Origin of the sequence: Photorhabdus antumapuensis, from assembly GCF_020387775.1 — a bacterium.
Taxonomy (GTDB): Bacteria; Pseudomonadota; Gammaproteobacteria; order Enterobacterales; family Enterobacteriaceae; genus Photorhabdus; species Photorhabdus antumapuensis.
Genome location: NZ_JAHZMK010000051.1, coordinates 1 through 41,823, shown reverse-complemented (window position 1 = coordinate 41,823; position 41,823 = coordinate 1). Strand labels below are relative to the sequence as shown.

Here is a 41,823-nt window from a genome sequence, read left to right as displayed (position 1 = left end):
ATGTGAAGTACCAAGAGAAGCAGGAACATGAGGACAATCAATTATCGCTGAAAGGGATGTGAAGTGAAGGCTCTGAGAGTCTGAACTAATAGCGCCCCTCTGGGGCGAAATCAATGCCCCCTTCTATGAAGGGGGATTTTTATTTTTAAGGTAAAGAGATGGCAAAAAATACTGACTGGGAGGGAATAGAGCGTGATTACCGTTTTGGCCTTCTCTCAATCAGGGAGATTGCCAAACAACACGGTATTAGTGATGCAGCGATTCGAAAGAGAGCGAAAACTGAGGAATGGGTTCGCACTATTGTTGAAAGTACGCAGTGCGAACCTGATGCGAACCAGGCGCAAAGTCAGGTAGCAAGTAGTACCAGTAATATCTTGGAGTCTGAAAAGTTCGCAGAAAGTTCGCAGGGAACCGCAGGGATTTTAAAGCCGCAATACGAACAGTTTGCTCAGAACATAGCTGCGGGTATGCCGATGAAAGAGGCGGCAATATGCGCTGGTTACTCTCCGGCTCGCGCTGATTCTCAATCATCCATATTGATACGCAGACCGGAGATAAAAGCTCGCATACGAGAATTAAGAAACGAAGCGGCGCTCCTTGTTTCATTCAATGCTGGACATCTTGCCGAGTTGTCGTTTCGTGCCGGGAAGGAAGCGTTAGCAGATAAGAAGTTTGGGCAGGTTGCACCCAATATTAAAAATGCCGCGCAGCTTACCGGTATCGACATGAACAGCAATAAGACTGAGGTCAATGTCGATCTCTCTGGATTGAGTTACGGAAAGGTCTGCATTGTCACGCCAGCTAATTGTCCGGCTGATGTCTGGTCAACTCACATGGAGAAACTGCGCGAGGGAAAATCAATAGCCCAGTCATCATAGATGGTGTTCTGTACGCCTTTAGTAGTGACTGGGCGACAGAGGTTTTATATGACAGTGCATTGGGTTCTGTCCGCTGGCGTTGGACGTATGGCGGGCGGGGTGGCGGTAAATCGGTAGAGATTGCCCGTGCGCTGGTATTGTTGGGCGTAATAGAACCAATGACGATTCTCTGCGCGCGCGAATTCCAAAACTCTATTAACGATTCCGTCCTTGCCCTGCTTGAGGCTCAAATCATTGATCTTGGGCTGTCCCACTTCTACAAAGTCAAGAACAACGAGATAGAAGGTCGGAATGGCACTCGTTTCACGTTTAAAGGTCTTCGAAACAACATTCAAAGCATCAAGTCGATGCATGGCATTAAGATCTGTTGGGTTGAAGAGGCCCAGACTGTTTCACAAGATAGTTGGGATATTCTTGGTCCGACAGTTCGTGCTAATAAATCCGAAGTCTGGGTGTCTTTCAACCCCAGAGAAGAGGAAGACCCGACATACAAACTGATGACTCGGCATCAGGAAGATCCGCCCGATGGTGGCGTGATTATCCGCAAAGTTAACTATTGCGATAACGCCTTTTTCCCTGACGTACTCCGGCAGGAAATGGAATACTGCAAACGCATCGACTATGAAGCGTATGAGCATATCTGGCTTGGATTACCAAAAGCACTCAGTGAAGCGGTTATTTTCTCTGGCAAGTACCGGGTTGAAGCATTTTCTGATGAGCTATGGCTAGAAGCTGACCGGCTTTTCTATGGGGCTGACTTCGGTTTCGCTAATGACCCGTCAACATTAATTCGCTGCTTCATTATCGGTACCAAACTATATATTGAATATGAAGCCTATGGGATAGGCGTTGAACTGGATGAAATGGCCCAGTTCTATGACTCAATTCCAGAGTCTAGAAAGTGGCCTATTCATGGTGATTGCAGCCGACCTGAAACAATCAGTTATTTGTCGCGGCAAGGGTTCGTTATCGATGGTGCGACAAAATGGCCCGGAAGTGTCGAAGACGGGATCACTTACCTTAAAGGCTTTGAAGAAATCATTATTCATGAACGCTGTAAGCACATGATTGATGAGGCAAGACTCTATTCATACAAGACCGACCGTCTGACCGGTGAAGTCCTGCCGGTGGTGCTCGACAAACATAACCATTGTTGGGATGCGGTACGTTATTCGCTGGATGGTTATATCACAGGTAAAAACAACCCACTTCGTATATCTAAAAATCTGTTGGGGCGAATTTAATGTTTTTCAGATTCAGACATAAAAAGAAAGCGGAGGCTTCGCCAGTTGAACAGGCTATTGATCAATCAGCACCTCAGCCGATGAATATACATCCGGATACTGTAGGATCGATAACAGAACGAAAAATAGCTCGGCCTATTGAACCGTACAGCCCCCCTCCTGGTGTTGTTCCCACTGAACAGTTGTCCGCATTAATGGCAATGGATTCTACGCCTTATGAATATGTGACGGGGACAGGTGGTATATCGGGAGATGTGGGTTTTCCCGGTTATCCTTATCTGGCCCAACTGTCACAATTACCCGAATATCGGAAAATGGTAGGCACCATTGCAGGGGAAATGACTCGCAAGTGGATAAAGCTAACATCAGTGGGGGATGATGACAAATCCGATAAAATCAAAGTGCTTAATGAGGCTATTGAAAAATTCCACGTTCGTGAACGGTTAAAAAAGGCCATTGAGCATGATGGCTTTTTTGGGCGCGGTCAGATTTATATTGACGTGCGAACATCAAAAGGTGTGCTTGCTGCAACCGATCCGGTTGAACTTGAGTCTAGATTATTTCTGTCACCTAAAAAAATCACAAAAGGAAGTCTTATTGGTTTTAACGTTATTGAACCAATATGGACATATCCGGGGATTTATAACGCTAACAACCCGTTGAGCAATGACTTCTATAAGCCGTCAAGTTGGTATGTGATGGCAAAGACTGTACATGACAGTCGTTTGATTACATTTATCACCCGGCCATTAACCGATATGTTTAAACCTGCGTATAATTTCGGCGGCTTATCACTGACTCAGATTGCAGAATCTTATGTACAAAACTGGTATAGAACACGTGATAGCGTATCTGATTTGATCCATTCATTCTCTGTATCTGGATTTAAAACCAATCTTCAATCGACGTTACAGGGACAGACGAATAATCCCGATCAGTTAATTTATCGTGCGGAATTGTTTAATAGAATGCGTGATAACCGGGGGGTAATGATGCTGGATAATGAAGAGGAGTTTTTCCAGTTCAATACACCGCTGAGCGGCCTTGATTCACTGCAAGCCCAGTCTCAGGAACATATGAGTTCAGTCAGTAGCATACCGTTAGTTATTTTTACAGGTATCACACCGAGTGGGCTAAATGCGTCATCTGATGGGGAAATCCGTGTTTTCTATGACTTTATTGCTACCTTGCAGATGTTGGTGAAAGATGGGCTGGCACGAATGATTGATATTATTCAATTATCCGAATTTGGCGAAATTGATCCTGATATTAGCTTTACATTCGAACCGCTGTATCAGATGACTGATGAACAAAAAGCCAGCATACGTAAGACCGATGCAGATACTGATTCAGTACTAATTGCTGCAAATGTGATTAGTACAGATGAAGCCCGCGAACGTCTAGCCAACGATGAAAACAGCCCGTATCACTCTCTGGAAATCAATGATGAAATCGACAAAGAAGATGATATCGAAGAAGAGGACAACACGGAAAACATCATCTGATCCCCTTCAAACACTCCGGCAAATTAAACCTAATGCCGGTGTTCGGGTGTGGTACATCAGGCAGCTATATAAGCTGGTGGATGAGATGAATAACTCAGTGATTTACTGGGTATCCGCCAACTATAAGAACAGCGGTGCAGCAATGGCAATGGATGCTAGCCCGGCGATGTTGATGCGTTCAGCAATGCGAAAATTAACCCGGCGTTGGTTAAAGCGGTTTAATGATTTAGCTGACAAACTGGCGAAAAAATTCGCGGCTTTATCAATGGATAACATGGATGCCTCGTTAACCCATGCATTAGATGCGGTACATATTTCGACACCGTTCACGATGACGACAGAAATGAATAACGCGCTACAGGCGGTTATTGGTGAGAATGTTGGGTTGATTAAAAGTATTCCACGGCAATATTTATCCCAAGTTGAAACGTTAGTAATGCAATCCGTAGCAAGAGGGCGTGATCTTGGAACGCTGACAAAAGCCTTGCAAGAGCGTTACGGCATGACTAAGCGCCGCGCAGCACTGATTGCTCGTGACCAGAACAACAAAGCAACTTCTGTTATGCAATCTGCCCGGCAGCGTTCAATCGGTTTTAAAACGGGTATCTGGCGGCACAGTCGTGCAGCAAAAAAATTTCGTCAATCACACTTGAAAGCGGATGGTAAAGAGTTCGATTTATCAAAAGGGCTTTATATTGACGGCAAATGGATCATGCCTGGTGAAGAAATCAATTGCGGGTGTGGTTGGCAGGTCGTCATTCCTAAACTAAACAACTAATTAATCCGAGAAATATTATGAATCACGGTCTGGCGTTAGATCGGGCTTCTGTACGCTCATACGACAGAGACGGGCGTTTGCATGTTGCTGAAAGTCCTATCTCTAAGGCGACGGTATCATCGTATTACGGAAGAGAAATCCCGAACTGGCAAGGATTAAGGCTTGATCCTAATCGTATGTACAAACTGTTGCGTGCCCCTGATGAATTAGAGAAAGGGGCTGCAACTTTCAATAACCTGCCGTTATTGAAAAAACACATTCCCGTCACGGCGGCCAAACCTTCAACAGAATTGATTGTCGGTACAACGGGATCAAATTCTATGTTCGATGGTACATACCTGAAAAACAGCTTGGCAATTTGGGATGCTGAATCTATAGCGGCTATTGAATCGGATGAACAAAAAGAATTGTCAGCGGCGTATCACTACGTAGCTGATATGACCCCCGGCACGTATGACGGCATTCATCATGATGGTGTTATGCGTGATATCGTCGGGAACCATGTCGCTCTTGTTGAAGAAGGGCGAGCCGGTGCAGATGTTGTTGTCTGCGATTCCCTCCCTCTGGAGTTAAAACACATGAAGTTAAATAAGAAAATGGTGTCTGTCGCTGTACGTGCGGCGCTGGGGGCATACTTGCAGCCGAAATTAGCACAAGATGCCGCACCGAAAGAAATTGCCTCATTACTGAAAGCGGGTGATAGCGCGAAAAGTATAGCGGAAGCGGCGAAAAATAAATTCGGTACCCTTCTGGCTCAGGATATGGAAATCGACTCAGCGGAGCTTGCCTCAATCATTGAAGCTGTTGCTGATGATGCGGAGACACAGGAGCCAGCGGAGCCACCCGCGCAGGATGATGATATCTGTGCGCAAGTGCTTGAACTGCTTGCGGGTAAATTGCCAGAGGAAGACTTGGAAAAAATCCGGGCGTTAATTTCAGGCACGCCTGCGCAGGACGATGATCCCGATAATAAACCAGAGCCGGAAGAGGATAGCGTTAGTAAGCCCGCAATGGATGCGGCTATTCGTGCAGCTACTCGGAAGATAGAGAAAGATACAGTGAATCGCATTAATGCTATTCGCATTGCTGAGGCTGAGGTTAAACCCCTCATCGGTGATGTAGTAGCAATGGATTCTGCTGACGAAATTTATAGAGTTGCGCTTGATGAGGTGGGTGTTGATACAACCGGCGTTCATCCGTCCGCTTATCGTTCTTTAGTGAAAATGCAGATCAGTATAGCCGAGTCAGCAAAACCTAAAGCCCGCCTGGCAATGGATTCTGCGGCTATAGATTCTTTTGAAAAACGTTTTCCCACCGCATCTAAATTAGTGAGGGTTTAACTATGGGTTTTCCGAACAAAATTAATCACTATCCAGCCCCCGGCATTGAGGGAGCATTTGCCAGTACTAACCCTAGCGCCACTTTGTTAGCAGGGGACGGCACGCTGATTGCGGGTGACGATGGGGTAACTGTTGGGCGTTTTGCCTGGGTGATTGATGGTGTCGTCTCGAACAAGGGGGCGGGTGCTCCGTCTGGTTTTGTGGGGCGTGACGGACAAGCATCTATCACTCTTTGGCTGGGGGAAGCATCTATGCTGATCCAACCCGGACGTGAAGTCACTTTATTTACTGCGGGTGATTTTACGGTACGAACAAGTACGCCCGCAAAAGTTGGGGATAAGATTTACGCATCCTTAAAAACGGGTGAGGTACAGACCGCCGCAGCGGGAAAAACTATCACTGATTTTATCGAAACCAAATTCGTTGCTGGTACCGCTGCTGGTGCGGGTGAATTAGTCAAAATGGGGAGCTGGAGCTAATGAAACGACACGTAGATTTTCAATATATTGAAGGGGAATACGGCATTGTAGTACCGCAGGCCGTCGATTACTTAAATCCCCAATATGCTAATAACTATACATTAGCTATGGATGCACAGCCTGCTATGGTGACCGTGAGTAACGCCGGTGTTCCTGCGTATTTGACTAACTATCTCGATCCTGAGTTGGTTCGTGTGTTGGTCACGCCGATGAGAGCGGCTGAAATTATCGGTGAAGATAAAAAAGGTGACTGGACAACGCTGACAACCCAATTTCCGGTTGAAGAATCAACAGGTGAAGTGAGCTCATACGGTGATCACAGCAATAATGGCATGTCAGATGCTAACGTGAACTGGGTGGAACGCCAGAGCTATCATTTCCAAACATTTACTGTCTGGGGGGAGCGTGAGCTGGATATGTACGGTACGGCCCGTATCAATCGAGCGGCGCAACTTAATACCGCAAGCGCATTAACCCTAAACAAGTTTATGAATAAGTCTTATTTCTATGGTATTGCGGGACTTAAAAACTATGGACTGTTGAATGATCCGGGGTTAAGTGCGCCGGTAATACCGGCGGCAAACGGAAAATCCAATGGTACAACGTGGGAAACCAAAGACGGGCAGGCAATTTATGACGATATTTCTCAACGCTTATTTAAACAGCTGACAAAACAGACAGAAGGGCTGGTGGAGCGAACAGATCCGTTGAAGCTGTGTATGTCGCCAACAGCGGAAGTCAATCTGACAAAAACCAACCAATACAACGTTAATGTTACCGATCAGTTGAAAAAGAATTTTCCGAATCTGACGATTGAAACGGCGGTTGAATACAGTACAGAAGCGGGGGAGCTGGTTCAATTGATTGCCGATACGCTTGATGGTGAAAAAACGGCTTATGCCTCATTTACTGAAAAAATGCGGGCACACGCGGTTGTTGTGAGTTCATCTAGTTTTAAACAAAAGAAATCAGCCGGTACGTGGGGGGCGATTATTCGTTATCCACACGCTATTGCACAAATGTTGGGGGTTTAAATGGCGACAGTCATTGTGGGGTGTAAATTGCCCCACGGGTTAATGATTGAAATTGATGAGAATCGCGTGACGCTAAACGGGATAAATTCATCAACAATTATTGGTGGTTATGGACTGACATATGATGTTGATAAAGCATTTTTTGACAAATATCTGGAACTCCATGCCGATACGAAATTAGTCAAAAATGGGCTTATTTTTGCTCAGGAAAAGCTCAAAGAGGCCCGGACGGAAGCTGAGGAAAAAGCCGAGTTAAAGAACGGGTTGGAGCCTATCGACCCCAAAAAACCGGGTAAGAATATCGAGCAGCGAAAAGAAGAGGATTAAGCTAATGGGCTTTGTTGTTGTTTTTGATGTCGTGAAGTTTCGCATTCGTTACCCAGAGTTTTCTTCTGTCAGTGATGTTCTGCTGGATGCCTATTTTATTGAAGCAACACTCTATCTTAACAATACGGCCCAAAGCCCAGTTAGTGAGCTTGAGCTACGCGCAATGTTACTGAATATGCTTGTTGCTCATATTGCTGAACTTAATCGTTTATCTGCTAGCGGAACAGCGGCCAATCCGCTCGTGGGGCGGGTTAGCAGCGCAAGCGAGGGGTCTGTTTCCGTTTCGGCTGATATGGGCGCTGTGAGTGAACGTGCTGCTTGGTTCTTGCAGACGAAATACGGGGCTATGTACTGGCAGGCAACAGCACAATACAGAACTATGCGTTACATCCCCGGCAGCTCTCCCTCTCACTATCCGTCATATTACTACCCACGGACTCAAGGGAGGCGCTAATGTCGAGCAGTATCAAGGGGAGTGATGCCGCAAAACGCTATTTAAAGCAATTAGCTAAAAGAGTGGGTGAAGGCAAAAAATTGCGGGCTGGTTTTCTCAAAGATGCGACTTATCCCGATGGCACTTCGGTTGCAATGGTGGCAATCAGTAACGAGATCGGTGATCCGGGGCGAAACAGGCGGCCCCGTCCGTTTTTTCGTAACACTATCAACGAACATGCTAATGAATGGGGTGATACTGTCGCACAGTGTCTGAGGGATAATGATATGAACGGAGATGTGGCATTACGAATGACCGGGGAAGTTATTAAGGGGCAAATTCAGCAATCCATTCGTTCTTTCACTTCACCGGCTAATGAAAAATCCACTATAGCTAAAAAGGGATTTGATGCGCCGTTACGTCACACCAAACATATGCTGAACAGTGTTGATTATGTGGTTGATGAGGGGAATGAATGAACTTGCATGGCATTGCATCTGGTGCTGTCGGGGTTGTTAATCCGCACTCACCTGGGGAGATACGGGTAAGTGCGGGATATGATATAGCACCCAGTGGCAAGCAAATCCCGAAATACATCACAACACCCGTTACCGCACAAATCCAGCCACTGACTTTTACTGATCTGCAACATACAAACGGTTTGAATATTCAGGGCATACTCAAAGCGGCTTATGTGAATGGCAATTTTAATACCGTCAACCGTCCCAGGCAGCAAGGGGGTGATCTGCTGATTATTAATGGTGAAGCGTGGTTGATAGTGCAGATTTTGGAAGCGTGGCCGGATTGGTGCAAATTCGCTGTTACATTGCAGCGTGGGGAACAATAGTGGTAACGATAAATATAACGCAAGACGATATAATAACCGCATTACGCGGTTTTTTAATGGCCTTAATACCTGAGCGTAGCGTTATTTTATCTCAGGTAAATCGTTCACCGATGCCGGATAGTGATTTTATTGTTATGACACCATTGAACAGCACTGGTTTATCAACAAGTGTAGTGGTCTATAACGCACCAGCAGCGGCAGGTATGGGGGAGAATCTAATCACTCGGACGACACGCTGGACATGTCAAATTGACTGTTACGGTCAGTTCGCTCATGAGGATGCTTACATTATTGCAACGACAGTGCGTACTGAACATGCAAGTGAGCTATTCAAGAGATCAGGTATCGATATGGCACCGCTTTATGCCAGCGATCCGATTCAGACGACGATGATTAATGGTGAACAGCAATATGAGTCGCGTTGGACATTTGAATTTACCGCTCAAATCAACTCCGTTGTGACAACAGAACAACTATTTTTCGACAGTATTACGCTGAACACTAAAACAGTGGAGTCTATTCATGGCAATTCCAATCAGTAAAGACGTGAGAATTAATCCGGGGGTGCTGTCGGCAGCGGGTAATGCTGTTGATCTCAATGGATTATTACTGACAGATAATATATATGCGCCTGTAGGTACGGTGCTGTCGTTCTCAACTAAAGAAGATGTGGCGGCATATTTCGGTGGTGCATCCGAAGAATATAGCATGGCGGCTATTTATTTTTCAGGGTACAACAACTGTACAAAGACACCCGGCCAATTACTGTTTTCGCGATTTAATCGAGCGGCAGTATCGGCCTGGTTACGTTCAGGTTCTTTTAATGGGGTAGCTATTACCGATCTGCAAAAAATGTCCGGTACGTTGAAATTCAATATCAATGGCACAGCAATAAATGCCACAATCAATCTTGATGGGGTTAAATCCTTTGCGGATGCAGCAAAGAGCATTGAAACAGCAATTGGTAAGGCAGTAACGGTTGTGTTCGATACCACCCGTAAAGCTTTCATCATCAATGTTGCTTCTGGCAGCATTAAACCGGAAGATACAAGTATCACCTATGGTACTGGTGATGGGGCCGAGGCTCTTAAGTTCACTGGCGCACTAGGGGCAACGGTTTCTCAGGGGGCTACGGTGTCGGCGGTTCCTGATCTATTTGCCGTGATTAAAACGCAGTCTCAGCAATGGGCCGGTTTTACGACGGTATTTGAATGCACAGATGAACAGCATCTTGCATTATCCGCGTGGGCTAGTAGTCAGGCATATCGCTATTTCTATGTTGCCTGGACAACAAGCGGCACGGCAAAAGTGAAAGGCAGCCAGGAAACTCTCGCCCATAAAATTATTGGTATTAATCGCTACGGGAGTGTCGTTCCTGTTTTCTGCTCTGATAATATGAAACCGGCAGCGGTATTGGGGTATGCGGCAGTGCTGGATTTTGAGCGAACGGAGGGGCGTGTTCCATTCAAATTCAGAGAATTGAACGGCCTCAGTCCTGATGTGATCGATTCTGATGTTTATGATGCATTGATTGCTAATGGATATAACTTCTATGGCAATTATGCCGCCAATAACATCACCGAAAATTATTGGGCTGATGGCACAATAACCGGTGATTTTAAGTGGTTAGATTCCTTCTGTGGCCAAATCTGGCTGAATGCGAATTTGCAGGGTGCGGTTATTGCCTTGTTCAAATCCAATAAGACTATCCCTTATAACACGGCTGGCCGTGCGCTGGTGGAAGCCTCAATGAGTGATGTTATCCAGCGGTTTAAGTTGTGGGGCGGTATCCGATCAGGTGTAACATTATCGGCTGCCCAAAAGCTGGAAATTATTAACGCCGTGGGAACTGATGTTTCAACGTCAATAATCGCGAAGGGTTATTACTTGTATATCGGGGAAATGTCTGCCTCTATGCGTGCAAATCGCACCAGCCCAAGCTGTACACTGTGGTATTGCGACGGTGGCAGTATTCAGAAATTCGAAATGGCATCTACGGAGGTTCAATAATGTTAGACACAATCACTTCTGCTGATGCGGTCATTACCCTGACAGTCACTAATTTATATCCGTCTGGTGTGCAATTACAGGGATTTGCGGCAGATAACATTTTCGAAACTGAGGCGTTAGATTTGGCTGAAACTGTGCGTGGGGCGGACGGTAAACTGTCAGCGGGTTTTATCTACGGCAATATCAATCAGACGATCCATATTATGCCTGATTCGGAAAGTCGCACCATTTTTGATACCTGGGCGACGACATCACGTACTAGCGTTGCTGTGTTCAGATGTAATGCGACGGTTATTCTTCCGGCTATCGGGCGTAAATACACATTGGTGAACGGCGTTCTGAAGCAATGGAAAACCATGCCGGACGCAGGAAAAGTTTTACAAGCGGCACAGGCCGTCATTGAGTGGGAATCAATAACAGGTGAGGCATATAGCTAATGGCACGTAAAGAAACCTTCATCACTATGAATGATGATAATCGCGACAAAGGAAAGCTTTTTTACATTCAGGAAATGCCCGCTTCACAGGCTGAATGGTGGGCTATTCGTGCATTGATGGCAATGGGGAGAGAAGGGTTGGATATCCCCGATAATTTTCGGGATTTAGGCATGGCTGCATTAGCGGTGGTTGGATTGAAAGCAATTTCTCGCATTGCTCCTGATGAAGCCAGGCCATTACTTGATGAATTGATGGGTTGTGTACAGATGGTCCCGAATCCGGCAGATAAAAAAATCAAACGTGAACTGATCGACAGTGACATTGAAGAAATTGTTACCCGGCTGAAATTGCGCGCAGAGGTGCTTAAGTTACACGTGGATTTTTTCAAAACCGCCGACCAATCGTAATCCCGCCGCGCTATTCCAGCATTTCAAAGCCATTCGGTATCATCAGTTATACAAATGTCCCAGGCACAATAGCGACCGTTATCTCATCAGGAAGAGCGACACTCCACGAGCTGGATACAGTTTATGGAGTGGAGGATCTTTGGCAGTTAATCGAGATTATTCAGGTCGATAATCACAATGCTTACGTTTTACAGCAGGGTAAAAACTGATGGCAAACATTATAGATGAACTTGTTATAACGCTGGGACTGGACGCGACTGAATTTAGTGCAGGTGAAACCGCGGTAATTGCCGGGATCGGTGGCCTGGCTCAGGTGATGCAAAAACTGGTTGACTCGTTTAATGATGGCGAAAAGAAAACCAGTAAATCATTAGACAAAACCGGCAAGAAAACTGAAAAAGTGGCAAAAGAAATGGAGACGGCAGGAAAGAAAGCCGCCTCTTTCTTTTCCAGCATAAAGGGTCAGATCCTGGCTTTGGCGGGTGTTACGGTCTCACTCGGTGGACTGAAAAGTTTTGTGGCCAGCTTTACCGGCAATCTCAATCAGTTAAGTACTGTTGCTGATGCATTCGGCATGTCGGCTAAGGCGCTTGATGGCTGGACAAAAGCGGGTCAAGCATTCGGGGTGAGCGCAAATGAGATTGTCGGGGCATTTTCACGCATTAATGATGCCAAAGCCCGGTTAAAATCAGGTGTTGCGCTTGATCCGGCGCTTGAGACGCTGTTAAAAACGGCGTCACAAGCGAGTGTGGATATTGATATTACCTCAGAAAGTACCGAATCCATCATGCGCAAGCTGACCGGTGTTTTTCCCAGGCTCAATAAAGATCAACAACAAGCTTATGGCGGTGAACTGGGATTCGGTTACGCCGCGCAGCAGTGGTTCTCGTCCGGTCACGCACTCAAAGATGTGGATAAATTTACAGCTAATTCAGGTGTGGATGATAAATCTGTTGTCGCTGCGCGTCGTTTCCGTGAACAGTGGACAGAGATAAGCCAGAGTTTTGAGAAAACAGGCTACATTCTGTTTAATGCCCTTTTGCCATACATCAATCAATTCAATATCTGGCTAAAGGATTTAGCTGATTGGATGAATAAGCATCCGGAAGAGATTAAAAAAGTGGTCAGCGGTTTTCTCGATAAAATGAGTTTTATTATCTCAGTTGCTAATCAGGCTGCGGATGCCGTGGGCGGTTGGGGTAACGTCATCATTGGTCTGATCGGGTTGAAGTTTGCGGGATGGCTATGGGGAATTTATCGCGCGGCTTCATCCATGCTGAAAATGGGGCAAGGTGGCGGCGGATTGCTAGGCAAAGGGGCTATAGGGAAAGCTGGGATATATGGCGCTATCGGGTATGCGTTATATGATCCTGTAGAGTCAGTCGCGACTTCGATTGTCGGAGAGGAGGCCAAAAATACACTGGATTCGTATGGGGTTTATCTGGCAAGCGACTGGACGCCTTTTTTTAGTAAAAAAGAATATGAAGCTTATCAGGCAAAACTGGAGGGCAAAGCCTCTAAGCCAGATAAGACCGTAGTTAAAGAAGTCAAAGAGGAAGAAAAACGCAGCGAAAACGACCGGATTATTCGGGCAGAAGATGAAAGACAGCAGCGGCTGGAATACAGCAATAATTGGTTAAAAACCGCGTTAGATAAGCTGACCGATTCAATTAATAAGTTAATTGATTTGTTGATCCCTCAAGCTGTGACAGATGAAATGTCATCCTTTGATAATACATCAAATACTACCGGCATGAAATTACTGGGTTGGCTATCACCGAAATTAGCGCAGCTTGAGCAGCAGTTCGGGTTACCGGAGGGTTTGTTACGTAGTGTTGCCATGACGGAATCGGGAGGTAATCAGTATGCTGTATCCAAAGCAGGTGCCAGGGGCTTATTTCAATTTATGCCAGGTACAGCTAGAAATTTTGGGTTAAAGGATGATGACGTCTTTGATCCGGTAAAATCTTCGGAAGCCGCGGCAAAATATTTATTTCAGCTAATGAGAATGTTTGATGGCGATTTGAGTAAAGCGCTGGCGGCTTATAACTGGGGACAAGGAAATGTTCTTCGTAAAGGACTGGGTGCCGCACCAAAAGAAACCCGCGATTATATCCCAAAAGTCTTGGCGAATATGCCGCAACCTGGCGCTCATGTGGCGGCACAACGTCATTCGAATACGGTAAATAACAACCGAACCTCCTCTGTTTCTGAGAGTTACCACATCGGAACTATTCAAGTCAGCTCTAGCGCTAACAACGTAAAAGGCGTGGTTGACGATGCCCGACAGAAAATAGGTGGATCAACGCTGGCAACAAGCTATTCAACGGGGGTAACCGGATAATGGCATTTTCTCTCAATCAAACAACGGTACTTAGCGCGTTCCGTAGCGGCAACCTGCTGTCTGCTGTTAACAGTATGATATCCCCAGGGTATGGTATTTATTATGCATCCGGACAGAACGTTGGTGATAAGCCGTTTACGCCCACCTCATTCATTGCAGTAGAAGTCACACGAGAGGCATCTATCACCACTGCACCGATAGAGAAAGGTGGCTACACATCGTACAACAAAGTGCAGCGGCCCGGTGAAGTTCATGTGACATTTTCATTTGAAGGATGGACCGGCTTTTCTGGTTCTATGCCTAATCTGACAAATCTCACGTTAACGTCCCGTTCTGATGTCCTGGAGACACTGAATAAGATGGTATCCAGTGCCGAAATTTACGATATTGAAACCCCTGATACCACTTACACAAGTTACGATTTGATTAAGTACGATTATCGGATAAAGCAGGATAACGGCGTCACATTGCTGATTGTGACCGCAGTTTTCCAAGCTGTGCAAGACATTGCAGAAGTAACGATGAGCAGCAATGTTACTAATAAGTCAAATACAACAAAGAATGAGACGGCTAAAGGTCCAAGCAAAAACACTGAACAAAAAACGGGTGCAACAAAACACGCCACATTATCTGATGTCAAAAAAGCCCTGACTGGATTAAAAAAATCGGTTTCCAGTGCTGCAACACAAGTTGCCGATAAAGTTTCATCCGGTTTCCAGCGTGCGACAGAAACGATTACCGGTCCGTTAAATGATTCTGTATTGAGTGCCACTAACCATCTCAATGATGCAGTAGAAGAATTATCGAGGAAATTGACGTGATTGAAATAGCGCTCAGGGCGGCCAAGGCTCAGGAGTTCACGGTGGCATTGAATGAGCAGTCATGCATGATACGTCTCAATCAACGTAGCACCGGTTTATATATGGACTTAACCGTAAATGATAAACCTGTATTGCAGGGAGTTGTGTGTCTCAACTGCAATAAAATGGCTCGTTACAGTTATTTACGATTCCAGGGTGAGTTGTTTTTTGCTGATCTGGATGGTTCATCTGATCCCCTTTGGGAAGGGTTAGGGCAGCGCTACAAATTATATTACCTTTTCCCAAGAGAGGTGACTCCATGACGTACAAGCAACGCAATATCAAAGTTGAATTTCAGCTAGTTGACGGCAAGACATTTGATGATAGCGGTAACAATATACTGACTATCGAAAATGCACGCGCTTATGTCAACATAGCGGCGTGGGGCGGCATATCAGGGACACAAATAACATTACAAATCTGGGGGTTAACAACCAGTCAAATGGCAACGTTGAGCTATCGCGGGATCTGGATTGGTAGTGCAAAATTCAACTTAATGCGTGTATGGGCGGATGGTAATGCCATATTCGAGGGTTTTATCAGTGATGCTTATGCAGATTTTAATCAGTTACCTGATGCCCCCCTGACGATAACAGCCAGTGTGATGTTTGGCCTAAGAGCAAAGGAAGTTGAACCGTTCACGGCATCGGGAGATGTGGATATTGTCGATATTATTACTGCAATGGCTAAAAAAGCCGATCTAACGGTTGAAAATTATGGCGCCAAAGGTGTTATCTCAAATCCTAATTTTACTGGAAATGTTGTTAATCAAATCCAGCAAGCCGCAAATGCGTTAGATATAGATACTGACTTCGGGATTGATAAAGTGACTATTTGGCCGCATGGTCAACCGAAAGTTGAAAAATTGTTATTTACGTCTTCCAAATATGGGTTGATTGGCTATCCCATATTTACTGGCGTAGGAATAACAGCAACTATTCTTTTCAGTAATGAAATTATTTTAGGTCGTAAGATACAAATAGAAACCTCTTTACCGAATGCTAGCGGCACTTATCTGATAACAGGGGCGGAGCACTATCTTACATCCTGGCTTGATGGTGGTCAGTGGCACACATCATTTAACGGTACTCCCGTAAAAGAGGAGGGTGACAACAATGCCAAAATTAACAACAAAGCCAGCTGATTTTTATAGTGAGGCGAATACCCTTGATTTTGTTATGAGGCAATTTCTCAGTCAGCATGTTTTTATCACTCTGGGTCTTATCATTAAATCGAATAGGAAAACCGTAGATGTCAAGCCGATGGTGCATAATATGACGGGAACCGGGAGAAAAATCGAGAATGGAATAATCTATAATGTTCCAGTATTTCGCCTCCAGCGTGGTAACAGTGCTGTCATTATGAACCCGGTTGTGGGAGATATTGGACTAATCGCTATTTGTGATCGCGACATTAGCAGCGTCATAGCAACAAAAGCACCGGCATTGCCGGGTTCAAAAAGAACACACAATTATTCAGACGCAATTTACCTGGGTGGAGTTTTAAACGCAGAACCACAACAATATGTTGAATTCGTAGATAATCAGATAAATATTGTCTCACCGAATAAAATTAATGTAGTCGCACCGACAACGGAAATTACTTCATCAAATTCAATCACAATAAACTCACCATCTATTATATTAAATGGTGCGGTTATTCAAGGTGGTGGCGGTAACGGTGGAAATGCAACATTCGGTGGAACCGTAACAGCGAGGGGTGAAATTACAGGAGATGGGATTAAACTTTCATCGCACGTTCATGGCGGTGTAAAATCTGGAGGTTCAAAAACCAACAAACCGGAATAAAAATATGTGTAGAAATCTAACATCAAATATTATTGTCACGGGGCTTTTTTTTGTCAGCGTATTTAGCGCCGGGGCAGAAAACAGTGACATTTCTCGGCAGGAAAAGATTTCCGCTATGTGTGTGTCCCAGTCTATATTCCAGCAGTATGCCGCGAGTGCAGGACTGAACTATATAGATCCTTCTACTCCCGCAGAAGAGGTCCTGTTACGCACAGGAAGTTACTCGACTGAAAGCCCGGTATATAAAGCTCAAAAGGAAAATGCTGTAAATCAAGGAATAAAATTGATGCTAAACGAGAAACAAGTAATGAATGTTATCCGGTATTACTATGAGAACCGTGATGAAGCAATGTTGTCTCAGGGAGAAGAGGCTTCATCCGCTTTTCAGCAGCTATGTGTCGTTAATCCAAAGCGTTATCTTCCTAGCTACAACACGTTAAAAGCAGCGGGAAAAATATAGAATTTATTGATTTTTAAACCCCCAAGCCAAGGATGGCTCAAATCTGAGCCATCATGCTAAGCGTGTTTAGCGGGTTTGATTAAGCTTTCCGCTGGTATTCCGAACATTTTATGTAAATTCCATACCATCGGTAGCGTAAGGCTACGTTTGCGATTAAGTATTTCGTATACACGATTGACTTTACCGATGGCGGGTACCAGGTCTTTTGCTGTTAACCCAGATTGTTCCATTCTGAATTTGATAGCTTCAATCGGATCTGGCGGGTCAATCGGGAAATGCTCGGTCTCATATGCTTCAATCAGCAAAACCATTACTTCCATGTAATCAAATTCAGGTGTTCCGATTTCTGATTGGTTATCAAAAAGTGGCGAAACAGCCTTCAATGCTGCTTGATAGTCTTGTTCGGTGCGGATGGGTTTAATATGCATGATTTACTCCGGTTCTACGGTATTGGCATCTATAGCATCGTATTGCTTATGTGTGCCAATGAATTTTACGTACACCCAGCCAGCGGGGTAAAAGATGGAAACTATCAGGCGGTAGCTATTCCCTTTAATGTTAAATACCACGCGATTGTTTTTTAGAATACTCGCATTGCGGTACTGGGCTTTAATTTCAGCAGGGGTTTTCCAGGTTGCTTTCTTGGCCTCGTCAAACCATGCTTTTAACTGTTGTTCAGCATCGGGATACGTTTCCCAGAACTGTTTTAATGTACTGACTGAGATGATTTTCATAAAGTCATGTTAGTCCCAATTTGGGACAAAAGCAACTGTTTATGCCGCTAATTGCGGTTTTTTTATTTCTATAAGGATCGAAAATGCAAACTCGCTCATTTCTTCTTGATATCAAATCATGGGATTTAACGTTAGATGATTCTGGAAATATCTCTATTACTGATAACCCTTATGCTGTGGCTCAGGATGTCGCTTGTGCCTGTAGTACATATCTGGGAGAGTGTTGGTACGACACAACATTAGGTCTTCCTTATTATCAGCACATTCTTGGTCATTGGCCCGGAATTCAATTAATTAACAGCAAAATGCAACAAGAAGCAATGAAGTTACCTTATGTTCAGTCTGCCATTTGTAAAGCTATAAGCGGGGACGAAAGAACTATTGTGGGCACGATGACAATAACGGACACGAATAATCAATCAGCGGTGGTAAATTTCTGATGGCTAACTCTGTAGTACTGACAACAAGTGTTCCTAGCGTAACATTTACAAAGACAGGTTTAACTGTACCCGACGAAGTTGATATTTTAAATGGGCGGCTAAATGATTTGGCTACAGCAATGGGCGGTGCAATGAGTACCAGTTTAACAACACCGCAGGGTCAAATGGCAATGAGTGATGCGGCTATCATTGCTGACAAGAACGATCAGTTACTTGCTATCGTCAATCAAATTAACCCGGATTATGCAACTGGACGTTTCCAAGATGCCATTGGGCGGATTTATTTTTTAGACCGAATTCCAGCATCGGGAACAACGGTAACAGCAACATGTACCGGGTTAGTTAATGCAGTTATTCCAATTGGTAGTATTGCTCAAGATAAAAAAGGGTATCTTTATCATTCAATAACAGAGGCTAAGATCCCTGACAGCGGCTCTGTTGATGTTGTTTTCCAAAACTCAACAACAGGGCCGTTAGCATGTCAAATTGATGATTTGAACACGATTTATAGCTCGGTACCAGGCTGGTCTGGTATCAGTAATGCGAGTGCTGGCGTACCTGGCACAGATGAGGAAACTCGTGCTAATTTTGAGTATCGTCGTAAACAATCTGTTGCTAAAAATGCGACAAACTCATTACATGCCATTTATGCGGCAATATTAGAAGTAAATGGGGTAGCAGACTCATACGTTATTTCAAATGATACTTCGGTAGTAAAAACAGTCGGGGTATCAAAATACAAAATAGCGCCGAACTCTCTTTATATTGCTGTGTATGGGGGAAAGACTGAGGATGTCGCTAGAGCAATATGGAAGAAAAAGCCTCCAGGTATTCCTACGAACGGGAATACAACTCACACAATTGTGGATGATGAAAACTATGTTCAGCCTTACCCTGAATATGAAATTAAATATGTGATACCGACGCCCATTCGTGTTTATGTTGACGTCTCACTTGCTGATAGCGATTACCTTCCTGCTGATATTGAAACGCAAGTTAAATCAGCTATAGCGCAAGCATTTAACGGTGAAGATGGTGGAATGCGAGCAAGAATAGCATCTACATTATTTGCTGGTAGATATTATTCAGGCGTTTATAACATAGATACATCAAGTGTTGATATTTACAGCATTACACTTAGCCGTGACGGTACTACTTATTCAACATCAATTAGTTTTGGTATTGATGAAATCCCAACGCTTGACACAGATAATATATTCGTGAAATTAGTAGGTTCATAAATGGAAAATGTGGAAGCAACTATTCTTGCTCAGTATGCCGCTAGCCCAAAACTCAACTCACTTATTCGAAGTTTCAATGCTGCTGTTTCCTCTAATGAATTTATTAATACATTTTACGACCTGATTTGGAATATTGACACGGCAAACACGTATGGGCTGGATGTGTGGGGAAAAATAGTGAATGTTAGCAGGCAGCTGACTGTTAATGAAAATGCAAAATATTTGGGCTTTGGTGAAGCTTTGCTGGGCGTCCCGACAACAACAGATCCAAATCCATTTGACCAGGCGCCATTTTACGCCGGGGAATCAAAAACAAAAACTATTGAACTATCAGATCAGATGTATCGAAAGCTGATTATGATGAAAGCCATGTCAAATATATCTGATTGCACTATACCAAACATCAACAGAATGCTTGTTTATATGTTTAGCGATAGCGGACGCGCATATATCACTGATGATGGAAATATGAAGATGAGTTATGTATTTGAATTTCAGCTATCAACAGCAGAATTAGCAATTGTTCAAACATCAGGAGCGCTGCCATATCCGGCAGGTGTTAGTGTCTCAATCGTTCAAAGGATACCAACAAGTGAAATCAACTGAAAAGCCTATTCTTATTACTGTTCCGTTCGCAAAAGATGGGAATTATAACGAAATTGCAACAAAGTCTACTGAAAATAGTTTGGCGAAAGGCATAGCTACATATCAGAGCGGTTTTCCCCCGTTAACGATGACAGCAATATCTGCTGGTGGAATTCCCCCATCTGGCAAGGATATGAACGGGATATTGAATGATATTACTGCCGCAATACGTTATTCAATGTCTGGTGGCCTGTATTCGTATGATGCTGATTTTAGCGCTGCCACTGATGGTTATCCTAAAGGGGCTATTGTTGCCAGTTATGATGGAAGTAAAATTTGGTGGAATGGGGTAGAAGATAACAATACAGATCCGGATAGTACATTAGCTTCCGGTTGGAAAAATCTGTTAGCAGATCCTAACAGGTTATTTCTACAGAAAGCCAATAACTTATCTGATATTAATAACAAAGCGACAGCGCGTAATAATTTAGGACTGGGAGAGCTTGCAACTCAAGATTTTATTCCCGATGCTACATTAGCCCAAAAAGGAATTATTCAGCTTACTGACAAGACAGGCAACAGTAATATACTTGCAGCAACTCAGAAACTTGCTTCCGATGTAAATGATAATGCAAATAGTAAACTCGCTAAAAATCAAAATGGCGCTGACATCTTCAATAAAACTGAATTTGTAAAAAATATCGGTTTATCGGAAACGGTAGAATTGGCGAAAAGTGCCGTGCCGAGTAGTCGGAAAATTAACGGGAAGCCGTTGGCTGGGGATATTAGTTTGAATGCTGACGATGTGGGAAGTTATGCTAAATCTGAGAGCGATAATACTTTCTTGCGTATTTCTAGCAATAAAACCGCAACTGTTGGCAGTTTACTGATTGACAGTAAAACTCCTTTTCCTAAATTGCGTTTCAAATCGAAAGATGGGTATGTATTGGGAATTAACGGTTCTGAAGGGAAATTGTTGCATATCTATTCTGACGATCCCAAAAATCAGCGGCGTTACAATATATTAACGCCTGAGAGAAGTGGTACTCTTGCATTACAAAATACAGCTATAAAATCCGAAAATGGCTGGTGGCAATGTGGAGATACGGGGATAATTATTCAATGGGTTAAAGTCCCATCAGCTCAACAATCATGGATAAAGGTAAATTATCCAATTTCTTTTAAAAATAAGCTTTTTGGCTATATTGCAAGCATGTCGAGTATCAATACATCAACTGGTCACACATTAGTACGTAATGCAACACTATCGACATTTGAATATCAAGCAGGCACTCCCAACAATGATGAGAATCCAGGCAAAGTTGTACATATATTATTTTGGGGGGTATAAATGGTCTATTTTTCCAGAAAAGAATGTGTTTTTTATAATGAAGCTCATGAAGAGTGTGTTGAAATAACAGCAGAAAAACACAATGAATTACTTGACGGTCAATCACGCGGTTTTGCTATCGTCAGTGATAAAGACGGTTATCCAATTCTTACAAAACAAGCGCCATCTGTTTACCACAAATGGGATAGTGAAAAGTGGATAATATCAGAAAGTGATAAAATAAAGCTCAGACGGGAACAGCAGCAACAATCAGAACATAAGAAACAGCAACTTATGCTCACTGTAAGTAAACAGATCGCTCCGTTACAAGATGCTGTAGATTTGGGGATGTCGAGTGATGAGGAAAAATCGCTGTTAGCAGAGTTAAAAAAATATAGAGTATTATTGAACCGCGTTGATGTTAATTCAGCGTCAGATATTAACTGGCCCGAAAAACCCTTAGAATAATGGAATCAGGGCCAATTGAACCGACCCCCAATAGCTAGATAAGTCTAATCAAATGTGGTTTTTCTGCACTACTCTGATTGAATCGTCCTCAAAATGTTGGATAACCATCCAACATTTAAAGGTGTAGTCCATTTATGCTTTAGTCTATTAGATAATCATCAACCCACCAGGATAATACTTAATCCAGTCAATAGCAGCATTGGGGTTAAATGGCTCAATACTCAGTCCTTCCAGGCATTGCCAGAGTTCCTGGGTGTTCTGGGCGGTAATAACAATACAGTCCGGCATCACCCGGATCTTTAGTGGCATTCCGAAGGTAAATCCGGCCTCCTGTAACCATTTTCCTTTTAAAGAAATGCCGTTTTTAGCTACCTTGCCAAAACGTTCGGCTTGGGAAATTCGGCGAATTGTTTTATTATCGCATTTAGCCATAATTAACTACCTCATATAGTTAGTTGTGGTAAGCAGGGTTATCGGGTGCCCGCCCGGTAGCTCTGCGTTAGTGAAAATAGTCTCTCAATGTTGAATTATGAACTATAGGTCACCTTTCTGCAATAAAAATGTGACCTATAGTTTACCTAGACTTTTCTTTTTCAGGTAGTCCATTGAGGGCATCATTCCAGTGTTGATCCCGTTCTATATTATTCACTATTTTGCTGATCCATGTTTCTGATTTGCCCCACCGTATAGCCAGTTCGCGGCGCGTCCAGCCTTTTCGTTTCATCTCAGACTTAAACAATTCTGGCGGTATACGTTTCAAAATTACTCCACAAATATAAACTGTTTATCGACACATCATAGTATAGACATTTCGCCGATAGGGTGACATTGGTAAATAAAATGACCGCTTAAGTGGCACAAACCGAACTCCATGAACATAGGATATGCCACACCAGAAATACCGATCACTAAGGCGATTGTTATATGAAGTTGAGTTACATGTGTGCATCAAAAGCTGGTGGTATCAGGTGCTGGATTTATAAATAATGTCCTATGAGGCAGAGATCCGATGGAGCATTTTGCATTATAATAGAGGTGTTGGCCCTTTTAATGAGTATAGTATTAACACCTGACTGTGAGGAGTTGGTTGCTGTGCTACGGGCATAAAAAAACCAACCTAATTATGGTTGGTTTTTCCAAAAGCTCCGCGGCTCCTTTGCGTATTCTTTTGTGTCCCTTCATCGTCCGGTCAGTGTCCAATCAACTTTGCTAACTCGCTGTTTTTAAAGCTGTTGTCCTATCACTGTCCCTACTAATTTGGTGGAGCTGGCGGGAGTTGAACCCGCGTTAATTGTTTTGCATCTTATTGTTATACATAACATTTTTATGAAATATCTTCGCCGCGTATCCTTTGTGGCTCCTTTCATGTCCTACTACTGGCCTGTTTAGGTTTGTATGTGCTGTTATCATATTCCTTCAGATATGAGCCATAATGTCTGAAAAGCATCTCTGGACCTTTATGCCCCATTTGAGCGGCAAGCCAGAAAAGATTAACCCCTTGGCTGATGTGCTTTGTTGCAAATGTGTGCCTTGTTTGATAAGGGTTGCGATACCGAATTCCCGCCTTTTTTAGTGTGGGTACCCAGGCTTTTTTACGAATGGCATCTGCACCTGCCCAAGCCTCACCTTTTTTGGGGTCCTCAAAGACCACTTCGCCTTTCATAAAAGTGAATGCCTTCTGATTTAATAGGGCTGACATAGCGTTAGTATCCAGTTCAACTTTTCTGGTACCGGCTTTTGTCTTTGTTCCTTTTATTATTCCTACTACTCGTGCCGATTGGACATGTGCGGTTTTGCCAATGAAGTCGATATCTTGCCATCGAAGCGCGCATAACTCGGAGCTTCTAAGCCCTGTATGTATCGCAAAAAGGAATAAATTTTCCCATTGTTTTTGTTTATTGCCTGCTGCTGACAGTAATGCAGTAACCTCGTTAGGAGATAGAGGGTCAACAATATATTCGTTATCGTTTTCTATTCGTTCAGTTTGATACCGTGATGCTGTGACTAAATTCACAGGATTCATACTAATCAGGCAATCAGTAACTGCTTCATCTATGGCGCTTCGTAAAAATGACAGATTGTTCCTGATTGTTTTCAGAGCAGTTGATCGTTTTTGAATCCAAGTTTTTAATATTGCTGGTGTTAGCTCTACAACGGGAATTTTATGTAATTCAGATAGAGCAGTTTTACATTTTTTATATCCATTAATTGTGGATGGTGATAAATTTCGGGTTTCACAGATTTTTAAATACTCATCTAAATAATCTTTTATTGTTTTGCCTTTATTGACATTTCCGAATATTTTTAAACGTGATGAATTAGGGAAATATTCAGCATAAATAAAAGTATCTCGTTCAATTTTATTATATATTTCGCCGAGTTTGCGCTCGGCATATTTAATGTTTTTGGGTGTCACTTCTAGATTTGAGAGGGGTTCTCGGCATTTAACCCCCTTGTATGTAAAAGAGATATTTATAGTTTCACCAGAACGATGTTTCCTTACTGTAATTCCTCTGGGCAATTTACTATACTGTTTTTCCTGGCCCACTTAGCTACCTCATTTAAATCAATCCAGCGTTCCTTAACACCTTCAACTTTCAATACATGTACGCCATCACGCCAAACGCCGCGCTGAATGCGCTTATTAATTGCATCAACTGTTTCCCCTGTTGTATAGCAATAAGCGGATATGGGAACACATTCAATATTCACCATTTATTTACCTCACATGGTTTTGCCTCATCATTGATATAATAATCAGATCAACGACAGCACAAACACGGGTAATATCACCCTGATTGCAAGATGTATTTTTGACACTGGCTGCTAATCTTCCCAATTTAATATCGAAGTTGGTTAATAACTGTTGTCCTGGTTGCCAGGGTTGCATGATGGTTCTCCGGTCAGTGGATTTACCATCATGCTATTCATTATGTTACTTGATTTCTGATTAAGCTTAATCAGTTTTGAGTGTGAATTATGGCTCCAATGGGTAACACTCAAAAATTCCAGGACTTTGCATCTCCATATCTGCTATGCAGTTTTTTTCATCCGGGTAAGTATGGCTGTAAGGAATGTACTGGCAGTTTGTCGAAGAACATACAAGTAGAAACAGACCGTATATCATTTTCGGTCCCTCATTTTCTCGATAGCCTGAGAATTGGATACTGGAATTATTTTGACGTCAAACGGAAAATCATAGAGTACATTGCAACTCCTATCGATAATGATGATCCCATTACGACCATCAGGTAGCGTTAATTTAACAATTTCATTTTTGCTGTGAGAATGTCTTAACATGGGTCTGTCTCTTTTAATTTACCTTCAATCTCGCATTCTGCTGCTGTTTTCCATCTAATAGATACATGCCGAGAAATACAAACGTAAATTCTACATGCTTGTGGAATTTATTTTCTGACATTATTACCTTGTGTTAATTTAAGGTAATGTTAAATATCTAATGGAGGTAATGTTGGTTATTCCCAGTTAATTCATTTTCCATTGAGGCCAGTAATTTATTTTTTAACTGAGCAATGATTTTCTTTTCTTCATCTGTAATATCTTGACTTTCTCCTGTTATCCATTCTACTTGGTATTTATTTAGGTTTTCATCAAACGAGATAATGATTTCTAATCGTGCAGCCATAAATCACTCCATATTATTTATTGCCCCAGTATTTGTGGGACGTAATGAATATTAACGTACTTGCAGGTTTCTCTCACCGATTTCAATATGAGCTCCTGGTACATTGATACCGTTTTCAATAGCTTCTTTGATGGCTTTTTTGTCCGGGGCGGTAATTGTCTGCACATCAACTAACTCATCAGGTAATTTTGACTCATCATCAATGATGACATTCATAAGACCTTTTCTGGCTGTGAACGTGTTTTTGGTAGTTCGTAGTGAATCCATGCCCGCTTTCAGTAAACAATCCAGGGCATACTTTTTTAGGTTTTTTACTTGCCTTTCGAATGATTTTTTACGGTCAGTAAGTCGCTTAGACTCATCAGCAAGAGTCTTGGCTTGGCCTTCGATATTGCGAACATGGATCATGATAGCATCAAGTTTATCACCGATAGTACATTCGATACTTTCAAGTGTATCGGCGATATCTTCTGGCGAGAATTCGCCAGTTTCTACCAACTGTTGTAATTTTTCATAATCTGCTGCTAATGCAATTGCGGTTGTAGTCATTAGTTTGCTTTCTCTAATTGAGTTAAACATTCTTTCTCTATTTCATTCAAGCGACGCAGACGACCGGATAAGTACTTTTCGTAATCCTTGTCTCCTTTGGCCTTGGCGTTGCCTAAATGAATGCCTAATTCACGGATAAGGGTAGATGCTATGCCGCGAATTTCATTTTTGCTGACAGCGGTACGCATAGTTTCTGTATTACGGGTGAACTTATCGTCTAGTTCCTTGCGTAATCTGACTAGATCCTCGGCCTTATCACTGGCGGCCTTGATTTCAAATTCAATGTTGTTGTCGGCCAGATATTCAGGGTTATCATGCATACCCATAAATACATCAGCAGAAAATCCAAGCATCGATAACGCTTTCTTTATGGCATCGGTGAGTGATTTCTTGATGGCTTCTCCATCTGTTTTAATTCCATATTTGGTTCTGTACATGTATGGTGTTGCACCATAACTTTCAATTTCAGCGCAAATGTCACATTCGACCAGATACCAAAAGAGAATTTTGATAGAGTGATTTTGTTCACATATTAATGTGCCGTCAGAATCACGTAAGAATCGGCTCCCAATTTGTTTATTTTTATCGTCATAGATAGGTTCTGACATGGGGGCGCCATTGATCAGTTTTTCTTCTGTGACATTACAGCCCCATCCATAACCGAATGGTCCGAATAGTTCTGTTGCCCGCATAAACATATAGTTACTGTTTATGCTTGTACCGTTGAACCCCATTCCCTCTAATGGTTTTGTAAAGTGGGGATCGGTGCGTTGGACTGCTTTCCAGATACGGAGATTCGTTTGCTGCTCATCGCCTTGTGCCTTGATAGTTTCTTCCAGCAAATTGGCACGATGTTGGAAGTTATCATCATTGGTGTTCAGGGTAGCAGCAGGAGGCAATGAGGTGACTTCATCATCCGCCGTAGTGTCTTGTGCAGTCTTTTCTACCGCTTTGTCCTCTTTGGTTTGCTTGGTTTTTCTGGTCTTAAGAGACGTGGTTTCGCTTTTTTGCTCTTTAACCTGTAGTGCCGCCTGTGGGGGTTCAACCTCATCTGGAGCGACATCTGTTATTGAGGCTTCTGATGTTGACATCGGATAATCGGAAACTTTGGGTTGCTCTTCTGGTAATTCAATGGATATGTCGGTATTACCTAAAGCACAGTTTAAAAATTCCTTCATAGCGATGACATCGGCCAGAAATTCAGGACGGCGTTTACCTTCACGCACGATGCTGAAAAGCGTTTCTCTTGGAATGGACAGAGCGTCGGTTCTGATGCGAAATGCGGTGGACCATTGCCTCCATGTTTCATTGTTGTCTGCTATCAGTTGCTTAGCTTCTTTTATACTATGTGACATAATCGCCCAGCAATGAAAGTCACCGTCTAGTAATGCCAGTGCAATTTCCAGATCTAACGTGGCGTAAGTGTGGTTAAAATCACGCGTAGTAATAGATGAGTTTTTCGTTGGTTCGAGTGTTCTAGCCTGCCATGTGGTGCCGTTGAACTCGTATTCAGTAGCAAATTTTTCGTCAAATTTACCAATTGGTGGGCGAGGGGAGCCTTGTATATCTTTACAAATAATCGGTTTTGATGTGTTGAAGTTGCTCATATCGTCCGCGTACTCTTCCCCAAGGTAAACAATGGCCATAGCTTTAGCCAGTTTTTCGGAATTGGTTTTGAGTGCGATTGCAAGTGGTACGGCCCCATTTTTTTGAGCTTTTTTTGTCGGCTCAAAGACACAGATATATGTGAACATTGGTCTTACCTCTTTAATGAATTGCTTTTTTTGCCAGTCTTATTGCTGCCTTAATCCCGGCTTTTGGCATTTTGACTTTTGGATATAATCCCTTGACAGCATTTGAATAAACCATTCCCGTCGTTGGGTAATATTCAACCCGCCTTTTGCCACCGATAATAGATATATGCATAGTTTCGTTTGTTGTATCGCTATTATTTTCATGCTCAATAGCAATTAAACCATTATCTAGGATTAAATTAATTACATCATTTATGTTTTTCATAAATACACCTAAGAATTAATAAGGAATTTCTTCATCAGGTTTAGAAATTGGTTTTTCTTCAATGCATAACAGTGATTGAATACGGTCATCAAGTTCAGATGCTTTAGCATGAGCTTCCGTAAGAACTTTATTTTGTTCTTTCTTTAAAGTGTCAATTTGTGAATTTATAAAGTCTGAGCGACTAATATTTGGATACGGGATTTCTATATCATGAATAGCGACAACTGTACCAAAGATCGACGCATTTCCGTGTTTACTTGCGTCATGTGGTAAGACAGTGATGTTCATTTTTCGTGAAATGTTATTTTCGATAGCGTGAACATAGAGCTTTACTTGTATTGTTTCTTGTTGTGCTTTCATAGCAACTCCTGATATATTATTAACGATCAATGATGGAAATCATTGGTCTTGCCTCTTCTAGCGAGTTAGTTCTCGTTAGTAGAAATTCCCGGTTAGCTTTGGTCGGCGATCCGGGGTAAAAGAACCCACCACTTCGGTGGGTTTTTTTACATCTGTTTATTCTTAGTTTTTCTCCATATTGGTATTAGTTGGTACGGACTGATCAACGATAAATACCATTCAGGGATTATGGTTTTAATAAATGCTTTAAACAGGCCGATGAATCGGTCTAATTTATATTCTGCATGTCATTACACATAAGAGCTGTTGTTCGATTGGTTAATGTGCGGGTCTTTCCCCGCCGTCCGTTGATTCACGCAGTTTCTAAGAAACCCGGCAAGAAGAACCGTAACGCATCAACTGCCAGTGTTTTTCGTACCATTCCCACCGCTGGCTGGGGAATCCTGGTGTTGGTTGATCTTTCCTCTTCCATTCAGGTAAATACAGTTGTCATGTGTGGTAATCATGGCAGGTCATGTTGAGCGCTGCGGTTCTCCTCCTTCATGACAATTGAAATTGTAAATTTGGTTCTGAACACTTAACCTAAACGGCTGCTGTGCCGTGTTACTGATTAGCAAATCATCTACCTCTTCATATGCTGGTAGCAGCTACTGCGTGGGCGTCCTGCCTGTTTGCTGTTGAAATCAAGTTTAGTAATTAATAAACTTAAAGTAAAGTAAAAATTAAACAACGAGAAGAGCTTATCGAAGTGTTAAGTTTAACTATTTGATTTATTTTAATTTTTATTTTTATATCTATTTCAAGGTGTGAACTGAATGAATTTTCCCTTGGTGATAGCACTATAAAATAGGATGGCCAAGATAGTTTTAGAGATTCTCCATGCATATAGCATGATAATTTTTTAGTGTTAGTTAAAGGTTAATTAATTTTTGGATTGAGTGATTGAGGGTTAACGGTTTATTCCGTAGGGTTCAGAGTAAGATAAAAATCTTATTGATAAATAAGAAAAAAGTCGAGTGGCGACTTTTTTCTATGCTTTCTTTTGCTTCTTTTTATGTAATAATTCTTCTAGTAAATTATCATAATGCCGTTTTTTATCTTCAAGATTTTTTATCAGATCATCGGCATCACTATCTGGTAGTTCGTCGAACAGTTCTAGAAGAACTTTTTGTTTAGGAGTTAATGTTACTTGTAGTGGACTTCCTAATTCGGGGGTGTTTGTATCGGCGTCTAAATAACCATCTGGCATTCGATAGTCTTGTTCTAAACGTCTCGCGGCTTTTTCGCCGAAAGATGCTTTACCGTTCATAAGCTGTGACAAATAACTCTTCTCTTTTTCAGGAAGAGTTTTATCGGAAAACCAATCTTTTAGGCGTTGTTGCCTGATGTTCTTCATGCTCATTTTATTTATAAGAACCTACGTATCTGGGATTTAACTATTTTTCCTACCAGTTAAATTGTGATTAGTATTTACTAAATAAGCAAATGCTTGACAAATGTTTAGTATTTATTAAACTTTCTGTATTTCTAAAAGGGGTAGTTATGAAACTAAATGATTACATTTCTAATTTAAAGCGAGGTGAAGCCAAACTTCTTGCTGAGAGGCTTGGGGTATCCAGCTCCTATTTATCACAAATGGCACATGGATATGCTCCAGTTCCTCCCGTTAGGTGTTTTGATATAGAAAATGCAACCAATGGAAAAGTGACAAGACAAGATCTTCGTCCTCATGACTGGCAGAAAATATGGCCTGAAATAAATGCTAACTGAGCAGTCAGTAAAAAAACTGATTCTCAATAATCAACATTGCGACAGGAGACGTAAACAATGGAACAAAATATCAACGCCCTGAAAGCCGAAGTCGAGGCGTGGGCAGCAGAGAAGGGGCAGGAGTATGTAGCAATCGAAATAAGCCGAATGTACTTCTTGCTTTGTGAAAGAACGGTATCAGCCAAACTGCACCCCATTGAAATAAATGGAAATGCTAATTGGAAAGCTATCAATAATAACAGGCAGCAAATTTTCAGGTGGTTGCGCAGTGATTCAAGGGCGGCACGAAGAAAAGTATCAGAGTTGTTACCCGCTATTCAATCAGCCCTTCCACTTGAACGCAAAGCTAGAGTTAATGGTGAAACAATTAATTATTTGATATCTATTGCGATTCGTGAATTTACGGCAGTGATAATTGCAATTCTATTGGGAGGTTTAGGAGGTAGTGACATATCACAACAAATAACTGTTGCGATATCAGCACTGCATGCTTTGACAAACGTTTAAAAGAGGCAAGACCAATGCTTAGAACCATAGAAAAGATCGTCTGTTGTAATAAGTTTCGCCTGAGTGGTGAGTTTGTAACTATAGAGCAAATTTCAGAAATTTATGAAGGGTACAGAGAAGTTGCGTTAAATATCTGGGAACAATATGAACGGCAAAAGGCCAAATTGCTGGAAGAGTCTCTTACCCTTGAACGGTGTGAGTCAGCTTGCTGTCAGATTGCTAAAATACTTGGAGCTTGATTATGAGCATGTTATTGATGGTAAAAGCCATGAGTATCAAAGTCGGTAATCCACTTCGTAAATTGGTACTGATTAAGCTGGCTGATAACGCTAATGACCAAGGAGAGTGCTGGCCGTCAGTTGCTTACATTGCTGAACAATGCGAAATATCAGAACGCTCTGTACAAAACCATATTAAACAATTAGTTAAGGATAACATTGTTAATGTTGAGGAAAGGAAAACGAAGAACGGTTTGAATCAATCAAATGTGTATTTACTCCATTTAGACAATTCCAGTAATAAATATGGTGCATCTCTTGCACTCAGTGGTGCAAATGTTACGGGGGTTAGTGGTGCATCTCCTGCACCCAGTGGTGCAAATGCTGCACCCAGAACCAGTCACAGAACCAATCACTCTTTTGAACCAGTCATAGAACCTAAAACCTCATTTACCCTTCAAGGGAAAAAGCGAGAGGAAAAAATAAAATTTGATCCTCTTACAGCTAAGCCTGAAAACGTCAGCGCCGATGTATGGGCTGATTGGGTTAATTTTAGACGAGAGATAAAAAAACCTCTGACGGAGACTATGTGCAAGCAGCAGGGTATAAAACTTGCCAAATGTGATCACCCTGATCAAGTGATTTGTAATTCTATTGCGAATGGATGGCAGGGATTATTCCCTGAAAAATCCCAAAACCCACGAACTCAATTAAATAATCATACTGGTTATGAAAATAAAAAATATGAGTTTCATAGCGCTTACTGGGCTAAGGAAATTGATTCGGGAGGTGTGAAGTGAACACTTTTGATTTGCTGAAATCAATTAACATTGCTCCACGTTTTGAACATGCCAGCTTTGAAAATTATCAGCCTATTAACAAAGCTGCTCAACATAATCTGAAGACTTGCCGAAGTTATGTTCAGACCTGGAAAGAACGCAAAGTTGCGGGTGAGGGGATCATCATGTGTGGCCGTCTTGGTACCGGGAAAACTCATCTGGCTGTTGCGACATGCCGTGAAATAGTCACTCAGAACGGTATCAGTGCGTTTATTACAACTGCATCACGTATTATCAGGGCGTTTCGTCGTTCATGGAGTAATGATGCTGACACCAGCGAGTTCGAGACACTGAGGTTTTACAGTGAGTTGGATTTGCTGATCATCGATGAGATTGGCGTTCAATACGGCACTGAATCAGAGCGAAATATCTTGTTTGAGGTGATTAATAACCGATATGAAGATTTATTACCAACGATCCTGATCAGTAATTTGCCAATGAATGACCTGCCGGTGTTTTTAGGGGACCGAGTGTTAGATCGAGTGTTACAGGGTGGGGTAGTGTTGGCTTTTGACTGGGATAGTTACCGGAGGGGGCAGTAGTATGAATGAGCTCAATCTAGAGTCTGCGGTTATAAGCGGATTGTTGTCAGGTGGTGCAACGCAGGATGCTTACGATGTTCTTGCAACGTTACCAGAAGAGGCGTTTAGTTCAGGTTTTTTGCGTCGTGTCTACGTTGAAATCAAAAAACAAGCGTTCAGTAGCTCCCTGATTGATCCAATATTCATCGCTGAGGCTATGAGTGGAGATGGTAATACATTAGCTAATGTCCTGGAGTTGAGTAAGAGCCCTGTTTGGAATGCAAACCTGAAAGGCTATGCCAATAAAGTTAGTGAATATTGGTATGTTCGGCGGGTTACAGCAGTGATCAACGCCGGTCAACAGGCGTTACTGGAAACTAAAAATCATACTCAAGCACAACATGTCATAGCGGGCTTTATGTCCACTATGGGGGAGTTAATGCGAGATACTGGCAACCTAGTTCCCGTGCACATCAAGACATTGGTTGAAGGGTACATTGACACACTGGAGAGGCGTAACTTAGGTGAGGATAGTCGCGGCATGATTATGACAGGTATTGAGCCATTTGACTCGTTGACGGGAGGATTTAACCCAACTGATTTAATTCTCATCGGCGGTCGTCCCGGCATGGGCAAAACAGAACTGGCACTTTGCATGATTGAGGGTATGACGAGGCATGGAGGGGCAGTATTGCTGTTTTCAATGGAAATGGCAGCACAACAAATTACAGAGCGTATGGTTGCTGGTTCTGCCCAACTGTCAGTTTCCAAATTGAGAAGTGGTGAATTTTATGATGAAGATTGGGTTCGTATATCTAACGCAATAAGCGAGTTAATAGATCGCGATATTCATATTCTTGATGCTAGTGAATTAAGCGTTGAGCAGATATGTGCTATCAGTGAAACTCATAAACGCAGGTATCCGAATCTGAAAGGAATTTTTGTTGATTATCTGGGATTGATAGAAAAGCCCAAAGCCGAACGTAATGATCTTGCTATCGCTCAAATATCTAGGGTCCTCAAAGGACTGGCTAAACGACTGCATACACCAGTTACCGCATTGAGTCAGTTATCAAGAGAAGTTGATAAGCGGCCAATGCATCAACGTCGTCCTGTTGCGGCTGATTTAAGAGATTCAGGTAGCTTAGAGCAAGATGCAGACAGGATTATTTTTACTTACCGGGATGTTGTTTATAGCCCACGAAGTCCAGCCAGAAATTATGCTGAGATTATTTTGGATAAAAATCGTCACGGTGAAACCGGAACGATATTCCAGGAATTTAAAAACGGGCATTACTTACCAACTGATCAAATTGTTGCTGCTGAAATATGTCGTACACAGCAACAGACTAAACAAAAAGAGCGCCGATACGCGGACAAAGCATTTTAACTAAAGACCAAAAGAGGCAGACCAATATGACCATAAACAGTAAACTGATTCTATTAGATAATTGGGGTATTTATTAATTATCCCATTTTGGTGTAGTGCCGAAAACATCGCTATCTTACAAAGTTAGACTTGAAAGCTAGTCGATTCAATGTAAACGCCAGCAGGATGCTGGCTTTACCAAAATAGAATTGCTGGTGGATAACTAAGAGCTGGAGATGCTGAAGCTCAATTGTACTCTTCGAAGATCGGATAGGGAATCTTACAAAGTTAATGAATACCTCACTATGCTGATTAGGATGGATGATCATTCATGAAAAAAGTAGGTAGTTCAGTTGCATAAACAGCAAAGTGAAAAGTGTGTGGGAAAGCCTTTTTGTAGCTGAATATTGTTTTTCTAGTGAAGTGGCCTGCTGGAACACACTGGGATGGTATAAGAGTTGAAGTTGTATTTGTAACGTACAAATTACATATTAAGTATATTGCTTGCGTTCAAAACGAAAAAAAAATACCATAAAATCTGCTTAACGCAATCAGGGTATCTAAATGAGCATTAACGACACACAAAGTGATATTACCGATTTGATAATAAACGCTTTCAGGCGTGATTTTTGGCTTAACGTACAAGATGAATTATATGCTAAGTATGCCGCAGCACAGGAAGTAACTATAGGCGATATATTAAAACTTGGTGAGCCGGAGCAACGTAGATTTAGGCCTCAGGCTAGGCACTATGGCCTTAACTCAGCTTTGAGGGAAGCTGCAAGTCGTTCAGGTTATCTTTGTTACGATGCTGATACATCCCCGAAAGGGGAGCATTATATTATTATTGATTCAGAAGGTGTTAAAATTAGCCGTATTGGGTTAAATCACGATGAGCGCCACATAAGGGGCGCGAAACATCGTTCATTGATAGCCCAATTGAATGAAAAATTTGAAGGCTATACTCCAGATCTTTTTAGAGAAGAAGATAGTAAACATCATAATGACATTGATACGTTAGGTGTGTTGTTAATAAATATTAATCCACCATATCATGAATCTCAGGCCAGCATGATGGATTTAAGGATTGTGGTTCCTTTTACCAATATGAAAGGTTTTCACTATAATAAATCTGTAACGGAGCTTTTAGCGCTCTATACTGGAGAGAAAAAGATAGTCATTCCTGATATGGTTTTACCTAAGCTCAAGAAGCGCCTGAAGGATCAGGAAAAATAGAATAGGTGAGACATTATGAGAGTGGGAATTTCTGGTTTCCAATCTGAAAGGTTGACACAGATAAGAGAAGCGAGGGGATTATCGAAAATTAACCTTGGTAGGTTAGTGGATCGTTCGCCATCAACTATTACCAAATGGGAAAACGGTAATCATTCCCCCGATGCAGAAGTATTGCATAGCTTAAGTCAGATTCTTAATTGCCCGGTAAGTTGGTTCACAAAGCCTATTGTTAAGTACGAAAAAAAACCAGTATTCTTTCGAACACTTTCAACCACGGCAAAAGACTTATGTATTGCCTCAGAGCGATACATGGGATGGTTTCAAGAGTTATCATGTAAGATGCAAGAATATCTTGATTATCCAGAAGTTAACATTCCTCATCTTAGCGTAAAGGATTACAGAGCGATAGATGATCAGTTGATTGAAAGAATGGCTTTTGAGTGTAGGAAAGCTTGGGGATTAGGTATTGCACCGATAGATGATCTATTGCTTGTAATGGAGAATGCGGGGATAGTCTGTTCCAGATTTGAACAAGGTAGTTCTGTAATGGATGGCTATTCTCAATGGAATGACTTAGAGAATAGACCGTATGTGGTTTTAGCTAGTGACAAAGATAACTATTATCGTAGTCGATTTGATGCTGCTCATGAATTAGGTCATATAGTCTTACATCGATATATAAATAAATTTGATGCTATTAATTTTAATCCAATAGAAGAGCAAGCACATAAGTTTGCGTCGAGTTTCATGTTGCCGGAAGAGTCATTTTCTGTAGAGCTTCCGCCATATCCTACATTACAGAATTTCATATCTTTAAAAAATCGCTGGGGGATGTCGGCACAATCTATGATCCTTAGAGCGAGAAATTTAGAGTTAATATCTTCTCTGGAATATCAGAGGTTATATAAAAATATTTCTGCTAGAGGTTGGCGAAAAGGAGAGCCGCTTGATGATCTTAGAAAACCAGAGTCGGTTCGTTTGTTACCTAGGTGCTTGAACCTATTATTGGATTCTGGAACTTTTAGTAAAAAAACACTTCTTGAGGAATTTGGTTTCCCAAAAGGAGATTTAGAGGATTTATGTTCAGTTCCTAAGGGATTTTTGTCAGAATCACAGGTACTTGATTTTCAATCCAGAATACAATTGAAGAGTAGTATTAATATATCTACGACACAACAAGATACAAACGTCGTTAACTTATTTAATAGAAAGTAAAATTGGGAATTAATACTAACACCTGTTATTCTATTCGTATCGGCCTGAACATCCGATAACCTAAACAAAAGCTGCTGTGTCATAACTTTGAGGATAAGTGATGACGCAGCATAGTTTTATCAAAATCTCGAATGACACCCTGAGACCGGCGACTCCCGCAGCTAGGGAATACCTGCACTTCAAAGTGAAGTGTGGCGATGTGCTTTATGCGGATTTTAAGAAAGCACGTAACCCGCGTTTCCATCGTAAATATTTTGCCCTTCTGAATCTTGGCTATGAATACTGGCAACCTACTGGAGGCACTATTTCCCCGAAAGAGAAAGCGCTTGTGCGTGGCTACGTACAATTTCTTGCACACTTCGCGGGCAGTGAAGATGTCTTACAATCCGCTGCGGATGAATATCTTGCTGGCATATCCAAAAACCGAGCCCAGAACATTACTGCCACCAAATCCTTTGATACCTTTCGGCGCTGGGCAACAGTGGAGTCAGGGCACTATGACACTTACGAGATGCCTAACGGAAGTCTATATCGTGAACCTCGTTCAATCAGCTTTGCCAAAATGGAAGAGATGGAATTTCAGGAACTTTATAAAGCCACATTAAACGTGCTTTGGAACTTTATATTGTATCGCAATTTCCCGACTAGAGAAGCTGCTGAGAATGTCGCCTCTCAGCTGTTCGATTTTATTTAATGCAGAGCGAGACTAATGACCAAAAGTGAAAAAGGAAGTTGAAGAGGTACGGCTATGTCGGGTGTGATGTTTCCAACGGATGGGCTACAGTTGAGCCAATCACAAGAAATCTGGTTGCAGGATTGGTTATCTAAGTTTGGCGCGTGGGTTTACTCTGGCAGGTTTGATAAACGTCAGAGCAGTATGATTGCTGAGTTTATGGCGACAGTAGAGCCGAGAGGTTATCCAGAACGTCCGATATGTAATGATGATGATGGTATGTTAATCGCTAGGGTAGTAGACCATATTTACCATATTGATCGGGTTGCATTTGGGATGTTGCTTAGTCGATATGTTTATTGTGTATCTGATAGAGCAATTGCTAGGCATTATCATGCAACGGTTCAGCCAAGAATTATGATCCGCAGAAATGGTATGTTGCGTAAGCGAAAGCCATCAATGTCAACTTGTCGGCGTGAGGTTGAGGAAATATTAAGAACAACGGAATATTTGATTTATCAACCATTGCAAGATGCCTTTATAAGACGGGAACAGGAAAGAAAATCAAAACTTTTGTCACGAACGTGTTGACATCTTTGAACTTATGAGCCACCATTTTAGTATATGTTGCGATAGTAGCATTCGTGACTGATAGCCTCGCCCAGTGCGGGGTTTTTTATTGCCTGAAATCCAGATAAAACTTGCTGTTGTCATCGGTCAGAGTTACATGTGTGTCTATGCACGTTAACTGACCAAAGGTTTAAATTATCATGCTAAAACATGAAGATATGACAACAATAGCCTCATGTGTTTTAGAAACCGTACCAATGTATGACTGGGTTTCTATTCCTGATGTTTCAACTCTGACGGGGCTATCAACGCCGCGTTGCCAATTACTTTTAACTCAATTTTGTCTGGCTGGATTGATGGAAAGCCGGGACAACGACACCTTTTTCAAGCGTTGCCCCTGATGGGGTAACTTCTTAAGCGGTGAAATGGACGGCTGGTGGAGTTGACAACACCAGCCATTCGCCTGTTCTGTGCTAACCAGAGAGTAAGCCAGTATCGATTTATGGAAAATATTGTGAATTTAAGTGATATCACATTAATTAATGACGACTCTCTACGATTTATCAAAATGTTACCAGACAACTGCATAGACTTAATTGCCACTGATCCGCCCTATTTTCGGGTAAAAGAGTGTGGTTGGGACAGACAATGGGAGGATGTAACGGTTTATCTTGCATGGCTGGATGAAGTACTGACTGAATTCTGGCGTGTGCTGAAACCCAACGGCAGTTTGTATATGTTTTGTGGTTCGCGTCTGGCGTCTGATACGGAAATCCTTGTTCGTGAACGGTTCAATGTGCTTAACCACATTATCTGGGCAAAACCTTCTGGTCCGTGGCGCAGACAGAATAAAGAAAGTTTAAGGGCTTATTTCCCTGCTACTGAACGGATCATATTTGCTGAACATTATCAGGGGCCTTATCAACCCAAAGGTGATGGGTATTTCCATCAGTGCCGCGAACTTAAGCAATATGTCTTTAAACCGCTTGTGGACTACTTTCGCAACGCACGGAAGGCGTTAGGTGTCACAGCAAAAGAAATTCATAAGGCAACGGGAAAGCAGATGGCCAGCCACTGGTTCAGCGATAGTCAATGGCAATTACCCAATGAAGTGGATTACCAAAAGCTGCGAGTACTATTCGCTCGGATAGCCAGAGAAAAACACCAGAACGGAGAATTAAACAGGTTGTATCATGAGTTAGTAGAATCTCATCTTACTCTGTCACGCCAATATGAGGAATTGAGTCTGGAATATGGGCTACTGCGCCGTCCGTTCTCGGTGACGGTAGATGTGCCTTATACTGATGTCTGGTTTTTTCCACCTGTTCAGTATTACCCTGGCAAACACCCTTGTGAAAAGCCAGCCGATTTGATGGCACATATTATCCAGTCTAGCAGCCGGGAAGGAGATCTAGTGGCAGATTTCTTTATGGGATCGGGCGCAACACTAAAAGCAGCACTAAAGCTGAATCGTCGTGTCTTGGGTGTAGAATTAGAAGAAGAATACTTTAATCAAACTAAGCAGCAAATTGGGGCGATGATATGAATAACTACCTCGCTGAGGTGAGGGGTTATTTGAATTTCTCTCATTAGTTGTTATGGCGAAATAATGAATTGTTGGATAGTATTTGGCGGATTTCATCGTCAGAAAGTGGTAGTAATCTCGGTGAACAGAGATTAACGTTTTGACTTGAAGTAATGTTCTTAGCGAGATCTATATAAGCTCTGAATTCAACTTGACTGTGTCCACCTTCATTCATTTCCATCGGCTGAATAATCACATGATGGTTTGATAAAAAAAAGTTATACCAAGTATTTTTCCTCACTTTTTTTATTAGTTTTTTAAGCAAAAACATTGCAGGTATCATTTACCTTAGTAATAAACGAGATGTAGTAAAGGGAGTGTCGGGGGTACCAGAGACTTCTTTACCAGTACTGACGTTGCGAACAACAATTTTATTAACATATAGTCGTATGTAAATTAAGCTCATAAAAATGTGTATTTCAGGTAATGCAAATTTGTTATAAGTATACGTTCTTCTCTTAATACAGTGAAGTCTGGTTCTCACTGAGTCTTTTAAATCAATACCGGGCAAATCAGCCCAAACAATTAAATTAACTAAATGATCACCCCATCAGTAGGATGGAATTATGCGTATGGACAAATACACCAGCCCTATTGCATATACTTGGGGCGCTTTTACAGTAATGCTTGGCGCTCTGTCGCTGAACGACTGGGCTATCATTATTGGCATTATCTGCACTGTTGGTACTTTTGGGGTCAACTGGTACTACAAGCATCGGGAGTTTAGCCGCAATGACAAAGACCAGTAAATTAAGTGCTGCGATTATCGGTCTGGCTCTCTCTGGTGCAGGTGCTATGGCGATACTGTCTCAGTTTTTGGACGAGAAAGAGGGTAACCGGTTATCAACGTATCAGGATGCGGGTGGAGTCTGGACAATCTGCCGAGGTGTGACTCGGATTGATGGAGCTCCCGTTCGTCAAGGGATGAGGTTAATACCGAATCAGTGCCGTGACCTCAATGCACAAGAAGCAAAGCAGGCCATCGCATGGGTAAAACGCAATGTGCGGGTGCCATTAACTGAACCTCAGATAGCAGGTATTGCCAGCTTTTGCCCGTATAACATTGGCCCATCGAAATGCTTCTCTTCCACGTTCTATCGAAAGCTGAATGCCGGAGATAAGAAAGGTGCTTGTGCTGAGGTAAAGCGTTGGGTATTTGACGATGGTCGAGATTGCCGACAAACCAAAGGGCAGGCAAGCGGCTGTTATGGTCAGGTTGAGCGACGCGCCCAGGAATCGGAATTAACTTGCTGGGGGTTGGATGAATAGACATTCGTTGGCCGGAAGATTGTTTCTGTTTGGTTTTGTTCTTACTTTGATAGGTAAAGATGGATGGGGTTGGTTTCTGGGGTATTGTTGCTATGAAATTTAGCTTTCATTACTACACGATACTAGCGTTGATCCTTATTTCATTGGCAGAGTATTATTATCACTCTGAGTTACAGAAAGAACGGCATATTGCGAAACAGCGGCAATCAGAAATCCAGAAACTCACAGATACGATCAACTATCAGAATTCTCACATCTCAATGCTAAACGAATTAGATGTGAAACACACGGGAGAGCTTACAAATGCGAAATCTGAAATTGATGTTCTTCGCAATGATGTTGCCGCTGGTCGTCTCAGGTTGCGCATCGCGGCAACCTGTCCAAAGAGCGAAGCCACTGCCTCCTCAGGCGTGGGCCATGCAGCCACCCCACGAGCTAACCCAGCAGTTGAACAAGATTATTTCGATCTCCGAAGAATGATTGTTGAGAACGAGCAGCAAACGAAATACTTGCAGGAATATATCAAAACCCAGTGTCAATAGCTAATCCAGAGCATTCTACTGACAGAGTGCTCGATAGTAGTTATTTAATCCGGCGTGGTATTTAAAATGCCGGGGATTTATTAAACTGAGAAGAATTTAACTCTGAATTTATCTCGTAGACAAGTTTCTCTTTTACACAAATTTGTTATTACCAAAAAGCAGAACAAAAAATCCATGATAAAATTAATAATGCAGTTCTGTTAATTGTTGTCAAGATATCCAATGGCTGTTTATGTATTTTTATTATTCTTACATTGATATGTGGAGAATTACTATGCGAATTATTAATTCAATTAGGCGTAAAGCCTTGCAATTATCTGTTTTAGTGTCCTTTTCTTTGCTGTCTGCTCCATTACTCTCTGCTACGTATTACAGTATAACCATTGATAATCAAACGAAATACAAGATAACAGTATATTCAGCTCAATCCTATGGATATTGCACATACATACCATCAGGTGGGAAGCCTTATTCCATAGAAGTAGGACCAAGAAAGCAAGGGGTTTATACATGGAAGGATGATAATAATCTTTTTGATGGGTGTATTAATAATCCTAAACTTACATCATTTAAGTTTATTACATCGGATATGAAGTTGCTATGGGACGGCCGTATTGGGATGATAGTTCGTCCTTCATGGTATTATGGATTCTTCTATGCCAAGCAGTATTGTGCAGTTGATTTCTACAAGAGTGTGCAAGATGGTTCGCCTCCTCCATCCTATATTCGCGTTAGCATTAACTCAAATTCGGTGGATATTAAACCTCTCTCTACAATGCTGAATGGTCCATACTCAAACTTAAGTAAATCATACAATAATGGGACGATTACACTAACAAATCCTCCAGAAGGAACCGTTCTCGCCCCTACTAGCTATCCTTATGCATGCTGGGATTAATTATTAATATAACCACCTCCGGGTGGTTTTTTATTCTTAACTGAAAAC

General features: G+C 42.2%; 56 protein-coding genes. 43 read left to right on the top strand and 13 right to left on the bottom strand.

What is annotated here, in order from left to right:
* Positions 1-158 precede the first annotated feature (158 nt).
* The 21 genes from KZ793_RS18600 to KZ793_RS18495 all read left to right on the top strand — a co-directional run bounded on the left by KZ793_RS18600 (position 159) and on the right by KZ793_RS18495 (position 17,191).
* Complete coding sequence (locus KZ793_RS18600; protein ID WP_225816682.1) at positions 159-878, top strand: terminase small subunit; 720 nt, start codon at positions 159-161, stop codon at positions 876-878.
* A 59-nt stretch (positions 879-937) separates the two neighbouring features.
* Positions 938-2,122: a PBSX family phage terminase large subunit gene (locus KZ793_RS18595; RefSeq protein WP_225816681.1), complete on the top strand. Its 1,185-nt coding sequence runs from the start codon at positions 938-940 to the stop codon at positions 2,120-2,122.
* Entirely contained in the window at positions 2,122-3,627 is a 1,506-nt protein-coding gene (locus KZ793_RS18590) for a DUF1073 domain-containing protein (protein WP_225816680.1), read from the top strand. The genes KZ793_RS18595 and KZ793_RS18590 overlap by 1 nt, the downstream gene beginning before the upstream one ends.
* 85 nt (positions 3,628-3,712) lie before the next feature.
* Positions 3,713-4,405 carry a phage head morphogenesis protein gene (locus tag KZ793_RS18585; RefSeq protein WP_225816686.1) on the top strand — a complete coding sequence of 231 codons (693 nt, stop codon included), beginning with the start codon at positions 3,713-3,715 and terminating at the stop codon, positions 4,403-4,405.
* 17 nt (positions 4,406-4,422) lie between these two features.
* Positions 4,423-5,745 (top strand): DUF2213 domain-containing protein, encoded by a 1,323-nt coding sequence (locus tag KZ793_RS18580; protein WP_225816679.1) that lies wholly within the window; start codon positions 4,423-4,425, stop codon positions 5,743-5,745.
* 2 nt (positions 5,746-5,747) lie between these two features.
* Positions 5,748-6,224, top strand: a complete 477-nt coding sequence (locus KZ793_RS18575; protein WP_214086150.1) for a structural cement protein Gp24 — start codon at positions 5,748-5,750, stop codon at positions 6,222-6,224.
* The gene (locus KZ793_RS18570) at positions 6,224-7,258 is read left to right on the top strand and encodes a major capsid family protein (protein ID WP_225816678.1); all 1,035 of its coding nucleotides are present in this window, start codon (positions 6,224-6,226) and stop codon (positions 7,256-7,258) included. Before KZ793_RS18575 ends, KZ793_RS18570 begins: the two co-directional genes overlap by 1 nt.
* A complete protein-coding gene (locus tag KZ793_RS18565; protein WP_225816677.1) occupies positions 7,259-7,585 on the top strand; it encodes a hypothetical protein in 327 nt (108 codons plus the stop codon).
* Between the two features lie 4 nt (positions 7,586-7,589).
* Positions 7,590-8,039 carry a DUF4054 domain-containing protein gene (locus tag KZ793_RS18560; protein ID WP_225816676.1) on the top strand — a complete coding sequence of 150 codons (450 nt, stop codon included), beginning with the start codon at positions 7,590-7,592 and terminating at the stop codon, positions 8,037-8,039.
* Positions 8,039-8,497 carry a hypothetical protein gene (locus KZ793_RS18555; protein WP_225816675.1) on the top strand — a complete coding sequence of 153 codons (459 nt, stop codon included), beginning with the start codon at positions 8,039-8,041 and terminating at the stop codon, positions 8,495-8,497. Before KZ793_RS18560 ends, KZ793_RS18555 begins: the two co-directional genes overlap by 1 nt.
* On the top strand, positions 8,494-8,865 hold the full coding sequence (locus tag KZ793_RS18550) for a hypothetical protein (RefSeq protein WP_225816674.1): 372 nt from the start codon (positions 8,494-8,496) through the stop codon (positions 8,863-8,865). The genes KZ793_RS18555 and KZ793_RS18550 overlap by 4 nt, the downstream gene beginning before the upstream one ends.
* A complete protein-coding gene (locus KZ793_RS18545; protein ID WP_225816673.1) occupies positions 8,865-9,407 on the top strand; it encodes a phage neck terminator protein in 543 nt (180 codons plus the stop codon). Before KZ793_RS18550 ends, KZ793_RS18545 begins: the two co-directional genes overlap by 1 nt.
* Positions 9,388-10,875 carry a DUF3383 domain-containing protein gene (locus KZ793_RS18540; protein WP_225816672.1) on the top strand — a complete coding sequence of 496 codons (1,488 nt, stop codon included), beginning with the start codon at positions 9,388-9,390 and terminating at the stop codon, positions 10,873-10,875. The genes KZ793_RS18545 and KZ793_RS18540 overlap by 20 nt, the downstream gene beginning before the upstream one ends.
* A complete protein-coding gene (locus KZ793_RS18535; RefSeq protein WP_225816671.1) occupies positions 10,875-11,312 on the top strand; it encodes a phage tail fiber protein in 438 nt (145 codons plus the stop codon). The genes KZ793_RS18540 and KZ793_RS18535 overlap by 1 nt, the downstream gene beginning before the upstream one ends.
* Positions 11,312-11,719 carry a hypothetical protein gene (locus KZ793_RS18530; protein WP_225816670.1) on the top strand — a complete coding sequence of 136 codons (408 nt, stop codon included), beginning with the start codon at positions 11,312-11,314 and terminating at the stop codon, positions 11,717-11,719. The genes KZ793_RS18535 and KZ793_RS18530 overlap by 1 nt, the downstream gene beginning before the upstream one ends.
* 208 nt (positions 11,720-11,927) lie before the next feature.
* Positions 11,928-14,063: a lytic transglycosylase domain-containing protein gene (locus KZ793_RS18520; protein ID WP_225816669.1), complete on the top strand. Its 2,136-nt coding sequence runs from the start codon at positions 11,928-11,930 to the stop codon at positions 14,061-14,063.
* Positions 14,063-14,884, top strand: a complete 822-nt coding sequence (locus KZ793_RS18515) for a phage baseplate protein (RefSeq protein ID WP_225816668.1) — start codon at positions 14,063-14,065, stop codon at positions 14,882-14,884. Before KZ793_RS18520 ends, KZ793_RS18515 begins: the two co-directional genes overlap by 1 nt.
* Entirely contained in the window at positions 14,881-15,186 is a 306-nt protein-coding gene (locus KZ793_RS18510) for a phage baseplate plug family protein (protein ID WP_225816667.1), read from the top strand. The genes KZ793_RS18515 and KZ793_RS18510 overlap by 4 nt, the downstream gene beginning before the upstream one ends.
* Positions 15,183-16,067, top strand: coding sequence for a baseplate hub protein (locus KZ793_RS18505; protein WP_225816666.1), 885 nt, complete (start codon positions 15,183-15,185; stop codon positions 16,065-16,067). Before KZ793_RS18510 ends, KZ793_RS18505 begins: the two co-directional genes overlap by 4 nt.
* Positions 16,039-16,731 carry a Gp138 family membrane-puncturing spike protein gene (locus KZ793_RS18500; RefSeq protein WP_225816665.1) on the top strand — a complete coding sequence of 231 codons (693 nt, stop codon included), beginning with the start codon at positions 16,039-16,041 and terminating at the stop codon, positions 16,729-16,731. The genes KZ793_RS18505 and KZ793_RS18500 overlap by 29 nt, the downstream gene beginning before the upstream one ends.
* Positions 16,732-16,735: 4 nt before the next feature.
* The gene (locus tag KZ793_RS18495) at positions 16,736-17,191 is read left to right on the top strand and encodes a hypothetical protein (protein ID WP_225816664.1); all 456 of its coding nucleotides are present in this window, start codon (positions 16,736-16,738) and stop codon (positions 17,189-17,191) included.
* A 56-nt stretch (positions 17,192-17,247) separates the two neighbouring features.
* Here the strand turns inward: KZ793_RS18495 and KZ793_RS18490 are convergent, their stop codons facing one another.
* Together KZ793_RS18490 and KZ793_RS18485 are read right to left on the bottom strand one after the other, a co-directional pair.
* Positions 17,248-17,619 (bottom strand): helix-turn-helix domain-containing protein, encoded by a 372-nt coding sequence (locus KZ793_RS18490; RefSeq protein WP_225816663.1) that lies wholly within the window; start codon positions 17,617-17,619, stop codon positions 17,248-17,250.
* A gap of 3 nt (positions 17,620-17,622) precedes the next feature.
* On the bottom strand, positions 17,623-17,925 hold the full coding sequence (locus tag KZ793_RS18485; RefSeq protein WP_049582215.1) for a type II toxin-antitoxin system HigB family toxin: 303 nt from the start codon (positions 17,923-17,925) through the stop codon (positions 17,623-17,625).
* An 83-nt stretch (positions 17,926-18,008) separates the two neighbouring features.
* On the opposite strand from KZ793_RS18485, the gene KZ793_RS18480 reads away from it, so the two are divergent.
* Genes KZ793_RS18480 through KZ793_RS18460 form a run of 5 tightly spaced genes read left to right on the top strand, consistent with a single transcriptional unit; the run spans position 18,009 to position 21,989 of the window.
* Positions 18,009-18,365: a hypothetical protein gene (locus tag KZ793_RS18480; RefSeq protein ID WP_225816662.1), complete on the top strand. Its 357-nt coding sequence runs from the start codon at positions 18,009-18,011 to the stop codon at positions 18,363-18,365.
* Positions 18,365-19,606: a baseplate J/gp47 family protein gene (locus tag KZ793_RS18475; RefSeq protein ID WP_225816661.1), complete on the top strand. Its 1,242-nt coding sequence runs from the start codon at positions 18,365-18,367 to the stop codon at positions 19,604-19,606. The genes KZ793_RS18480 and KZ793_RS18475 overlap by 1 nt, the downstream gene beginning before the upstream one ends.
* Positions 19,607-20,212, top strand: coding sequence for a DUF2612 domain-containing protein (locus KZ793_RS18470; protein WP_225816660.1), 606 nt, complete (start codon positions 19,607-19,609; stop codon positions 20,210-20,212).
* Positions 20,199-21,542 (top strand): phage tail protein, encoded by a 1,344-nt coding sequence (locus tag KZ793_RS18465; protein WP_225816659.1) that lies wholly within the window; start codon positions 20,199-20,201, stop codon positions 21,540-21,542. Before KZ793_RS18470 ends, KZ793_RS18465 begins: the two co-directional genes overlap by 14 nt.
* Positions 21,543-21,989, top strand: a complete 447-nt coding sequence (locus KZ793_RS18460; RefSeq protein WP_225816658.1) for a tail fiber assembly protein — start codon at positions 21,543-21,545, stop codon at positions 21,987-21,989. It begins immediately after the preceding gene.
* 147 nt (positions 21,990-22,136) lie between these two features.
* Here KZ793_RS18460 and KZ793_RS18455 read toward each other — a convergent pair whose 3' ends face one another.
* From KZ793_RS18455 to KZ793_RS18410, 10 genes are all read right to left on the bottom strand, one after another.
* Complete coding sequence (locus KZ793_RS18455) at positions 22,137-22,421, bottom strand: SymE family type I addiction module toxin (RefSeq protein WP_225816657.1); 285 nt, start codon at positions 22,419-22,421, stop codon at positions 22,137-22,139.
* A 142-nt stretch (positions 22,422-22,563) separates the two neighbouring features.
* Complete coding sequence (locus tag KZ793_RS18450; RefSeq protein ID WP_225816656.1) at positions 22,564-22,749, bottom strand: XRE family transcriptional regulator; 186 nt, start codon at positions 22,747-22,749, stop codon at positions 22,564-22,566.
* Between the two features lie 603 nt (positions 22,750-23,352).
* The gene (locus KZ793_RS18445; RefSeq protein WP_225816655.1) at positions 23,353-24,537 is read right to left on the bottom strand and encodes an Arm DNA-binding domain-containing protein; all 1,185 of its coding nucleotides are present in this window, start codon (positions 24,535-24,537) and stop codon (positions 23,353-23,355) included.
* Entirely contained in the window at positions 24,489-24,704 is a 216-nt protein-coding gene (locus tag KZ793_RS18440) for a hypothetical protein (RefSeq protein ID WP_049582256.1), read from the bottom strand. The genes KZ793_RS18445 and KZ793_RS18440 overlap by 49 nt, the downstream gene beginning before the upstream one ends.
* 4 nt (positions 24,705-24,708) lie before the next feature.
* Positions 24,709-24,879 (bottom strand): hypothetical protein, encoded by a 171-nt coding sequence (locus KZ793_RS18435; protein ID WP_167337833.1) that lies wholly within the window; start codon positions 24,877-24,879, stop codon positions 24,709-24,711.
* A 567-nt stretch (positions 24,880-25,446) separates the two neighbouring features.
* Positions 25,447-25,635, bottom strand: coding sequence for a hypothetical protein (locus tag KZ793_RS18430; protein WP_011147664.1), 189 nt, complete (start codon positions 25,633-25,635; stop codon positions 25,447-25,449).
* 51 nt (positions 25,636-25,686) lie between these two features.
* On the bottom strand, positions 25,687-26,184 hold the full coding sequence (locus tag KZ793_RS18425) for a siphovirus Gp157 family protein (RefSeq protein ID WP_225816654.1): 498 nt from the start codon (positions 26,182-26,184) through the stop codon (positions 25,687-25,689).
* Positions 26,184-27,791 carry a hypothetical protein gene (locus tag KZ793_RS18420; protein WP_317987486.1) on the bottom strand — a complete coding sequence of 536 codons (1,608 nt, stop codon included), beginning with the start codon at positions 27,789-27,791 and terminating at the stop codon, positions 26,184-26,186. The genes KZ793_RS18425 and KZ793_RS18420 overlap by 1 nt, the downstream gene beginning before the upstream one ends.
* A 160-nt stretch (positions 27,792-27,951) precedes the next feature.
* Positions 27,952-28,203 (bottom strand): hypothetical protein, encoded by a 252-nt coding sequence (locus KZ793_RS18415; protein ID WP_225816652.1) that lies wholly within the window; start codon positions 28,201-28,203, stop codon positions 27,952-27,954.
* A 15-nt stretch (positions 28,204-28,218) separates the two neighbouring features.
* Positions 28,219-28,563, bottom strand: coding sequence for a hypothetical protein (locus KZ793_RS18410; RefSeq protein ID WP_225816651.1), 345 nt, complete (start codon positions 28,561-28,563; stop codon positions 28,219-28,221).
* A 284-nt stretch (positions 28,564-28,847) separates the two neighbouring features.
* Between KZ793_RS18410 and KZ793_RS18405 the strand changes: the two genes are divergently transcribed.
* Complete coding sequence (locus KZ793_RS18405) at positions 28,848-29,084, top strand: hypothetical protein (protein WP_225816650.1); 237 nt, start codon at positions 28,848-28,850, stop codon at positions 29,082-29,084.
* A gap of 509 nt (positions 29,085-29,593) precedes the next feature.
* On the opposite strand, the gene KZ793_RS22735 is transcribed toward KZ793_RS18405, so the two are convergent.
* Positions 29,594-29,965, bottom strand: coding sequence for a hypothetical protein (locus tag KZ793_RS22735; protein WP_317987485.1), 372 nt, complete (start codon positions 29,963-29,965; stop codon positions 29,594-29,596).
* 140 nt (positions 29,966-30,105) lie between these two features.
* Here KZ793_RS22735 and KZ793_RS18395 point away from each other — a divergent pair, with 140 nt between their 5' ends.
* The 16 genes from KZ793_RS18395 to KZ793_RS18320 all read left to right on the top strand — a co-directional run bounded on the left by KZ793_RS18395 (position 30,106) and on the right by KZ793_RS18320 (position 41,775).
* Entirely contained in the window at positions 30,106-30,333 is a 228-nt protein-coding gene (locus KZ793_RS18395) for a transcriptional regulator (protein WP_225816649.1), read from the top strand.
* Between the two features lie 57 nt (positions 30,334-30,390).
* The gene (locus KZ793_RS18390; RefSeq protein ID WP_225816648.1) at positions 30,391-30,840 is read left to right on the top strand and encodes a toxin YdaT family protein; all 450 of its coding nucleotides are present in this window, start codon (positions 30,391-30,393) and stop codon (positions 30,838-30,840) included.
* A 14-nt stretch (positions 30,841-30,854) separates the two neighbouring features.
* Positions 30,855-31,079 carry a hypothetical protein gene (locus KZ793_RS18385; RefSeq protein ID WP_049582246.1) on the top strand — a complete coding sequence of 75 codons (225 nt, stop codon included), beginning with the start codon at positions 30,855-30,857 and terminating at the stop codon, positions 31,077-31,079.
* A 17-nt stretch (positions 31,080-31,096) separates the two neighbouring features.
* Complete coding sequence (locus KZ793_RS18380) at positions 31,097-31,858, top strand: helix-turn-helix domain-containing protein (RefSeq protein ID WP_397443635.1); 762 nt, start codon at positions 31,097-31,099, stop codon at positions 31,856-31,858.
* On the top strand, positions 31,855-32,439 hold the full coding sequence (locus KZ793_RS18375; protein ID WP_225816646.1) for an ATP-binding protein: 585 nt from the start codon (positions 31,855-31,857) through the stop codon (positions 32,437-32,439). Before KZ793_RS18380 ends, KZ793_RS18375 begins: the two co-directional genes overlap by 4 nt.
* 1 nt (position 32,440) lies before the next feature.
* Complete coding sequence (locus tag KZ793_RS18370) at positions 32,441-33,808, top strand: replicative DNA helicase (protein WP_049582243.1); 1,368 nt, start codon at positions 32,441-32,443, stop codon at positions 33,806-33,808.
* Positions 33,809-34,351: 543 nt separating this feature from the next.
* Positions 34,352-35,023 (top strand): hypothetical protein, encoded by a 672-nt coding sequence (locus KZ793_RS18365; protein ID WP_049582242.1) that lies wholly within the window; start codon positions 34,352-34,354, stop codon positions 35,021-35,023.
* Between the two features lie 15 nt (positions 35,024-35,038).
* Positions 35,039-36,238, top strand: coding sequence for a helix-turn-helix domain-containing protein (locus tag KZ793_RS18360; RefSeq protein WP_225816645.1), 1,200 nt, complete (start codon positions 35,039-35,041; stop codon positions 36,236-36,238).
* A gap of 100 nt (positions 36,239-36,338) precedes the next feature.
* On the top strand, positions 36,339-36,932 hold the full coding sequence (locus tag KZ793_RS18355; protein ID WP_225816644.1) for a DUF1367 family protein: 594 nt from the start codon (positions 36,339-36,341) through the stop codon (positions 36,930-36,932).
* 54 nt (positions 36,933-36,986) lie between these two features.
* Positions 36,987-37,502 (top strand): antiterminator Q family protein, encoded by a 516-nt coding sequence (locus tag KZ793_RS18350; protein ID WP_225816643.1) that lies wholly within the window; start codon positions 36,987-36,989, stop codon positions 37,500-37,502.
* A gap of 179 nt (positions 37,503-37,681) precedes the next feature.
* Positions 37,682-37,882 carry a hypothetical protein gene (locus KZ793_RS18345; protein ID WP_074524840.1) on the top strand — a complete coding sequence of 67 codons (201 nt, stop codon included), beginning with the start codon at positions 37,682-37,684 and terminating at the stop codon, positions 37,880-37,882.
* Positions 37,883-37,983: 101 nt separating this feature from the next.
* Positions 37,984-39,027 (top strand): DNA-methyltransferase, encoded by a 1,044-nt coding sequence (locus KZ793_RS18340; RefSeq protein WP_225816684.1) that lies wholly within the window; start codon positions 37,984-37,986, stop codon positions 39,025-39,027.
* A 605-nt stretch (positions 39,028-39,632) separates the two neighbouring features.
* Positions 39,633-39,815: a phage holin family protein gene (locus tag KZ793_RS18335; RefSeq protein ID WP_225816642.1), complete on the top strand. Its 183-nt coding sequence runs from the start codon at positions 39,633-39,635 to the stop codon at positions 39,813-39,815.
* Positions 39,799-40,335, top strand: coding sequence for a lysozyme (locus KZ793_RS18330; protein ID WP_225816641.1), 537 nt, complete (start codon positions 39,799-39,801; stop codon positions 40,333-40,335). Before KZ793_RS18335 ends, KZ793_RS18330 begins: the two co-directional genes overlap by 17 nt.
* 59 nt (positions 40,336-40,394) lie before the next feature.
* Positions 40,395-40,877, top strand: coding sequence for a lysis protein (locus tag KZ793_RS18325; protein WP_317987484.1), 483 nt, complete (start codon positions 40,395-40,397; stop codon positions 40,875-40,877).
* A 274-nt stretch (positions 40,878-41,151) separates the two neighbouring features.
* Positions 41,152-41,775, top strand: a complete 624-nt coding sequence (locus KZ793_RS18320) for a hypothetical protein (RefSeq protein WP_225816640.1) — start codon at positions 41,152-41,154, stop codon at positions 41,773-41,775.
* The last annotated feature ends 48 nt before the right edge of the window (positions 41,776-41,823 follow it).

Coding starts and splice junctions, on each gene's coding strand:
- KZ793_RS18600 (WP_225816682.1), top strand. CDS start 159: ATGGCAAAAAATACTGACTGGGAGGGAATAGAGCGTGATTACCGTTTT.
- KZ793_RS18590 (WP_225816680.1), top strand. CDS start 2,122: ATGTTTTTCAGATTCAGACATAAAAAGAAAGCGGAGGCTTCGCCAGTT.
- KZ793_RS18585 (WP_225816686.1), top strand. CDS start 3,713: ATGAATAACTCAGTGATTTACTGGGTATCCGCCAACTATAAGAACAGC.
- KZ793_RS18580 (WP_225816679.1), top strand. CDS start 4,423: ATGAATCACGGTCTGGCGTTAGATCGGGCTTCTGTACGCTCATACGAC.
- KZ793_RS18575 (WP_214086150.1), top strand. CDS start 5,748: ATGGGTTTTCCGAACAAAATTAATCACTATCCAGCCCCCGGCATTGAG.
- KZ793_RS18570 (WP_225816678.1), top strand. CDS start 6,224: ATGAAACGACACGTAGATTTTCAATATATTGAAGGGGAATACGGCATT.
- KZ793_RS18565 (WP_225816677.1), top strand. CDS start 7,259: ATGGCGACAGTCATTGTGGGGTGTAAATTGCCCCACGGGTTAATGATT.
- KZ793_RS18560 (WP_225816676.1), top strand. CDS start 7,590: ATGGGCTTTGTTGTTGTTTTTGATGTCGTGAAGTTTCGCATTCGTTAC.
- KZ793_RS18555 (WP_225816675.1), top strand. CDS start 8,039: ATGTCGAGCAGTATCAAGGGGAGTGATGCCGCAAAACGCTATTTAAAG.
- KZ793_RS18550 (WP_225816674.1), top strand. CDS start 8,494: ATGAACTTGCATGGCATTGCATCTGGTGCTGTCGGGGTTGTTAATCCG.
- KZ793_RS18540 (WP_225816672.1), top strand. CDS start 9,388: ATGGCAATTCCAATCAGTAAAGACGTGAGAATTAATCCGGGGGTGCTG.
- KZ793_RS18535 (WP_225816671.1), top strand. CDS start 10,875: ATGTTAGACACAATCACTTCTGCTGATGCGGTCATTACCCTGACAGTC.
- KZ793_RS18530 (WP_225816670.1), top strand. CDS start 11,312: ATGGCACGTAAAGAAACCTTCATCACTATGAATGATGATAATCGCGAC.
- KZ793_RS18520 (WP_225816669.1), top strand. CDS start 11,928: ATGGCAAACATTATAGATGAACTTGTTATAACGCTGGGACTGGACGCG.
- KZ793_RS18515 (WP_225816668.1), top strand. CDS start 14,063: ATGGCATTTTCTCTCAATCAAACAACGGTACTTAGCGCGTTCCGTAGC.
- KZ793_RS18505 (WP_225816666.1), top strand. CDS start 15,183: ATGACGTACAAGCAACGCAATATCAAAGTTGAATTTCAGCTAGTTGAC.
- KZ793_RS18500 (WP_225816665.1), top strand. CDS start 16,039: ATGCCAAAATTAACAACAAAGCCAGCTGATTTTTATAGTGAGGCGAAT.
- KZ793_RS18495 (WP_225816664.1), top strand. CDS start 16,736: ATGTGTAGAAATCTAACATCAAATATTATTGTCACGGGGCTTTTTTTT.
- KZ793_RS18490 (WP_225816663.1), bottom strand. CDS start 17,619: ATGCATATTAAACCCATCCGCACCGAACAAGACTATCAAGCAGCATTG.
- KZ793_RS18485 (WP_049582215.1), bottom strand. CDS start 17,925: ATGAAAATCATCTCAGTCAGTACATTAAAACAGTTCTGGGAAACGTAT.
- KZ793_RS18480 (WP_225816662.1), top strand. CDS start 18,009: ATGCAAACTCGCTCATTTCTTCTTGATATCAAATCATGGGATTTAACG.
- KZ793_RS18475 (WP_225816661.1), top strand. CDS start 18,365: ATGGCTAACTCTGTAGTACTGACAACAAGTGTTCCTAGCGTAACATTT.
- KZ793_RS18470 (WP_225816660.1), top strand. CDS start 19,607: ATGGAAAATGTGGAAGCAACTATTCTTGCTCAGTATGCCGCTAGCCCA.
- KZ793_RS18460 (WP_225816658.1), top strand. CDS start 21,543: ATGGTCTATTTTTCCAGAAAAGAATGTGTTTTTTATAATGAAGCTCAT.
- KZ793_RS18455 (WP_225816657.1), bottom strand. CDS start 22,421: ATGGCTAAATGCGATAATAAAACAATTCGCCGAATTTCCCAAGCCGAA.
- KZ793_RS18440 (WP_049582256.1), bottom strand. CDS start 24,704: ATGGTGAATATTGAATGTGTTCCCATATCCGCTTATTGCTATACAACA.
- KZ793_RS18435 (WP_167337833.1), bottom strand. CDS start 24,879: ATGCAACCCTGGCAACCAGGACAACAGTTATTAACCAACTTCGATATT.
- KZ793_RS18430 (WP_011147664.1), bottom strand. CDS start 25,635: ATGGCTGCACGATTAGAAATCATTATCTCGTTTGATGAAAACCTAAAT.
- KZ793_RS18425 (WP_225816654.1), bottom strand. CDS start 26,184: ATGACTACAACCGCAATTGCATTAGCAGCAGATTATGAAAAATTACAA.
- KZ793_RS18420 (WP_317987486.1), bottom strand. CDS start 27,791: ATGAGCAACTTCAACACATCAAAACCGATTATTTGTAAAGATATACAA.
- KZ793_RS18415 (WP_225816652.1), bottom strand. CDS start 28,203: ATGAAAAACATAAATGATGTAATTAATTTAATCCTAGATAATGGTTTA.
- KZ793_RS18410 (WP_225816651.1), bottom strand. CDS start 28,563: ATGAAAGCACAACAAGAAACAATACAAGTAAAGCTCTATGTTCACGCT.
- KZ793_RS18405 (WP_225816650.1), top strand. CDS start 28,848: ATGTCATTACACATAAGAGCTGTTGTTCGATTGGTTAATGTGCGGGTC.
- KZ793_RS22735 (WP_317987485.1), bottom strand. CDS start 29,965: ATGAGCATGAAGAACATCAGGCAACAACGCCTAAAAGATTGGTTTTCC.
- KZ793_RS18395 (WP_225816649.1), top strand. CDS start 30,106: ATGAAACTAAATGATTACATTTCTAATTTAAAGCGAGGTGAAGCCAAA.
- KZ793_RS18390 (WP_225816648.1), top strand. CDS start 30,391: ATGGAACAAAATATCAACGCCCTGAAAGCCGAAGTCGAGGCGTGGGCA.
- KZ793_RS18385 (WP_049582246.1), top strand. CDS start 30,855: ATGCTTAGAACCATAGAAAAGATCGTCTGTTGTAATAAGTTTCGCCTG.
- KZ793_RS18380 (WP_397443635.1), top strand. CDS start 31,097: ATGGTAAAAGCCATGAGTATCAAAGTCGGTAATCCACTTCGTAAATTG.
- KZ793_RS18370 (WP_049582243.1), top strand. CDS start 32,441: ATGAATGAGCTCAATCTAGAGTCTGCGGTTATAAGCGGATTGTTGTCA.
- KZ793_RS18365 (WP_049582242.1), top strand. CDS start 34,352: ATGAGCATTAACGACACACAAAGTGATATTACCGATTTGATAATAAAC.
- KZ793_RS18360 (WP_225816645.1), top strand. CDS start 35,039: ATGAGAGTGGGAATTTCTGGTTTCCAATCTGAAAGGTTGACACAGATA.
- KZ793_RS18355 (WP_225816644.1), top strand. CDS start 36,339: ATGACGCAGCATAGTTTTATCAAAATCTCGAATGACACCCTGAGACCG.
- KZ793_RS18350 (WP_225816643.1), top strand. CDS start 36,987: ATGTCGGGTGTGATGTTTCCAACGGATGGGCTACAGTTGAGCCAATCA.
- KZ793_RS18345 (WP_074524840.1), top strand. CDS start 37,682: ATGCTAAAACATGAAGATATGACAACAATAGCCTCATGTGTTTTAGAA.
- KZ793_RS18340 (WP_225816684.1), top strand. CDS start 37,984: ATGGAAAATATTGTGAATTTAAGTGATATCACATTAATTAATGACGAC.
- KZ793_RS18335 (WP_225816642.1), top strand. CDS start 39,633: ATGCGTATGGACAAATACACCAGCCCTATTGCATATACTTGGGGCGCT.
- KZ793_RS18330 (WP_225816641.1), top strand. CDS start 39,799: ATGACAAAGACCAGTAAATTAAGTGCTGCGATTATCGGTCTGGCTCTC.
- KZ793_RS18325 (WP_317987484.1), top strand. CDS start 40,395: ATGGATGGGGTTGGTTTCTGGGGTATTGTTGCTATGAAATTTAGCTTT.
- KZ793_RS18320 (WP_225816640.1), top strand. CDS start 41,152: ATGCGAATTATTAATTCAATTAGGCGTAAAGCCTTGCAATTATCTGTT.